Annotated in this window: 55 protein-coding genes and 1 tRNA gene (2 of these 56 cut by a window edge); 28 read left to right on the top strand and 28 right to left on the bottom strand. The window is 71.0% G+C overall.

Annotated features, from left to right (window positions below; genetic code table 11):
- Positions 1–908: the 3' portion of an O-antigen ligase family protein gene (locus tag V6R91_RS05895; protein WP_336394650.1), read on the top strand. 259 nt of this gene lie to the left of the window's left edge; 908 of the gene's 1,167 nt are visible here — the last part of the coding sequence; the start codon falls outside the window, past its left edge; its stop codon occupies positions 906–908.
- Here the strand turns inward: V6R91_RS05895 and V6R91_RS05900 are convergent.
- From V6R91_RS05900 to V6R91_RS05915, 4 genes are all read right to left on the bottom strand, one after another.
- A complete protein-coding gene (locus V6R91_RS05900) occupies positions 851–2,545 on the bottom strand; it encodes a glycoside hydrolase family 13 protein (protein ID WP_336394651.1) in 1,695 nt (564 codons plus the stop codon). The two genes, V6R91_RS05895 and V6R91_RS05900, sit on opposite strands and share 58 nt — an antisense overlap.
- Positions 2,546–2,599: 54 nt before the next feature.
- Complete coding sequence (locus V6R91_RS05905; RefSeq protein WP_336395051.1) at positions 2,600–3,421, bottom strand: carbohydrate ABC transporter permease; 822 nt, start codon at positions 3,419–3,421, stop codon at positions 2,600–2,602.
- Between the two features lie 95 nt (positions 3,422–3,516).
- The gene (locus V6R91_RS05910; protein ID WP_336394652.1) at positions 3,517–4,449 is read right to left on the bottom strand and encodes a carbohydrate ABC transporter permease; all 933 of its coding nucleotides are present in this window, start codon (positions 4,447–4,449) and stop codon (positions 3,517–3,519) included.
- A gap of 23 nt (positions 4,450–4,472) precedes the next feature.
- Complete coding sequence (locus V6R91_RS05915) at positions 4,473–5,741, bottom strand: ABC transporter substrate-binding protein (protein ID WP_442928095.1); 1,269 nt, start codon at positions 5,739–5,741, stop codon at positions 4,473–4,475.
- A 114-nt stretch (positions 5,742–5,855) separates the two neighbouring features.
- Here V6R91_RS05915 and V6R91_RS05920 point away from each other — a divergent pair, with 114 nt between their 5' ends.
- Positions 5,856–7,076, top strand: coding sequence for an ROK family protein (locus tag V6R91_RS05920; RefSeq protein WP_336394653.1), 1,221 nt, complete (start codon positions 5,856–5,858; stop codon positions 7,074–7,076).
- Between the two features lie 25 nt (positions 7,077–7,101).
- Here V6R91_RS05920 and V6R91_RS05925 read toward each other — a convergent pair whose 3' ends face one another.
- Positions 7,102–9,204 carry a penicillin acylase family protein gene (locus V6R91_RS05925; RefSeq protein WP_336394654.1) on the bottom strand — a complete coding sequence of 701 codons (2,103 nt, stop codon included), beginning with the start codon at positions 9,202–9,204 and terminating at the stop codon, positions 7,102–7,104.
- Between the two features lie 127 nt (positions 9,205–9,331).
- On the opposite strand from V6R91_RS05925, the gene V6R91_RS05930 reads away from it, so the two are divergent.
- From V6R91_RS05930 to V6R91_RS05945, 4 genes are all read left to right on the top strand, one after another.
- Positions 9,332–9,676, top strand: coding sequence for a UBP-type zinc finger domain-containing protein (locus tag V6R91_RS05930; protein WP_336394655.1), 345 nt, complete (start codon positions 9,332–9,334; stop codon positions 9,674–9,676).
- Positions 9,677–9,710: 34 nt separating this feature from the next.
- On the top strand, positions 9,711–11,348 hold the full coding sequence (locus tag V6R91_RS05935) for an FAD-dependent oxidoreductase (RefSeq protein ID WP_336394656.1): 1,638 nt from the start codon (positions 9,711–9,713) through the stop codon (positions 11,346–11,348).
- 114 nt (positions 11,349–11,462) lie between these two features.
- Positions 11,463–12,443 (top strand): aldo/keto reductase, encoded by a 981-nt coding sequence (locus V6R91_RS05940; RefSeq protein ID WP_336394657.1) that lies wholly within the window; start codon positions 11,463–11,465, stop codon positions 12,441–12,443.
- 61 nt (positions 12,444–12,504) lie between these two features.
- The gene (locus V6R91_RS05945) at positions 12,505–12,879 is read left to right on the top strand and encodes a DUF2255 family protein (RefSeq protein WP_336394658.1); all 375 of its coding nucleotides are present in this window, start codon (positions 12,505–12,507) and stop codon (positions 12,877–12,879) included.
- Here V6R91_RS05945 and V6R91_RS05950 read toward each other — a convergent pair.
- The 4 genes from V6R91_RS05950 to V6R91_RS05965 form a co-directional block, all read right to left on the bottom strand.
- On the bottom strand, positions 12,866–13,780 hold the full coding sequence (locus V6R91_RS05950; RefSeq protein WP_336394659.1) for a helix-turn-helix transcriptional regulator: 915 nt from the start codon (positions 13,778–13,780) through the stop codon (positions 12,866–12,868). The two genes, V6R91_RS05945 and V6R91_RS05950, sit on opposite strands and share 14 nt — an antisense overlap.
- Before the next feature lie 52 nt (positions 13,781–13,832).
- Positions 13,833–15,509, bottom strand: coding sequence for a CHAT domain-containing protein (locus V6R91_RS05955; RefSeq protein WP_336394660.1), 1,677 nt, complete (start codon positions 15,507–15,509; stop codon positions 13,833–13,835).
- A gap of 91 nt (positions 15,510–15,600) precedes the next feature.
- Positions 15,601–16,686, bottom strand: coding sequence for a DNA polymerase IV (locus V6R91_RS05960; RefSeq protein ID WP_336394661.1), 1,086 nt, complete (start codon positions 16,684–16,686; stop codon positions 15,601–15,603).
- Between the two features lie 74 nt (positions 16,687–16,760).
- Positions 16,761–17,333 (bottom strand): TetR/AcrR family transcriptional regulator, encoded by a 573-nt coding sequence (locus V6R91_RS05965; protein WP_336394662.1) that lies wholly within the window; start codon positions 17,331–17,333, stop codon positions 16,761–16,763.
- Between the two features lie 115 nt (positions 17,334–17,448).
- Between V6R91_RS05965 and V6R91_RS05970 the strand changes: the two genes are divergently transcribed.
- From V6R91_RS05970 to V6R91_RS06015, 10 genes are all read left to right on the top strand, one after another.
- Positions 17,449–19,131 carry a CocE/NonD family hydrolase gene (locus V6R91_RS05970; RefSeq protein ID WP_336394663.1) on the top strand — a complete coding sequence of 561 codons (1,683 nt, stop codon included), beginning with the start codon at positions 17,449–17,451 and terminating at the stop codon, positions 19,129–19,131.
- The gene (locus V6R91_RS05975; RefSeq protein WP_336394664.1) at positions 19,128–19,583 is read left to right on the top strand and encodes a DUF3237 domain-containing protein; all 456 of its coding nucleotides are present in this window, start codon (positions 19,128–19,130) and stop codon (positions 19,581–19,583) included. Before V6R91_RS05970 ends, V6R91_RS05975 begins: the two co-directional genes overlap by 4 nt.
- A 73-nt stretch (positions 19,584–19,656) precedes the next feature.
- Positions 19,657–21,309 carry an ABC transporter substrate-binding protein gene (locus V6R91_RS05980; RefSeq protein WP_336394665.1) on the top strand — a complete coding sequence of 551 codons (1,653 nt, stop codon included), beginning with the start codon at positions 19,657–19,659 and terminating at the stop codon, positions 21,307–21,309.
- A gap of 31 nt (positions 21,310–21,340) precedes the next feature.
- A complete protein-coding gene (locus tag V6R91_RS05985; RefSeq protein ID WP_336394666.1) occupies positions 21,341–22,303 on the top strand; it encodes an ABC transporter permease in 963 nt (320 codons plus the stop codon).
- Positions 22,300–23,163 carry an ABC transporter permease gene (locus tag V6R91_RS05990; RefSeq protein WP_336394667.1) on the top strand — a complete coding sequence of 288 codons (864 nt, stop codon included), beginning with the start codon at positions 22,300–22,302 and terminating at the stop codon, positions 23,161–23,163. The genes V6R91_RS05985 and V6R91_RS05990 overlap by 4 nt, the downstream gene beginning before the upstream one ends.
- Positions 23,160–24,872: an ABC transporter ATP-binding protein gene (nikE, locus tag V6R91_RS05995; protein ID WP_336394668.1), complete on the top strand. Its 1,713-nt coding sequence runs from the start codon at positions 23,160–23,162 to the stop codon at positions 24,870–24,872. The genes V6R91_RS05990 and nikE overlap by 4 nt, the downstream gene beginning before the upstream one ends.
- On the top strand, positions 24,869–26,302 hold the full coding sequence (locus V6R91_RS06000; protein ID WP_336394669.1) for an amidase: 1,434 nt from the start codon (positions 24,869–24,871) through the stop codon (positions 26,300–26,302). The genes nikE and V6R91_RS06000 overlap by 4 nt, the downstream gene beginning before the upstream one ends.
- On the top strand, positions 26,299–26,760 hold the full coding sequence (locus V6R91_RS06005; RefSeq protein WP_336394670.1) for a DUF3237 domain-containing protein: 462 nt from the start codon (positions 26,299–26,301) through the stop codon (positions 26,758–26,760). The genes V6R91_RS06000 and V6R91_RS06005 overlap by 4 nt, the downstream gene beginning before the upstream one ends.
- A gap of 102 nt (positions 26,761–26,862) precedes the next feature.
- The gene (locus V6R91_RS06010) at positions 26,863–27,201 is read left to right on the top strand and encodes a sugar ABC transporter ATPase (protein ID WP_336394671.1); all 339 of its coding nucleotides are present in this window, start codon (positions 26,863–26,865) and stop codon (positions 27,199–27,201) included.
- Positions 27,202–27,332: 131 nt separating this feature from the next.
- Entirely contained in the window at positions 27,333–28,361 is a 1,029-nt protein-coding gene (locus V6R91_RS06015) for a potassium channel family protein (RefSeq protein WP_336394672.1), read from the top strand.
- Positions 28,362–28,365: 4 nt separating this feature from the next.
- Here V6R91_RS06015 and V6R91_RS06020 read toward each other — a convergent pair whose 3' ends face one another.
- Both V6R91_RS06020 and V6R91_RS06025 read right to left on the bottom strand, forming a co-directional pair.
- Positions 28,366–29,613, bottom strand: a complete 1,248-nt coding sequence (locus tag V6R91_RS06020) for an MFS transporter (protein ID WP_336394673.1) — start codon at positions 29,611–29,613, stop codon at positions 28,366–28,368.
- A 246-nt stretch (positions 29,614–29,859) separates the two neighbouring features.
- Positions 29,860–30,849, bottom strand: coding sequence for an ArsR/SmtB family transcription factor (locus V6R91_RS06025; RefSeq protein ID WP_336394674.1), 990 nt, complete (start codon positions 30,847–30,849; stop codon positions 29,860–29,862).
- A 71-nt stretch (positions 30,850–30,920) separates the two neighbouring features.
- Between V6R91_RS06025 and V6R91_RS06030 the strand changes: the two genes are divergently transcribed.
- Both V6R91_RS06030 and V6R91_RS06035 read left to right on the top strand, forming a co-directional pair.
- Positions 30,921–31,304 carry a cupin domain-containing protein gene (locus tag V6R91_RS06030; RefSeq protein WP_336394675.1) on the top strand — a complete coding sequence of 128 codons (384 nt, stop codon included), beginning with the start codon at positions 30,921–30,923 and terminating at the stop codon, positions 31,302–31,304.
- Positions 31,305–31,317: 13 nt separating this feature from the next.
- Positions 31,318–31,608, top strand: coding sequence for a DUF4287 domain-containing protein (locus tag V6R91_RS06035; protein WP_336394676.1), 291 nt, complete (start codon positions 31,318–31,320; stop codon positions 31,606–31,608).
- A gap of 25 nt (positions 31,609–31,633) precedes the next feature.
- On the opposite strand, the gene V6R91_RS06040 is transcribed toward V6R91_RS06035, so the two are convergent.
- The 9 genes from V6R91_RS06040 to V6R91_RS06080 form a co-directional block, all read right to left on the bottom strand.
- Positions 31,634–32,230, bottom strand: coding sequence for a J-domain-containing protein (locus V6R91_RS06040; RefSeq protein WP_336394677.1), 597 nt, complete (start codon positions 32,228–32,230; stop codon positions 31,634–31,636).
- Entirely contained in the window at positions 32,227–33,078 is an 852-nt protein-coding gene (locus V6R91_RS06045) for an NAD-dependent epimerase/dehydratase family protein (RefSeq protein ID WP_336394678.1), read from the bottom strand. The genes V6R91_RS06040 and V6R91_RS06045 overlap by 4 nt, the downstream gene beginning before the upstream one ends.
- A gap of 53 nt (positions 33,079–33,131) precedes the next feature.
- Complete coding sequence (locus V6R91_RS06050) at positions 33,132–34,073, bottom strand: oxygenase MpaB family protein (RefSeq protein WP_336394679.1); 942 nt, start codon at positions 34,071–34,073, stop codon at positions 33,132–33,134.
- A 35-nt stretch (positions 34,074–34,108) separates the two neighbouring features.
- Positions 34,109–35,143 (bottom strand): LacI family DNA-binding transcriptional regulator, encoded by a 1,035-nt coding sequence (locus V6R91_RS06055; protein ID WP_336394680.1) that lies wholly within the window; start codon positions 35,141–35,143, stop codon positions 34,109–34,111.
- On the bottom strand, positions 35,136–36,653 hold the full coding sequence (locus V6R91_RS06060) for a sugar ABC transporter ATP-binding protein (protein WP_336394681.1): 1,518 nt from the start codon (positions 36,651–36,653) through the stop codon (positions 35,136–35,138). The genes V6R91_RS06055 and V6R91_RS06060 overlap by 8 nt, the downstream gene beginning before the upstream one ends.
- Before the next feature lie 59 nt (positions 36,654–36,712).
- On the bottom strand, positions 36,713–37,732 hold the full coding sequence (locus tag V6R91_RS06065; RefSeq protein ID WP_336394682.1) for an ABC transporter permease subunit: 1,020 nt from the start codon (positions 37,730–37,732) through the stop codon (positions 36,713–36,715).
- Positions 37,729–38,778, bottom strand: a complete 1,050-nt coding sequence (locus V6R91_RS06070; RefSeq protein WP_336394683.1) for an ABC transporter permease — start codon at positions 38,776–38,778, stop codon at positions 37,729–37,731. The genes V6R91_RS06065 and V6R91_RS06070 overlap by 4 nt, the downstream gene beginning before the upstream one ends.
- Positions 38,775–40,310 (bottom strand): sugar ABC transporter ATP-binding protein, encoded by a 1,536-nt coding sequence (locus V6R91_RS06075; protein ID WP_336394684.1) that lies wholly within the window; start codon positions 40,308–40,310, stop codon positions 38,775–38,777. Before V6R91_RS06075 ends, V6R91_RS06070 begins: the two co-directional genes overlap by 4 nt.
- 110 nt (positions 40,311–40,420) lie before the next feature.
- Positions 40,421–41,410, bottom strand: coding sequence for an ABC transporter substrate-binding protein (locus tag V6R91_RS06080; protein WP_336394685.1), 990 nt, complete (start codon positions 41,408–41,410; stop codon positions 40,421–40,423).
- A 283-nt stretch (positions 41,411–41,693) separates the two neighbouring features.
- Here V6R91_RS06080 and V6R91_RS06085 point away from each other — a divergent pair, with 283 nt between their 5' ends.
- The 5 genes from V6R91_RS06085 (at position 41,694) to V6R91_RS06105 (ending at position 47,741) form a co-directional block, all read left to right on the top strand.
- Complete coding sequence (locus tag V6R91_RS06085) at positions 41,694–42,695, top strand: LacI family DNA-binding transcriptional regulator (RefSeq protein WP_336394686.1); 1,002 nt, start codon at positions 41,694–41,696, stop codon at positions 42,693–42,695.
- Between the two features lie 94 nt (positions 42,696–42,789).
- On the top strand, positions 42,790–43,572 hold the full coding sequence (locus V6R91_RS06090; protein WP_336394687.1) for an L-ribulose-5-phosphate 4-epimerase: 783 nt from the start codon (positions 42,790–42,792) through the stop codon (positions 43,570–43,572).
- Complete coding sequence (locus tag V6R91_RS06095; protein WP_336394688.1) at positions 43,569–45,182, top strand: xylulokinase; 1,614 nt, start codon at positions 43,569–43,571, stop codon at positions 45,180–45,182. Before V6R91_RS06090 ends, V6R91_RS06095 begins: the two co-directional genes overlap by 4 nt.
- Before the next feature lie 17 nt (positions 45,183–45,199).
- Positions 45,200–46,711, top strand: coding sequence for an L-arabinose isomerase (gene araA, locus V6R91_RS06100; RefSeq protein WP_336394689.1), 1,512 nt, complete (start codon positions 45,200–45,202; stop codon positions 46,709–46,711).
- An 85-nt stretch (positions 46,712–46,796) separates the two neighbouring features.
- The gene (locus tag V6R91_RS06105; RefSeq protein ID WP_336394690.1) at positions 46,797–47,741 is read left to right on the top strand and encodes an aldose 1-epimerase family protein; all 945 of its coding nucleotides are present in this window, start codon (positions 46,797–46,799) and stop codon (positions 47,739–47,741) included.
- Positions 47,742–47,807: 66 nt separating this feature from the next.
- On the opposite strand, the gene V6R91_RS06110 is transcribed toward V6R91_RS06105, so the two are convergent.
- Positions 47,808–48,005: a hypothetical protein gene (locus V6R91_RS06110; protein WP_336394691.1), complete on the bottom strand. Its 198-nt coding sequence runs from the start codon at positions 48,003–48,005 to the stop codon at positions 47,808–47,810.
- Positions 48,006–48,196: 191 nt separating this feature from the next.
- Here V6R91_RS06110 and V6R91_RS06115 point away from each other — a divergent pair, with 191 nt between their 5' ends.
- Entirely contained in the window at positions 48,197–48,823 is a 627-nt protein-coding gene (locus tag V6R91_RS06115; RefSeq protein ID WP_336394692.1) for an asparagine synthase, read from the top strand.
- A 121-nt stretch (positions 48,824–48,944) separates the two neighbouring features.
- Positions 48,945–49,017, top strand: a tRNA-Arg gene (locus tag V6R91_RS06120).
- Between the two features lie 131 nt (positions 49,018–49,148).
- Here the strand turns inward: V6R91_RS06120 and V6R91_RS06125 are convergent.
- The 5 genes from V6R91_RS06125 to V6R91_RS06145 all read right to left on the bottom strand — a co-directional run bounded on the left by V6R91_RS06125 (position 49,149) and on the right by V6R91_RS06145 (position 53,771).
- Entirely contained in the window at positions 49,149–49,988 is an 840-nt protein-coding gene (locus V6R91_RS06125) for a hypothetical protein (RefSeq protein ID WP_336394693.1), read from the bottom strand.
- Positions 49,989–50,220: 232 nt separating this feature from the next.
- Complete coding sequence (locus V6R91_RS06130) at positions 50,221–51,123, bottom strand: SMP-30/gluconolactonase/LRE family protein (protein ID WP_336394694.1); 903 nt, start codon at positions 51,121–51,123, stop codon at positions 50,221–50,223.
- A complete protein-coding gene (locus V6R91_RS06135; protein WP_336394695.1) occupies positions 51,120–52,010 on the bottom strand; it encodes a class I SAM-dependent methyltransferase in 891 nt (296 codons plus the stop codon). Before V6R91_RS06135 ends, V6R91_RS06130 begins: the two co-directional genes overlap by 4 nt.
- Positions 52,011–52,329: 319 nt before the next feature.
- Complete coding sequence (locus V6R91_RS06140) at positions 52,330–53,307, bottom strand: cation diffusion facilitator family transporter (RefSeq protein ID WP_336394696.1); 978 nt, start codon at positions 53,305–53,307, stop codon at positions 52,330–52,332.
- Complete coding sequence (locus V6R91_RS06145) at positions 53,304–53,771, bottom strand: hypothetical protein (RefSeq protein WP_336394697.1); 468 nt, start codon at positions 53,769–53,771, stop codon at positions 53,304–53,306. The genes V6R91_RS06140 and V6R91_RS06145 overlap by 4 nt, the downstream gene beginning before the upstream one ends.
- 198 nt (positions 53,772–53,969) lie before the next feature.
- Here V6R91_RS06145 and V6R91_RS06150 point away from each other — a divergent pair, with 198 nt between their 5' ends.
- Positions 53,970–54,176, top strand: a complete 207-nt coding sequence (locus tag V6R91_RS06150) for a dodecin family protein (protein ID WP_194396520.1) — start codon at positions 53,970–53,972, stop codon at positions 54,174–54,176.
- Positions 54,177–54,206: 30 nt separating this feature from the next.
- Here V6R91_RS06150 and V6R91_RS06155 read toward each other — a convergent pair whose 3' ends face one another.
- A complete protein-coding gene (locus V6R91_RS06155; RefSeq protein WP_336394698.1) occupies positions 54,207–54,395 on the bottom strand; it encodes a hypothetical protein in 189 nt (62 codons plus the stop codon).
- A gap of 63 nt (positions 54,396–54,458) precedes the next feature.
- Positions 54,459–54,626 carry a hypothetical protein gene (locus V6R91_RS06160; protein WP_336394699.1) on the bottom strand — a complete coding sequence of 56 codons (168 nt, stop codon included), beginning with the start codon at positions 54,624–54,626 and terminating at the stop codon, positions 54,459–54,461.
- Between the two features lie 110 nt (positions 54,627–54,736).
- Between V6R91_RS06160 and V6R91_RS06165 the strand changes: the two genes are divergently transcribed.
- Together V6R91_RS06165 and V6R91_RS06170 are read left to right on the top strand one after the other, a co-directional pair.
- Complete coding sequence (locus V6R91_RS06165; RefSeq protein ID WP_336394700.1) at positions 54,737–55,105, top strand: VOC family protein; 369 nt, start codon at positions 54,737–54,739, stop codon at positions 55,103–55,105.
- Between the two features lie 103 nt (positions 55,106–55,208).
- Positions 55,209–55,960, top strand: the start of a protein-coding gene (locus tag V6R91_RS06170; protein WP_336394701.1) for an L-serine ammonia-lyase, iron-sulfur-dependent, subunit alpha. 850 nt of this gene lie beyond the right edge of the window; 752 of the gene's 1,602 nt are visible here — the first part of the coding sequence; the start codon lies at positions 55,209–55,211; its stop codon lies beyond the right edge, outside the window.

The raw sequence follows: 55,960 nt of genomic DNA on the forward strand, positions 1-55,960 counted from the left end.
CGGTCATCGTCGTCGGCAGGATGCGCAGCTCGGAGCGCGAGATGCTCCTGGCCGGCCTGGTCGTCGTCGGATCGCTGCAGGCAGCGATCGCGCTCGTCTCGTGGGCGGTGCTCGCCGCCGGGTCCGCATCCGGCCCCGCCAGAGCCGAGGGGCTTCTCGGCTTCCCCAACGGATTGGGCATCCTGCTCGTGGCGACGTCGATCGTCACCCTCCGCGAGATCGAGCGGCGGCGTGGCGGACGCCTCCTGCCGGCGGCCCTCCTGCTGCAGGTCGCGGCCATCCTCGCCACCGGCAGCCGGACCGCCATCCTGATCGGGGCCATCGTCGTTTGCGCGTGGCTGGCTCTCCGCACCGCGCGGTGGCGGGCGGGCGCGGGTCGGTCGGCCGTAGGCAGTGCCCGCGCCCGCCACGTCCTCGTCGTGTCCACCCTCGGGGTCGGGACGGCCGTCGTGCTCTGGCGCACGGCGGTGGAGCCGAATGAGGACCGCCCCCACCTCTGGCTCGAGGCGCTGCAGCGCATCGCCGCGGCTCCGATCACCGGCGAGGGTGCACCCGCCGCAGCGTTCCGGATCGCGTCGCCCGCTTCGCGAGTCACGACGTCCGCCCACAACGAGATCCTGCAGTGGACGCTGGAGTACGGTCTCGTCGGTCTCGGACTCGCCGTCGCCGTGATCGTCCTCGCGTTGCGCAGCAGCCGGCCGTGGCGACTCGGCGACCGCTGGCTGCAGGTGGCTGCGCTCGCCCTTCTCGCGTCCGGGCTGACCGGGTTCTCACCCCGCATCTCGGCGGTGGCTCTCGCCGCGGCGGTGCTCATCGGCCTGAGCGCGCCCCGCGCGGAGCAGGCCCCTGATCAGGCGCCCGTGAGCCAGACGGTGGTCTCGGGCGGAAGCTCGTCACCCTCGAAGTGACGGCTCGACAGCGACCGCGCGCCGTCGGCGGGAAGCGCATACGGCGTCTGCCCGAAGTTGGTCACCACGGTCCAGCCGTTGGGGCGGCGGAAGGCCAGGACGTCGTCACGGCCGGTCTCGATCCACTGCAGCGACTCCTCGGTCTGCAGCAGGCGGCGCAACGCGAGCGCCTGGCGGTACAGCGCGAGCGTCGAGGTGGGGTCGCCGTCCTGCGTCGAGACGGCGTACTCGGCGAACCACGCGGGCTGCGGCAGGTGCGCACCGCCCGAGCCGAAGCCGAACGACGAGCCCTCGACGGACCACGGCAGCGGGACGCGGCATCCGTCACGCCCGATGTCCTCGCCGGGGCTGCGGAAGAACGTGGGATCCTGGCGCTCGGACTCGGGGATCGACGCGACCTCGTGCAGGCCCAGCTCCTCGCCCTGATAGACGTACGCCGAACCCGGCAGCCCCAGCACGAACAGCGACGCGGCGCGGGCGCGGCGCAGACCCCGCTCGCGGTCGAGCACCGGCGTCGTCCCACCCGACAGCAGCCACTCGTTGCCGTGCTTGCGCGTCGGACGACCCTTCTCGTCGCGCTCGGCGTCCGGAAGGCCGTACCGCGTGGCGTGACGAACCACGTCGTGGTTCGACAGCACCCACGTCGTCGACGACCCCGACTTCGCGGCGAGAGCGAGGTTGTCGCCGACGATCCGACGGAACTGGGCGGCGTCGAAGTCGGCCTCGAGCAGGTCGAAGTTGAACGCCTGGCCCAGGCTCTCGGCGCGTGCGTACAGCGGGATGCGCGACGGCTCGACCCAGGCCTCGGCCACGGCGGTGCGCGGCGGGTCATACGAGTCGAACACCTCGCGCCACTCGGCGTACACCTCGTGCACGTCGTCGCGATCGATCATCGGGTGGTTTCCGTCGCGGGGCATCGCGTCCAGCTCGGCCTGCGAGGGGAGCGGGTCGACGAAGTCCTTCGTGAGCATGTGCGCCACGTCGATGCGGAACCCGTCGACACCGCGGTCCGACCAGAAGCGCAGCGTCTTCACGAAGTCGGCGCGCACCTCGGGGTTCGACCAGTCGAGGTCGGGCTGCTCCTTGGCGAAGTTGTGGAAGTACCACTGCCCGTCGGGCACGCGCTCCCACGCCGATCCGCCGAACACCGACACCCAGTCCGCGGGCGGCTCCGCGCCGCCGGGGCCCGTGCCGTCGCGGAAGATGTACCGGGCGCGGGCGGCCGAGCCGGGGCCGGCGGCGAGGGCCTCCTGGAACCACGCGTGCTGGTCTGACGTGTGGTTCGGCACGATGTCGACGACCACCTTGATGCCCGCGCCGTGCAGGGCTTCGAGCATCTCGTCGAAGTCGTCGAGCGTGCCCAGCCGGGGGTCGACGTCACGGTAGTCGGCGACGTCGTACCCGCCGTCGGCGAGGGCCGACGGGTAGAACGGGCTCAGCCAGACTGCGTCGACGCCGAGCTCCTTCAGGTACGGCACGCGGGAGGTCACGCCGCGGATGTCGCCGATGCCGTCGCCGTTCGCATCGGCGAAGCTCCGCGGGTACACCTGGTAGACGACGGCCTGTCGCCACCAGGCGGGGAGCTGGGCGTCGTTCTGGTTCGAGGTCCAAGGTGCGGTGCGCGCTGCTGTCGTCACGGGGACGGGTTTCCTTTCGAAGTGCTGGTGTGCTCGGTTGGGGGTGCCGCGGGCTCAGCCCTTCACGGCTCCCTGGGTGACGCCCTCGACGACCCATCGCTGGGTGAAGAGGTAGACGATGATGGCCGGCGCCATCGCCATGAGGTACGAGGCGAACGACACGTTGTAGTTGTTGCTGAACTGCGTCTGGAAGATGTTCTGCACCACCGGCAGCGTCTGCAGCGCCGGGTCGGAGATGATGAGCGACGGCATCATGAAGTCGTTCCACGAGGCCAGGAAGGCGAAGATGCCGACCGTGGCGCTCATCGGGGCCAGCAGCGGGAAGATGAGCCGCCAGAACGTCTGATTGGTGCTGGCGCCGTCGATGCGGGCGCTCTCCTCCAGCTCGGCGGGGATCGAGCGCAGGAACGCCGTGAACAGCAGGATGCTGAAGCTCAGCTGGAACATGATCTTCAGGATGATCACGCCGGCGGGATTGTCGAGCCCGGTGAGGCCCGTCAGCTGGATCTGCGGAAGCGCCACGACCGGGAACGGCAGGAACATCGCCGCGAGCAGGTAGTAGAACGAGTAGCGGAAGAGCTTCCGGTCCCAGTTGCGCGAGATGGCGAACGAGGCGAGCGCCGCGAGGATGATCGTGCCGCCCACCGTGAAGACCGTGATCAGCAGCGAGATGAGGAACGCGCGCGGGAAGTTCGTCAGCTCCCATGCCGTCACGAATCCCTCGATGCTCCACGGTGACGGCCACGTGAAGGCGTTGCCGTCGACGGCTTGCGACTGCGTCTTGAACGCCATCATCACCGTCACGTACAGCGGAACGAGCACCGTGATGGCGCAGAGGGCGAGCACGATCGTGCCCGGCCAGTTGACGCGCTCCATCGCGAAGCGGGAGCGGGCGGGCTTTCGAGCCTCGTCGCCGGCGAGCACGCGCTCGGCGGTCATGTCCTCGACGGCGAGGGCGGGCTGCGTGGTCATCAGAAGACGTTCCTTCCGCGAGTGAGACGGAGTTGGAGAAGGGCCAGGCTGAGCGCGATGAGGAAGAAGATCGTCGCGTTGGCCATCTGATAGGCGTAGTCGCCGCCGGAGAAGCCGGTGAAGATCGTCATCGCGATGCTGCGCGTCGCGGTGCCGGGACCGCCGTTGGTGAGGCCCACGATGATGTCGTAGGCGTTGAGGAAGTCCTTGAAGCCGATGATGAGGTTGATCACGACATAGCCGGCGACGAGCGGCAGCGTGATGCGCGTCAGCTGCTGGAACTTGCCGGCACCGTCGATGTCGGCCGCCTCGTAGACGTCGCCGGGGATCGACAGGAGCCCCGCGATGTAGATGAGGAGCGTGCCGGGGATCGCCTGCCACGCGGTGACGATGACGATCGCGATCCAGGCGAGGTCGGGGTTGGCGAGGATGCTCTCGCTCAGCCACCCGATGCCCCACAGCTGGCCGAGCGTGGGCACGGAGTTGGAGAACAGGAAGTTGAAGACGTAGGCGATGATGATGCCCGAGATCACCATCGGGATCACGAAGATCGTCCGCAGCCCCGTCTTCAGACGCACCCGCGAGACCAGCCCGACCGCGAGGAGGAAGGCGAGGACGTTGACGACCACGACGGTCACGGCGGCGAAGCCGAACGTGAAGACGTAGCTCTGCAGGATCGCCGGGTCGGTGAAGACGGCGACGTAGTTGATGATGCCGACGAACTCCCAGTCGCCGAAGCCGATGGAGTTGGTGAAGCTGAAGAAGATGCCGATGACCGCGGGGATCGTGATCGCCAGCGTGAACAGGATCAGCGCGGGCAGGAGGAAGAGGTAGTAGACCCCGTCCACCTTTCGGCGCGTGCGCGGCGTCGTCGCCGCGCCGGAGCGCCGGCCCGTGTTCGGCGCCGTGACGGCGGCCGTGGTGGTTGCCATGAGTGCGTTCCTCTCGTATCGCGCTATTGGCGCAGCGCCAGTCGGGCCCAGTCGGCGTCGAGCCTCGCGAGCGTGCGCTCGGGGTCGGCGCCGGTCACGATGCCCTGCATGTAGTTGTCGGTGGGGATGGTCAGCGGGATCGCCTTCGAGGCGCCCTGGTAGAACTGCGCGGCGTCGTAGTACTCCTTCATCCCGAGGATGCGCTCGTCGGTGACGGGGGCGGAGTCGGTCGTGGTGCCGTAGCCGAGGAAGGCCGCGTTGTACTCGTCCATGACCTCCTTCTGGAAGAGGTAGCTCAGGAAGTCCCGCGCCCCCTCCTTCTGGTCGGACGCCTCGGGGATCCACGCGGCGAGGTCGATGTTGACGCGGACCTTGTTGTCGGCGGGGTCGTCGGTCATCGGCAGCGGGAAGGTGCCGAGATCCAGATCGGGGTTGGTCTTGTCGATCTCACCGAACGCCCACGGCCCCTGCAGGTACATCGCGGCCTCCTCCTTGGCGAAGGCGAGGTTGCCGTCGCCGTACCCGCGGCTGGCGGCATCCTCGTTCGTGTAGTTCTCGGTGAGCTGCACCATCCGGTCGACCGGGTCCAGCATCGTCTTCTGGAACGACACCGGGGAGTCGGGGCCGACCTCGGTGCCGAGCTCGTTCATCTGCTCGTAGAACTCGGCCACGTCGATCTCGCCGCCCACCGTGTAGTCGAACCACCCCTGACCGACGGTCCACGGATCCTTGAAGGTGGCGTAGAACGGTGTGATGCCGGCCGCCTGGAGGGCGTCGCAGACGGCGATGAGCTCGTCCCACGTGGTGGGCACTTCGAGCCCCTGCTCCTCGAAGATGCGCTTGTTGTAGATGACCGATGCCGCCATCACCGAGTACGGCAGGACGCTGGTGCGACCAGGGTAGGTGGCGTACTGGTCGACCAGGTCCTGCACCTCGGGGAGGATCCGATCCGCCTCCGGCATGTCGCCGAGGTCGCTGAGCGCGCCCCGCTCCATGAAGCGGGCCATCTCCATGTTGTAGTTCAGCAGGCCGAGGTCGGGCGGGTTCCCGCGGAGGAATCCCGCCTGCAGGTTGGAGGAGGTGTCGAAGACGACTTCGACCTCGTCCTGGCCGGCGTTGTACTCCTTGATCAGATCGCGGAAGTAGGGGATGGCCTCAGGTTTGCTGAGGTGGAAGCGCACCTCGGCGGGGCCGGACGACGCGCCGGCGCACGCGGCCAGCGACGTGCCGAGGAGCGCGAGGGCGGCGACGGCCGCGCAGGCGCGGCGGACGGTGACGGATGCTGCAGGCACGACGTTGTCCTTTTCCGTGAGGTCGGAGCCACTTTGCTTCGATGAGTAGATTTAGGCATCGAATCAAGTTGTTGTGGACCATAATGCAGAAAGAACCCGCGAAAGGTCAACCCCTTGACGTCACAACCGCTGCTGACTGCCACGACGCTCCGCCGCGCGAGCCTCGACGCGGTGCTCGGGTTCGCCTGGGATGCCGAGGCGTTCACCGCATCCGACGTGATCGAGAGCGTCGGCCTGACCCGGTCGACCGCCATCGACGTCATCGGCGAACTCGTGGAGCGCGGGCTGCTGGCCGAGCTCCCCAATGCGCGCGCGGCGGGGGACTACCGGAAGGGGCGGCCAGCCAGGCGGTTCGCGTTCCGCAGCGACGCTGGGTGCGTCATCGGCGTGGACGCGGGACGCGCCCACCTCACGGCGACCGTGGCCGACCTGCGCGGGGAAGCGCATACGGTGCGCCGTCTCGAGGTGGGTCCGGACGAGGACTCGCCCGACGGCCGGCGGCGCGACGCCGCGCGCGTCGTGGACGAGGCGCTGGCGGCGGCGGGGATGGGGCGATCCGCCGTCGCAGCCCTGTGCGTGGGCGTGCCGGCGCCGGTGGATCGCGACGGCGCCTCACCGCCGCATCGGGACGACTTCTGGCGGCGCATGAACCCCGACTTCGCCGGCCTCTTCGGTGCGTGGGCTCCGCTCGTGCGCGTGGAGAACGACGCATCCCTCGCCGCGGTGGCCGAGCGCGCGGTGGGTGCGGCGGTCGGGTACGACGACTTCGTCACGCTCCTTGCCGGCGAGCGTCTCGGCGCCGGTGTCTGGGTGGACGGCCGGCCGCTCCGCGGTGCGCACGGCGGGGCGGCCGAGATGGTGGCGTTCGATCATGTCGCCGGCGTCGAGGGCGCGTGGGGTCTCGGCTATCGCGCGGCCGACCTGGCCCGGCGTGCGCTGGCCGACGGCTCGGTGACCGCCACGAGCGGGCTGCGGAAGCTGCCGGACGACAGGATCGACGGCAAGACGGTGCTCGCGCTCGCCGCGGAGGGTGACGACGCGGCGCTCGCCGTCGCCCGTCAGGTGGGCGAGACGCTCGCCGTCGTGGCCGGCGTGCTCGGCAGCTTCTTCGACTCGCGTCGCATCATCGTCTCCGGGGCCGTCGCGGCGGGGGCGGCGCCGGTGATCGAGGCCGCCCGCGCCGCGCTGCCCCGAGAGCTCGACCTGCCGGTCCCCGAGATCGTCGCGTCGACGCTGGGCGCGGACATCGTGTCGCTGGGAGCGGTCCGCGCCGCCGTCGAATCGGCGCGCGAGCGAGCCCTCGACCTTCCCGCGTTCGCGGTGGCGGCGGCCTGACCGGTCAGCCGCCCGCCGCGGCGCTTCACGCTCCGGTCGCCGCGTCGGGCGTCAGGCGCGACCAGTCGGTGACGACGCGCGCAGGCTGCACGGCGGCCCAGCCCGGCAGCTGGTCGGCGTAGTGCGGGGACTGCGGGTCTCCCGACGCGCCGAACGGCACGCTCCACAGGCTCCGCTCCCGGTCCGCCAGGTCCCAGGCCCATCGCGCGACCGAGCCGCGCCAGCCGCGATGGGTCACGCCCGGTGTCGACCCCGTGCACCGCACCGTCTCCGCGTCCCCCGAAAGCTCCACTGCGAGCCCGGCATCCGGGGCGTCGACGCCGGGAACGGCGGAGAGCACGTGCGCCGGGAGAAGTCGGTGCGGCTCGCCCCATGCCGGGGCGACGGATGCCTCCTCCCACGCCTCGGTCACGATCCCCGGCATCTCACCGGCGAGGGCGGGGTGGTCGAGCAGTCGCGGCAGCGCGGCGGCGACCTGGACGTCCCGACCGATCCACGCGTCGAACACGCGGCCGAACGGGTGCGGCGCGCGGAGCGCCGCCAGCGCGGAATGCGCCGCGACGCGGCGTGCGACGCCGGCGCGCCAGGCCGCGTACCGGCCGGCGGGGACGGAGGAGGCATCCATCCGCCCGTCCCATGCCCGCAACATCTCGAGCGCCGCCGACGCGCGGGGCGAGAGGTCGGGCGGACGGAACGCGGCCAGGAGCGCGGCCGCCAGCGAGCCGCCCGCGGTGTCGCCCCAGACCGCTGCGAACTCGTCCGCCGTGCGCGGCCGCCGCTCCTCCAGGAGTCGCCGGATGCGCGACGCCCGATGCGGCGGCGGGTACGCCCACCCCAGGTCGACGTCGGAGCGGGCGGGGCGTTCGTTGGCGTCGACCGCGCTGTCGGTCACGCGCACCACCGGGGCCGGCGGCCGGTTCGGCGCCGGACGGGCGGTGGCGCCGTCGAGCGCGCGGCGCCGCTCGCCGCGCGCCCGGTCGGGGGTCACGCCGACCGTGGCGGACAGCACCGTCCCCGTCCGGTCGGCAGCGAGGACCCGGTTCACCGGGTCGACCCACGACGAGAAGGCGGCCATCACGTCGTCCGCGCTGCGGGAGCGCAGGAGGCCGAGCAGCGCCGAGGCGCCGACGTCTGCACCCGCCCGCGCGGGCATGTGCACACTCCATCCGACGAGCTCGCCGTCGCGCTCGCACACGTCCGACACGATCGTGCCGCGCTCCGTCTCGATCGCCTCGACCTCGACGTCGGCGCCGCCGCGCACCCGCACGAGCGAACGCCGCACGTCCGCCGTGCGCCAGCCGTCCGGGCCGAGCGACTCCCAGCCGTCCGCCGTCCGGCGCAGATGTTCGCGGAACACGTCCACGCTGTGGGCCATCGCGTTGGTCACGCCCCAGGCGGCGTCGCCGGTGTGGCCGAAGTGCTGCACGCCCGGCACTCCGGGGAAGGTCAGGCCGACGACGTCGAACTCGTGGCAGGCGAGCCGGACCTGGTGGTACACGCCGGGCAGCTCGAACGTGCGGTGCGGGTCGCCGGCGAGGAGCGGCATCCCGCTGCCGGTCCTCGCGCCGTGGAGCGCCCACGCATTGCTTCCCGAGGTGGACACCGCCTCCTCGCCGAGGTCTCCGTAGCCGGCGAAGACATCGACCCACTCCTCTCCGAGGGTCGCCGCGACGTGCTCGCGCGACAGCAGCACCGGCAGCGGCGAGAACAGCGCATGAGCGGCGTGCAGCACGCCGAGCGGATCGTGGTCCTCCCACGGCTCGAGGGGGCGGGCGTCGGTGAACGCCTCGTCGAGGCTGCGGAACTCGGCCGCCGCACCGCCCGTCGTCGCCATCCCGCGCCGGACGCCGGAGGCGTACCGGCGGACGAACTCGGCGCTGTCGGGATCGAGCCGCGCGTACGCGCGGCGGGCGGTGTCGTCCAGGCGCGCACGCCGCGCGAACACGTCCCACGCGATCCCCGCCTCCCCGATCAGCTCGGACATCCTGCCGGACGCGCGCAGACGCGCCACCTCGATCTGCCAACCGCGGTCGCGCGCGGTCACCTCGCCCTGGGCCTCGGCCAGGTCGCCGACGTCGCGCGCGCGGATGTGGGGGATGCCGAGGGCGTCGCGGAAGACCTCTGCCATCACGTCAGACTCGCACAGCCGCGGAGGTCCTCGGCCCTCGCGGGCCGATCTCTCTCGCAGGGGCGCGGCGCCGCTGGGGCGCGTTAGCATCGGCACCGACGGAACGTGCGTGAGGAGAGCAAGGCGTATGAGCCTGGACGAGATCGACCCCACCCGTGCGCCCTCGGGCGAGGGCTGCGCCGACTGCGACGCCGTCGGCGGCTGGTGGGTGCACCTGCGGAGATGCGCGGTGTGCGGCGGGATCCGATGCTGCGACACCTCGCCGGCGCAGCACGCGACGGCGCACTTCCGTTCCACCGGGCACCGCTATGTCCGCAGCTTCGAGCCGGGGGAGAGCTGGTTCTGGGACTATGTCGCCGGGGACTACGTCGACGGGCCCCCGCTCGCCCCGCCCGAGGCTCGCCCGCTGACCCAGCCGACGCCCGGACCGGCGGGCAGGGTGCCGGCCGACTGGCGCACGCTGATCCACTGACGATCGAGGGGTTCATTCCATGGGTGGTTCGAGCATGACGCAGGCCGATCTCGAGCGGATGATGAAGCCGCCCCTCACCGATGCGCAGTGGAGCCGTCTGCTCGCGTTCGGCGAGCCGCAGGAGGTCGCCGAGGGCGAGTACCTGTTCGAGGCGGGCGACCTCGACTACGACCTGATCCTCGTCGACTCCGGCGAGATCGAGCTCGTGCGCGTCTCCTTCGGGTGGGTCGGCGAGACGCCGATCGGCCGGATGGGGCCGCGCAGCTTCGTCGGCGAGCTGGGCCTGCTCAACGGCCAGGGCGCGTTCCTGTCGGCGCGGGCGTCGGTCGCGGGACGGATGCTGCGGGTCAGCCGCGCCCGGCTGCGCCTGCTGATGGCCGAGGACGACGAGCTGTGCGACATCGTGCTGCACGCGCTGTGGGCGCGGCGCGAGATGCTGCGTCGCGGGCCGGCGGCCCTCACGCTGAAGCTCGTCGGCCCCCGCTCGTCGCGAGAGTTCATGACGCTTCGCCGCTTCGCCGAGCGCGTGGACCTCGCCCATACCGCGATCGAGCTGCCGCCCGGCGACCTCGGACCGCTCGGCGAGCACGGCATCACGCTCGACGACCTCCCGGTGGCCTTCATCCAGGGCGAGCCGATGGCGCGGGCCACTCCGGGCGCCGTCGCCGAGCGCCTCGGGCTCAGCTATCAGGCCCGCGCCGACGAGGTCGTCGACCTGGTGGTGATCGGCGGCGGACCGGCGGGCCTGGCCGCGGCCATCTACGGGGCATCCGAGGGCCTCAGCACCGTGCTGCTGGACGCCGTCGCCCCCGGCGGCCAGGCGGCGGCGACCTCGCGTATCGAGAACTTCCTCGGGTTCCCGTTCGGCGTGAGCGGCGGCGACCTCATCGGTCAGGCGTCCCTCCAGGCGCTGAAGTTCGGCGTCCGCGTGTACGCGCCGTGCGAGGCCGTCGACCTCCGCCCCGCGGGCGACGACCTCGACATCACCCTCACCGACGGCCGGGTCATCCGCGCCCGTACTGCGATCGTCACGTCGGGCGCGGCGTATCGCACGCTCGACCTCGACCGCTGGAGCGAGTTCGAGGGCGCGGGCATCTACTACGCCGCGACTCCGCTCGAGCTGCGCCAGGTGTTCGAGTCGCCCGTCGTGGTGGTCGGCGGCGCGAACTCCGCCGGCCAGGCGTCGCTCTACCTCGCCGCCAACGGCTGCCCGGTGCACCTCGTGGTGCGGGGGTCGGACCTCGGCACGCGCATGTCGTCGTACCTGGTGGACCGGCTCCTCGAGGAGCCACGGGTCGACGTGCACACCCGGTCGCGGGTCGTCGGGCTCGACGGCTCGTCGTCTCTCGAGCGCGTGCGCATCGACTCCATCGGCGACGTCGAGGCGAGGGGACTGTTCTGCTTCATCGGCGCCGAGCCGGCGACGTCGTGGCTCGCGGACCTCGACCGCGACGCCGACGGATTCCTCCGCACCGGCACCGACGTGTCGGTGCAGTCCCTCGAACGCTGGCAGGGCCTCGGCCGCGAACCGCTGCCGTTCGAGACGTCCGTTCCGCGCGTGTTCGCCGCCGGCGACGTCCGCCGCGGATCGATGAAGCGCGTGGCCGCCGCGGTCGGCGAGGGATCCAGCGCCGTCGCGTCCGTGCACCGGGCGCTCGCGGACCTGCCCTGAGCCCGCGCGAGGGGTTCTCGCGGTACCTGTCACGCGAGGGACTCCCCGGGGCAGGCTGAACGGAGTGGGATGGAGGATGCCGCCAACGAGCGCTCCGCGGCACGAGGAGGATTCATGCACACCAGGAAGCTCGGCCAGGGCCTGGAGGTCTCGGCGGTCGGCATCGGCGCCATGGGCATGTCGATGAGCTACGGCCCGAACCCCGGCGACCGCGACGACATGATCGGGGTCCTCCGCCACGCAGTGGATCACGGCGTCACCTTCATCGACACCGCCGAGGTCTACGGACCCTACGACAACGAGGTGCTGGTCGGTGAGGCGATCGCGCCCATCCGCGAGCAGGTCGTCGTCGCGACGAAGTTCGGGTGGGACATCGTCGACGGCAGGATGGTCGGCACCGACTCGCGGCCCGAGCAGATCCGCCGCGTCGCCGACGCATCGCTGCAGCGGCTCGGCGTCGAGGCGATCGATCTCTTCTACCAGCACCGCGTCGACCCTGACGTGCCCATCGAGGACGTCGCCGGCGCGGTCGGCGAGCTGGTCGCAGCGGGCAAGGTGAAGCACTTCGGCCTCTCCGAAGCCGGCGCTGCGACCATCCGGCGCGCGCACGCGGCGTTCCCGGTCACCGCCGTCCAGAGCGAGTACTCGCTGTGGACCCGCGACCCCGAGGCCGAGGTGCTGCCGGCGTGCGTCGAGCTCGGCATCGGCTTCGTGCCCTTCAGCCCGCTCGGCAAGGGCTTCCTCACCGGCGACGTCGGGACGGACGCGAGGTTCGGCGCCGACGAGATCCGCGGCCGGGTGCCGCGCTTCCAGCCCGACAACCTCCGCGCCAACCAGGCCGTCGTCGACGGGGTGCGCGGGGTCGCCGCGGCGCGCGGGGCGACGCCCGGCCAGGTGGCTCTCGCCTGGCTGCTGTCGCGGCATCCGTCCATCGTCCCGATCCCCGGCACACGCCGGCGCGAGCGCGTCGACGAGAACGCCGGGGCGACCGCCGTCGCGCTGTCGGCGGACGACATCTCGACCCTCGACGCGCTCGCCGCAGCCGTCGCGGGCAACCGCTACGACGACGCCGGCATGGCTATGGTCGGACTCTGAGGGGAACGGAAGCGAGACACATGAGCGCGGGCACACAGACACCGACAGCCGAGGACGCATCGTGACGGCGTGGGATGCCGCGGATCTCCGCCGCATCGGCGGCGCCACCGAGCTGCGCATCTCGTCGCGCCGGCCGGACGGGTCGCTGCGGCCGCCGGTGACGATCTGGCACGCAGCCGTCGGCGACGCGCTCTACGTGCGGTCCGCCCACGGCCCCGAGAACGGCTGGTTCCGACGCGCGCTGCGCGCGGGCGTCGGGCGGGTGGCGGCGGGCGGCGTGGAGAAGGACGTGACGTTCTCGCTCGCCGACCCCGCGGTGAGCGCCGCGCTCGATGCCGCGCTCCACGCGAAGTACGACCGCTACGGCGTCGCGTACGTCCGGCCGATCACCGGACCGGATGCCGCGGCCACGACGCTGGTGGTCATGCCCGTCTGACGCTCCCGGGGGCATCCGCTTCGGCGGCGGTCGCATCGGCTGCGGCGAATTCGGCGGCCTGCGTGGCGGCCCAGGACGCGAGGAGCTTCAGGGCGTCCGCGGAGGGCGAGTCGGCCGGGGCGGTGTACACGTTCAGCACCAGCCCGGGCTCGCTGGGGAGCTCCATGGATTCGTAGTTCAGATCGAGATCCCCGACCACCGGATGGTGCAGCCGCTTGAGGCCGCTGCGGTGGAACTTCACGTCGCGGGACGCCCAGCGCTCGCGGAAGAGCTCGCTCTGCGTCGAGAGCTCTCCGACCAGCCGGATGAGTTCGGGGTCGTGCGGGCTGCGACCGGCCTCCATGCGGAGCATCGCCGCGGAGTCGTGCGTGATCTGGTCGTAGTCGCGCCAGAAGTCACGGGCCGCCGGATTGAGGTACGCGAAGCGCGTGGTGTTCACCGGCCGGCGTGGATCGTCGAAGACGGGTGAGTACAGCGCGCGGGCCAGGAGATTGGCGGCGAGGATGTCGTGCCGGCCGTTGCGCACCCACGCCGGTGCCTCGGTGAACGCGTCGAGCACCTGTCGCACGGCGGGCCGTACGACCGACGGCGCGCGGCGGGCCGACCTGCGGGCGGGCCCGGCGGCGCGCGCGAGATCGAACAGGTGCTGCCGCTCCGCCTCGTCGAGCTGGAGGGTGCGCGCCACGGCGTCCAGCACGCCTTCCGAGGCACCCGCGAGGTTGCCGCGCTCGAGGCGCACGTAGTAGTCGACCGAGACGCCGGCGAGCATCGCCACCTCTTCGCGGCGAAGGCCCGCGACCCGCCGGTTGCCGCCGTAGGCCGGCAGGCCCGCCTGCTCGGGCGTCAGCCGCGCGCGGCGCGAGCTCAGGAACTCCTTCACCTCCGCACGGATGTCAGCCATGCCTCCACGCTACGGGGCGGCGCACGGCGGTGACAGGCTCTGGCAGTGCCCGTCAGCCGAAGCCGTTCGAGATCTGCACCGTGATCAGCTGGTCGAAGCCGAGGGTCGTGCCGGCCGGCGGGTCGGTCGCGACCACGGTGTTGCCGGTCTGGGCCGAGTCGACGTATTCGACGGCCACGTTGTCGAACCCGGCGTCACGCAGCGCGGACATGGCGAAGTCGACCGCCGCCCCGGCGACGTCGGGGACCGTGCCCTCCGTGGGAGCCTGATCGGGCGGCGCGTTGTCCGACGGCGTGACCTGCGAACTGCCGGTGCCCGGGATCCACGGGACGTCCACCCCGAAGACGTTCTGCGCGACGAGCGAGGCGAAGAACGCGAACACGGCCACCGCCAGCACGGCGATGAGAGCCCAGAGCGCACGGACCGCGCCCGGTACGGGTTGGCTCGTGCCGCCGCCGTCAGGGGACGGGCGGACGACCGGCGGCGACGGCGCCGGGGGAGTGACCTCGTGCGGAGGCGAGCCGCCGCCGGAGCCGCCGGAGCCGGCGCCGCCGCCGTCCGGGCGTGGGGCCGGCGGGGAGGGTGCAGGCGGGACGTCGTGTCCGGTCTCCTTCCCGACAGGGGCGGCGCCGTCGAACAGGCGCGTCTCCTTGCTTCGGAGGAACAGCACGGGTGTGCCGATCTCGGAGCTGCTGGCGGCGGCGTCGATCGCCCGGCGCGCCGGCCCGATCGCGGCGTCGATCGATGCGCCGTTGGCGATTCCCGTGTAAAGGCTCCGGCTGAACGCGATGGCAGCCGCGTCCGTGATCTCGAACTGCATTCCGACGACAGCGGGGATGTCGAACTCCAGCAGGCGAGTCGCGACTCCCGAGAACGGGTCGACGATCGAGGTGCGGGCGCCCTCGCAGGAATTGAGGACGACGAGTCGAAGGCTCCGCTCATCCTGGAGCATCGTTCCGAGTCGCTGGCCGCTGACGTCGTCCGCACGTCCCTGCGGCGTCTCGAGCACGAGGATGCCGGCGTCGGTCTTCTCGTCGTACGCCCCGTGCCCGATGTAGTGCAGCACGTGGACCTCGTCGGGCTGGGCGATCCGCTGCTCCAGCTCGGCGATCGTCGCCCGTTCCAGCCAGGTCAGCTCTGCGCGGCCGCTCCGCAGCAGCGGCCCGAGCGCCTCCTCGAGGTTGCGGCGCTCGCGTTCGGAGTCGAGCTGCGCGTAGCCGGAGGGGTGGCTGATGATCCCGAGGATCCGCAGGGGTCCGGTGAGCGGGGGAGGCTTGTGCGCCGACGGCAGATCGAGGGTGCGCACGAGAGGGGTCCGCTCCGACTGCGCGATGAAACGCGGATGCCGGTACATCAGCTCCCACGGAAGCCGCATGAGCTCGGGGGCGCCCGAGAGGCGCAGGGTCAGCCGCATCCCTCGGTCATCCTTCGCATCCGCCCGCGACTGGGCCGCCTCGTAGAGCGCGCCGACGCGGTCGGTCATCACGGCGTCGAAGAGCCGTGCCCCGAACGCCCGCATCTCTTCGTCCCGGTCGGGGTTCGCGCTTCGGCTGCGGACGAGGCCGACGCGCTGCACGAAGGCGTGAAGCTCCTCGTCGGTGAAGGGACGCGAGAAGGTGCCGGTGGTGGCGGGGCCGTCGCTCGAGGTCACGACGACGCGGTAGGTCCCCTCCTGCTCGCGGTCGAAGCGCAGCTCGAGGTCGTCGAACGTCAGGCGCGACGCGGTCATCGTCTCTCCCCGTCCGTGGGGCGGATACCCGAATGATGCACCCTCGGCGGGGTCGGCACCAGAGGGCTTCACGCCGCGGCCGCGGGCGTCGTCACCACCCGCTGCGCGTCGGGGTGCGGCCTTCGCGGGCGTCGTCGGGCATCGCCATCTCGGCCCGCAGACCCAGCAGGCGGATAGGGCGCCCGGGCTCGATCTTCGCCACGAGCTCGAGCGCCCGCTCCACGACGACCGCCCGGTCGGACGTGGTGGGGATCTTCTTCGTGAACGTCTTCGTCAGGAAGGGCGCATAGCGCACCTTGAGCCCGAGGCCGACGACGGGTCGGTCGTCGCCGGCCACCTCGTCGAGCACCTGATCCAGCAGCCGGCGTGCGGCATCCTCGATCTCCTGCGGGTCGACGATATCGACCTGGAAGGTCGTCTCCTTGCTGTGTCCGCGCGCCACCCAGGGGGTGTCGTCCACCACCGCTGAGCCGGCACCGCGACCCAGCTGCCGGTACCACGGGCCCATCTTCGGCCCGAACTCGCCCGCCAGCGCGCCGGGGTCCGCGCCGGCGAGCTGGCGGACCGTCGTCACGCCCAGGAGCGCGAGCCGCTTCGACACCTTCGAGCCGACGCCCCACAGCGCGGCCGTCGGCTTGTCGCCCATGACCTCGAGCCAGTTCTCCGCCGTGAGCCGGAAGACGCCCCGCGGCTTGCCGAAGTCGGTCGCGTTCTTGGCCCGCACCAGGGTGTCGCCGATGCCGACGCTGCAGTGCAGTCGGGTGCGATCGAGCACCGCCGCCTGCACCCGTCGTGCATAGGCCTCGGGGTCGGTCGTCGTGACCCCCATGAACGCCTCATCCCAGCCGAGCACCTGCACCACCGCGCCGGGCTGTTCGCGGAGCGTCGCCATCACCTCGTCGGACGCTGCCAGGTAGGCCGGGGCATCGACGGGCAGGATGACCGCGTCCGGCACCTTGCGGGCGGCGATGCGCAGCGGCATCCCGGATCCGACCCCGTACTGCCGCGCCTCGTACGACGCCGTCGACACCACCGCCCGCTCGGCGGGGTCTCCGCGACCGCCGACGATCACGGGCTTGCCCGCCAGGGTGGGGTTGCGCAGCACTTCGACGGCGGCGATGAACTGATCGAGGTCGACGTGCAGCACCCAACGACCGCCCCTCGCGCCGTCGCTCATGATCCCGCCTCCGCAGACCCGCGCATGAGACGAGACTAGGCGGCGCGGCCGACAGCGTCTGCGGTCTCGCAGAGTCAGCCCAGTGTCGCGATGAGCCGTTCGGCGGCGGCGCGGGCGGTCGCGGTGCCCGTGGCCGCCGAGGCGATGTCGCTCAGGAAGACGTTGTGCAGGGCGATGCCGACGACGCCGTAAGCGACAGATGCGCAGGCGCCCGCCTCGGCGCCGGGATACTCCGCCGTCAGCAGCACTTCCAGGGCCTGATGCGTGCCCTGGTAGGCAGATACGAGGAGTCCCGCGAGCACGGGGTCCGAGCGTGCGGCTTCCACGAATCCGAGCACGACGGCGTTCTCGTTGCCCGGCGCGGCGAACTCGGCGCTGAACAGGAAGTCGAGGGCGCCGGCGACGTCGCGCGTCCCGACAGGGAGGATCGACTCGCCCTCGGTGTCGTCGTAGTAGAACCGGCGGGCGCTCTCGCGCAGGAGCTCCTCGCGGTTGCCGACGAAGTGGCGGACGTGACCGCGAGACATCCCCGCCTCCTCGGCGATGCGCTCGAGGCTCGCGCCGGTGATGCCGTGCGCGGCGATGGTGCGGATCGTCGCGTCGACGATCTGCCGCGTGCGCTCCTCTGCGACGGACGGTCGGGCCATCGGAACCTCCATTTCGCCTCGGACACGATCCTAGTCGATTTATTGTCTAGTCAGACTTGACTAAGAACACCTGAATCCCTACCGTTGCTTCCATCAGCTCGAAGAGGAGTCACCCGTGCCGGAGATCGTGCATGTCGGACCAGCGCCCGTCAGCCCCGCCGCCCGCGAGAGCTGCGTGCGCATGCGCGACGGCGTGCGGCTCGCGACCGACGTGTACCTCCCGGGCGCACCCGCCGTCCCCGACCACAATCCCGGTGACACCGTTCTGATCCGGCTGCCCTATGACAAGAGCGGCGAGTACACGTTCATCCCGCTGATCGCCGAGTACTTCACGGCGCGCGGCTACCGCGTCGTCGCGCAGGACGTGCGCGGCAAGTTCCGCTCCGAGGGCGACGCGCTCCTGTTCGTGAACGAGGTCGACGACGGCTACGACACCATCGACTGGATCGTGCAGCAGCCCTGGTCGAACGGCCGCGTCGCGATGTGGGGCGACAGCTACTACGGCTATACGCAGTGGGCGGCGGTCGTGTCGCAGCATCCCGCGCTCAAGGCCATCGCGCCGCGCGTGACCGGCACGATGCTCGGTGAGCCCGTGCGCGTCGTGCCGGGGGAGCGCACCCGCCGCGTCGAGTGGGCGATCACCTACCTGTACCCCCTCACCTACTTCCACTCGCAGGATGCCTACTTCTGGGACCTCGACCCCTCGCGCCGGCCGTTCAGTGCGCAGGCCGAGGAGGTCGTCGCGCAGCTTGGCGCCCGCTCGCTCTCGTACGACCAGTGGTACCCACGTGCGGTGCATCTGCCGCGCTTCCCCCTGCAGAGCCCGTTCGACGCCCGCCCGGTGCCGACCCTCCACACGATCGGTTGGTGGGACAACTGCGCGCCGCTCTCTTGGGCCGACGTCGCCGAGATCGAGCAGCGACCGGCGTGGGCGCTCAACCACTTCCTGCGGATCGAGTCGATGGACCACGAGTCCTACTACCTCGACGACCCCGCCTCCGCGCGCACGGAGGAGCGCAGTGACGAGCAGATCCGTTCGGAGCTGGAACGGATGCTGCAGCCCGCGGTCGACTTCTTCGAGGTGTTCGTGCGGGGCCACGGCCAGGCATCCGACATCCCGCGGGTGAGCTGGAATCTCGCGGGTACGCCGGGGATGCGTCGAAGCGACACCTGGCCGCCCTCGGGCGCATCGGCACGCACGCTGTACGCCACGCCGGAAGGCGGTCTGTCGCCCGACATGCCGGATGGCTCCGCCGACCTCGAGTGGCTCCACGACCCCGACGACCTCGTGCCGTCGAGTGTGCCGAACGCCTTCGCCTTCCTGCTGTATGCGCCCGACGAGTCCGCGCTCGGCGCGCGGGCCGACGTGCTGTCGTTCACCACAGAGGTCTTCCAACGCGACGTCGACCTCGCGGGGCCGGTGCGGGTCGCGGCATCCGTGTCGTCCGACGGCCCCGTCATGGACGTCTTCGCCCGGCTGCTTGACGTGGCACCGTCCGGCAGTGCCCTGCGCATCGCCCGTGGTCAGGTGCATGTGACGGATGCCGGTGACCCGGCGCCCGTCGACATCGATCTCGGCCAGCTCGGGTATCGCGTGCGGGCGGGGCACCGACTGCGCCTGCTCGTGCACTCGAGCGACTTCCCCGAGTTCATCCCGCAGCCGGGGACGGGAGAGGAGCCGTGGGGCGCGGTCGGCACCGCGGTCAACCGGCAGCGCATCACGCTCGGCGGCGCGGAGCCGTTGCGCATCATCCTGTCCGTTCTGCCCGACGCGCATGCCGAGGAGGCCCGCTCATGAATGACCCCGTCCTGGAATTCGCCTTCGAGATCCGCGTCGACATCGAGCCGCACCTGCGGATCGGGCGCAGCGCCGACGAAGAGCTGACGTTCACTCCGATCTCGGGCGGCACGGTGGCAGGTCCGCTGCTGCGCGGTGAGGTTCTGCCGGGCGGGGGCGACTGGGCAGTCGAGCGCTCCGGCACGGCGCAGCTGGAAGCCCGCTATCTGCTGCGAGCGGACGACGGCGCCGTGATCGACATCCTCAACCGCGGCTACTACCGTGCGTCGGCCGACGTGATGGCCCGGGTGGAGTCCGGCGAGAACGTGCCGGAGGAGGAGTACTACTTCCGCACTGCGCCGGTGTTCCAGACGGATGCCGCACCCCACCGCTGGCTGGCCGAGCACCAGTTCATCGGGCTCGCGCGCGACGAGGACGGCCAGGTGTGCGTCCGGGTCTTCGTGGTGCGCTGATGCCCCACCGCCTTGATCGCGCCGACGACGTCGCGATCTGTGGTCCTGCGGGACCGACCCGAAAGGAAACGAGATGAGAATCCGAGGCAAGGCCGCCGCGGTCGCCGCAGCAGGCGCAGCGCTCGTGCTGCTGGCGGGATGCACCCCCCGCGACACCGAGGCGTCGCCGACCGGCGACGCGACCTCCGGCCCGATCGAGCTGGTCGACGCGCTTCCCGCGGCCACGACGGCGGTCGACGAGGTCACCTGGGCGCTCGTCGAGGGCGAGCCGCGCTCGCTCGTACCGGGCGCCGACTACAACTTCGTGCAGCCCAACCTCTGCGACAGCCTGTTGCGCGTGCAGCCCGACTTCACGGTCGAGGCCGGAATCGCCGAGAGTGCGGACTGGGTCGACCCCGTCACGTTCGTCATCGACATCCGGCCTGGGGTGACCTTCTGGGACGGCACCCCCGTGACGCCCGAAGACGTCGTCTACAGCCTCGAACGGCATCACTCCGACGTCACGTCGGCGTTCTACGGGGCCTTCGTCCTCGTCGCGCCCGACGGCATCGAGATCACGGGCGAGAACCAGGTGACGGTCCGCTTCGTCGCTCCCGACTCCACGTTCCGGGACGCCCTCTCGGGCGGCGCGGGGGCCGTGCTCAGCAAGGCCGTGAGCGAGGCCCAGGGCTCGGCGCTGGGCACCTCGGGAGGCGAGCTGATGTGCGCCGGCCCGTTCGAGCTGGAGAGCTGGACACCGGGACGTGAGATCGTGCTCACCGCCAACGAGGAGTACTGGGACGGCGCCCCGCTCGTGAAGCAGCTGACCTTCCGGTTCATCCCCGACGGCACCACCCTCACCAACGCGCTCCTGGAAGGCGAGGTCGACGGCGCGTTCAACGTCGCCCCGGGCAGCCGTGAGGCGTTCGCGTCCTCCGACACCGGGCGCCTGGTCATCGGTCCGTCCACCGCGTCGTTCTCGTTCGGCCCGACCCGCGAGTCCGGTGCCGGAGCGAACCCGATGATCCGTCAGGCACTCAGCCTCGCGATCGACCGCGAGCAGTACATCGCCACCGTGCTGCACGGGCTCGGCCAGCCCCAGAGCACGTTCGTCGCACCGTTCTCGTGGTCGGGCTCGCCCGCGGCGGCGGACTATCAGGACGGGTACGACGATCTCGAGGCGCCGCGCGTGGACCTCGATAGCGCGAAGAAGCTCGTCGAGGAATCCGGCGAAGACACCTCCGTGCCGCTGCGGATCGCGATCCCCGCAGGCAACAAGGAGCTGTCCCAGACTGCCGCCATCGTCCAGAGCGCCGCCGAGCAGATCGGCCTGACCGTCGAGATCGACGAGCGGCAGGCGGCCGACTTCGGCGCGATCTTCCTGCCCGATCCGGGGCCGCGCGAGAACATCGACTTCGTGGCGACGAGCGGCTACACCGAGACTCCGGGAGTGCTCACCTACCCGCAGCTGTTCGTGCTGCCGCCCGACCAGGGGGGCATCTTCAACTGGAGCGGCTACGCCGTGCCCGAGGTGGTCGCGGGGGTCCAGGCCGCCCGCACCACACCCGACCCCGTCGCGGCTGCGGAAGCCTACATCGCGGCGCAGGAGGTTTTCGCTCCTGATCAGCTGCAGGTGACCCTGGCAGGCTCGTACCACACGGCGTTCCTGAGCAACGAGCTCACCGGGATCGTGACGTCGGTGGCCGCCTACGCGAGCCCCTGGGCGCTGCGCCTCGGCGGCGAGTGACCGCCGTCAACGGGAACGGGAGGGGATGACGATGAACGCCAGCACGGTCAGACAGCTCGCCGGCAGGCTCGGCGGGCTCCTGCTGACGCTGTTCCTGTCGAGCATCGTCATCTTCTCGGCGGTGCTGCTCACGCCCGGCGACCCGGTCGTCGCGCTCGCCGGCGGCCTGCGGCCCACACCCGAGATGATCGCCGCCATCAAGGCCGAGCACCATCTCGACCAGCCGATCTGGATCCAGTACCTGTACTGGGTCGGCGGCGTGCTCACCGGAGACCTCGGCACCTCCTTCGTCTACAAGACGCCCGTGGTCGAGCTGATCGCTCCGCGCTTCGGCATCACGCTGATGCTCGTGCTGTACACGCTCGTGCTCATCGCGGTGTTCGGCGTCGGCTCCGGCATCCTGGCCGGCACGCGCGGAAAGGGAACCGATCGCGCCGTGCTCGTCGCAACGTCGTTCGGGGTCGCGCTGCCGACGTTCGTCGTCGCGATCCTGCTGATCTGGGTGTTCGGCCGCGTGCTCGGCTGGTTCCCGGTGTACGGCGCCGGTGACGGCGGCGTGATCGACACGCTGCACCACCTCACGCTCCCGGCGATCTCGCTCGCTGTGCTCTACATCGCGTACCTCAGCCGCATCACCCGCGGCGCCGTCGTGGGTCAGCTGCACTCCGAGCACGTCGACACGGCAAGGGTGCGCGGCATCCCGCGTGCGCAGATCTTCCGGCGCCACGTGTTCCTCAACGCCTCGCCACAGATCCTCGCGATCTCGGGCGCGACGGTCGCGGGCCTGTTCGCCGCATCGGCGATCGCCGAGCAGGCGTTCGGGCTGGGCGGTCTGGGGTCCCTGTTCACCGAGGCCGCGGCACGCAAGGACCTGCCGGTCGTGCAGGTCGTCTCGCTGCTGCTGGTCATCCTGTTCGTCGTGCTCAACGCCGTGGCCGATGTCGCGATCGCGCTGATCGACCCCGACTCCGTCAAGCCTAGGAGGACCGCATGAGCGTCGCCCAGCTTGCCGGAGGCCGCGTCCCGACGTTCGCGCGTCGCCTCGCCGTGCGTGATCCCCTGGCCATCGCGGCCGGGGTCGTGATGATCGGCATCCTCGTCATGGCGCTGTTCGGCGCGTGGCTCGCGCCGTACGACCCGAATCAGCTCTACGTAGGCCCCGTATCCGGTCCGCCGTCGTCGGCGCACTGGATGGGAACCGACGACCTCGGGCGCGACATCCTGTCGCGCGTACTCGTGGGCGCCGGGCCCAGCGTGTTCGCACCGATCGCCGTGGTGGTCGCCGCCACGGCCCTCGGCACCGCGATCGCCATCGCGTCGGCGTGGTTCGGAGGGTGGGTAGACGGCGTCAGCTCGCGGCTCATCGAGGTGATCTTCGCGATCCCCGGCCTGGTTCTCGCCGTCCTGGCCGTGTCGATGTTCGGCAAGGGGCTCATCGCGCCGATCGTGGCGCTGTCGATCGCCTATATCCCGATCGTGGCGCGGCTCGTACGCGCCTCCGCGCGGCAGGAGCTCGCCAAGCCCTACATGGCGGCGCTGCGCATCCAGGGCGTCGGCTCCCTCGCGATCTGCTTCCGGCACCTCGTGCCGGCGCTCCTGCCCGCGGTGCTCGCCCAGTCGACCGTCGGCTTCGGCTACGCGATGCTCGACCTCGCCGCGATCTCGTTCCTGGGGCTCGGCGCGCAGCCGCCGTCGTCGGACTGGGGAGTGATGATCGCCGCCGGGCAGCCGTCGCTGCTCGTCGGCGCCCCGGAACAGTCGATGTTCCCCGCCGCGCTCGTCGTCGTGACGGTGCTCGCGGTCAACATCGTCGGTGGCCGAGTGACGGCCTGGGCCGAAGGGAGCGGCCGATGACCGCGTACGTCCTGGAGTTCGACCACGTCTCGGTGACGGCACCGGCCGCCGGCGCAGGCCGAGACGGCGATCAGCCGCGCACCCTCGTGCACGACTGCACGCTGGGCGTTCGCGCGGGCGAGGCGCTGGGCCTCGTCGGCGAGTCCGGCTCGGGCAAGACACTGTCGGTCCGGGCCGCCGCGGGTCTCCTCCCGGAGGGCTTCACCGTCGGCGGCGCCATCCGCATCGACGGGGAGGACATCTCGACCCTGCCGGCCAGGCGGCTTCGCGACATCCGCGCCCGCCGCCTCGGCATGGTCTTCCAGACGCCTCGCGCCCACCTCAACCCGCTGCGCACCATCGGCGACTTCATGACGGAGGCGCTCGTCGCGGTGGCGGGGGAGAAGGCGGATGCCGCGGACCGCCGGGCGCAGGACCTGCTCGCCGAGGTCGGCATCCCCGACCCCGCCCGCCGCATGAGGCAGCGCCCGGGAGATCTCTCGGGCGGGCTGCTGCAGCGTGTCATGATCGCCGCCACCCTCGCTATGGACCCGCCGATCCTCCTCGCCGACGAGATCACGACGGCGCTCGACGTGACCACGCAGGAGGAGGTGATGGCCGTGATCGCCGACCTCCGCAGGCACCGCGACCTCGCGCTGCTGTTCATCACCCACGATCTGGCACTCGCGGGTGCGGTGTGCGACCGGGTCGCGGTGATGCAGCACGGCCGCACCATCGAGACGCTGCGCGCGGCGACGATGCGGACGGATGCTGCCGACCCGTACACGAAGCGGCTGCTGTCGGCGACGCTGCCGGGCGCCCTGGTCGCCGCCGGCGGGTCGGCCGAGGATCAGGTGCTGACGGTCGCCGGACTGCGCAAGACGTTCCAGGTCCGCTCGCCCCGTGGCGGTCGGGAGGAGTTCGTCGCCGTCGACGGGGTCGGCTTCACCCTCGCGCGTGGCGGATCCCTCGGCATCGTCGGGGAATCGGGGTCCGGCAAGTCCACCACGGCTCGCATCATCTGCGGCCTCGAGACGGCCGATGCCGGCGAGGTCGTCGTCAAGGGCGAGGACTGGACGCGACCGGCGCGGCGGGCCGGCGACCGCCGAGCGCGGGCGCGTGTCGCGCAGATGGTGTTCCAGGACCCTTACCAGTCGCTCGATCCCCGCCAGACGGTGGGGCAGTGCCTGGCCGAGGCGATCGCCGTCCATCGACGCCGCGACCGGCGTTCGGACATCGACGCCGAGGTGGACCGCCTGCTGGCCTCGGTGAAGCTCGCACCCGACCTCGCCGGGCAGCGGCCCCGTTCCCTGTCGGGCGGACAGCGGCAGCGGGTGGCCATAGCCCGTGCGCTCGCGGCTGAGCCCGAGATCCTCGTGCTCGACGAGGCCGTGTCGGCGCTGGATGTCACCACCCGGGTCGAGATCCTGACGCTGCTCGACGGGATCCGCCGCCAGACCGGCGTCGCGCTGCTGATGATCTCGCACGACCTCACCACCGTGCGGCGCGTATGCGATCACGTCGTCGTCATGAAGTCGGGTGCGGTCATCGAGCAGGGCCCGATCGCCGACGTGCTCGACCGCCCGAGCGCCGAGTACACGCGTACGCTGTTGGACTCGATCCCGCGGAGCGGATGGGTGCCGCGCCGACGGCTGCCCGCGCGCACGTCCGCCCTGCCGACGGTGGCGACCAGGACCACCCGCATCATCACCCCCGGAGGAGAGAAATGACAGATCGACCGCTGTGGCAGCTCGGCCTTGGCGAACTCGCCGAGGCGGTCCGTTCGCGCGCCACGACCGCGAGGGCGGTGATCGACGCGCACCTCGAGCGCATCGAGGGGGTCAACCCGACCGTGAACGCGCTGACCGTCGTGTTCCACGATCGGGCTCGCGCACTCGCCGACCAGGTCGACGCCGCCTTGGACGCGGGTGACCCGGTGGGCCCGCTCGCGGGCGTGCCGTTCACGGTGAAGGAGAACATCGACCTCACATGGTCGGCGTCGACGAGCGGCTGGTCCTTCATGGCCGATGCCGTTCCCGGAGAGGACGCCACCATGGTCCGGCGTCTGCTCGAGGCGGGCGCCATCCCGATCGGGCGCGGCAACATGCCTGACTGGGGACTGCGCTGGGACACCGACAACGACCTCTTCGGCCGCACCCTGAACCCCTGGGACCCCTTCCGCGTGCCCGGTGGATCCAGTGGCGGCGATGCAGTGGCCGTGGCGACCGGCATGACGCCGCTCGGCCTCGGCAACGACTACGGTGGCTCCCTCCGGCTCCCCGCCTATGCCGCAGGAGTGTGCGCGCTGCGGCCGTCGGCCGGACGGATTCCGGCGCCGATGGCTGAGATCACCGAGCCGGTGTCGCTCTCGCTGCAGCTGTTCGCCGTGAACGGTCCGATCGCGCGCCGCGTGGACGACCTCGACATCGCGTTCTCACTCATGCACGGCGCCGATGGCCGCGATCCGATGGCGCTGACCGTCGAGCACCCCACCTCCTACGACGGCCCGCGACGCGTCGCCGTCGCGCGGGATCCGCTGGGCTGGGGCGTCGATCCGCGGGTCGCCGCCGCCGTCGGCCGGGCGGCCGACGCGCTCGCTGCGGCCGGCTGGGAGGTCGAGGAGATCGAGCCGCCGCTCATCGAGGAGGCGGCCGGACTCTGGCGCCGCATCTCGGTGAACGAGATGGTCGGCGCCTTCCTGCCGGGCGCGCTCCCGATGCCGCTGTCGGACGGCTCGACCCGGTACTTCCTCGACAACGCGCAAGAGACCGAGGTTCTGGGCTCCGCCGAGGAGTATGGCGGTGCCTGGGCCCGGCGGGCCGTGATCGCGGCGGCCTGGGAGAAGTTCCAGTCGCAGCACCCGATCGTGCTCGGTCCGGTCTCGGCACGGCGCATGCCCGAGGTCGGCTTCGACCTCTCCGGCCCCGCCGCGACCACCGAGCTGTGGCGCGACCACCGGCTGCTGGTGGCCGTGAACTTCCTCGGACTGCCGTCGGTGGCGGTGCCGACGGGGCTCGATGACGATGGCCTGCCGACGGGCGTGCAGCTCATCGGGCCGCGCAACGGCGATCATGTCGCGCTCGCCGCGGCTCGCGCGGTCGAGGCTGCACTCGGTACCGTCACACCCGTGGACGCGCGCGCCCGGACGGCCGTCGCGTGACCGCGTTCGAGCCGGGACTCGAGTTCGTCTTCGAGCTCCGCGTCGCGGTCGCCGACCCGATCAGGGTCGGGCGCACGGCCTCCGAGGATCTCAACGTCACGCCGATCGTCGGCGGCGAGATCACCGGACCGCGCCTGACCGGGCGCGTGCTCCCCGTGGGCGCCGACTGGTGGGTCACACGGGGAGCGACCACGCAGCTCGACGCACGCTATGTCATCGAGGCCGAGGACGGCGCCGCGATCGATGTCGTCAACCGCGGCTACTGGCACGCCGGCGAAGTCGTCGAGCGCCGGCTGCGAGCGGGAGAGCCTGTCGGCGAGGACGATCTCTACTACCGGACCGCCTTCGTCTTCCAGACGGGCGCCGAAGCGCACCGGTGGCTGACGGAGGGGCAGTTCGTCGGATACGCCCGCCCCGACCCCGGCCACGTCTGCATCCGCGTCTACCGGCTCCGCTGAGGCATCCGTCTGCGTACCTCCCCTCCGGCGCGGGAGTCAACCCCGTGCCGGATGCGGGCGGAGCTTCGTACGGTGGCTCTTCGCCAGACGAGAGGAGCCGTCATGTCCGACAACCTTCCCGACGACATCCCCCGCGCCGCCGACGGGGGCGCCGGAGCGCAGCCGTTGCGCGACCAGGACACGTCGATCGCGCCGGATCCGACCTTGGACCCGGCTCAGGCGGAGTGGGAGCGCACGAGCGGGCAGGCGCCCGACGACGTCTCCGAGGATCCGGTGACCGCCACGGGGGACGACCCCGCCCACCTGCCGTCGGCCGAGGACCAGGTGCCGCGCTTCGACATGCCCGTGGAGGACCTCCAGCCCGAGACGCAGGACCTGTCGCCCGAGATCGCCGAGCTCGGCGAGAGCGGACAGGGCGACCTGGCTCCCGAGGACTACTAGGCCGCCGAGGTGCGGATCCTGCCAAGCTGTCCGCGCGGGCCCGGGCGTGATCGTCGCTCCCCGCGGGCGGGAGAGAGGACAATGAGGCTCAGCCGGAACGCGTCCGGCATGACCCGATTCGAGGAGTCGTCATGGCCCGGCCTCTCTCACAGATCCGCGAGCGGTCCCGTGCCCGCGCGCAGGCACGCGCGGCGGCACGCGCCGAGCTGAAGAACACCGCGTACGAGATCTTCATCGGCGCGCTGTCGATCCTGTCGATCGTGAACCTGCTGCTGGTGTATCTCGTGGCCGGCGACTCGGCGCTCGAGCTGGTGCTGTCGGTGATGAACGCGGTGTTCAGCGCGATCTTCCTCGGCGACTTCATCTACCGGATCGCCACGGCGCCGTCCGCCGGCCGCTACTTCTTCCGCGGATTCGGCTGGGCCGACCTGCTCGCGAGCCTTCCGTTCCCGCAGTTCAAGATCCTGCGGCTGTTCCGGCTGCTGCGCGTCTTCCGCCTCCTGCGCGAACTCGGGCCGCGGACGGTGTGGAGCACCCTCATCAAGGATCGCGCGAACAGCGCGCTGATGACCCTGCTCCTCATGGGTGTCCTGGTGCTCCAGTTCGGGAGCATCTCGGTGCTCGCCGTGGAGGAGAACGCAGAGGGCGCCAACATCACATCCGCCTCGGACGCGCTCTGGTACACCCTCGTGACCATCTCCACGGTCGGCTACGGCGACCAGTTCCCGGTGACCAACGCCGGCCGCCTGATCGGGACCCTGGTCATCGTCGTCGGGGTGGGGATCTTCGGCACGTTCACGGGCTATCTCGCGAACCTCTTCCTCGGGCCCCGCAAGGCGGCGGACGGGAACGCAGACGCGGATGCGGAGGCCGAGGCGCTCGTCGAGGCGTACGCAGGGCCGGACACGGCGGAGCCTGCGCTGGCGACGCACGCGGCGAAGGGGGTCGCCGCCGGTGCGGTGGCCGGTGCGGTCGACGCCGGTGCGGAGGCGAGCGCGGGGATGCCTGCGACGACGACCCACCCGGCGCTCGCGGAGTCGGCCACGGCCGGCGGTGGTGCGGTGGCCGGCGATGCGGCCGAACGAGTCCGCGCGCTGCTGGCGCAGTCCGAGCAGGCGATGGCCGAGATCCGGCGCATCCTCGCCGAGTCGCCGCGCTAAGACGTCACCGGCGCGCGGCGGCCGCGTTCACGACGCCGGCGCCGAGCACGACGGCGGCGGCGACGGCCGGCGCGAGGAGGGCGACGGAGGCTCCGAGGGCGTCGGCGACGATTCCGGTGACGGCGGATGCCGCGGACTGGCCGACCACGACACCCGAGCCGAGCATCGTCATGACGGTCGCCGACCGGCCGAGCGGGCTGAACGCGGCGGCGAGGCTGTACTGCGTGACGAGGGTGGGCCCGATCCCCACGCCGATGACGAGGAGGCACAGCGCCATCCCCGTGACCGAGTCGACGAGGGGCAGCGCGAGCGCGCCGGCGACGAGGACCGCCGCGAACGTCAGCCAGCGGGCGGAGAGCGAGAACCGCGCGGGGAAGAGCGCGACGCCCAGAGCGAGCGCCGCGGATCCGATCCCCATCGCGCCGTACACGAGCCCGGCCTGCTCGGGCACGCCGCGCTCGGCCATGAAGGCGGTGAGGGACGTCAGCATCGCCCCGAAGAAGAGGCCCATCCCCAGGGCGCCCGCCACGGGCGCGAGCACCCGGACGCGGACGAGATCCCGGACCGGAGCCTGCGCCGGGCGATCGGCGGCACCGCGCGCCGGGCCCGCCGCCGCGGTCGGGTGCAGCGCGAACGCGGTCACGAACACCAGCGCGAGCACCGCGGCGCCGATGACCGGGGCGGCCGGCGTCATGGTCGTCGCGAGCAGGCCCACGATCACCGGGCCGAACACGAACACGATCTCGTCGGCCGCGGATTCGTACGCCATGGCGCCGTTGACGACGGTCGTGCGCCGGTCGCGCGGGTAGACCCTCCCGATGATCGCCACGAGGCGGCTCCGCGACAGCGGTGCGACCTGGGGCATCGACGCGCCGATGAAGAACGCGACCGCGAGGAGCGCGGCATCCGGAACCGGCGTGAAGGCGAGCCCCGCCATCGTGACGAGCAGGACGCTGTTCACCGTCCCGGCGATCAGCAGCACCCGGCGCTGGCCGAACCGGTCGGCGGCGGCCCCGAGGAGCGGCCCGACGAGTGCGGTGCCGAGACCGGTCATGGCGCTGGTCACGCCGCCGAGGGCCAGCGACCCGCGCGCGGACACGACGAGGGTGAGGATGCCGACCACCATCATGGCGAAGGGGAGGCGCGCGACCAGGGCCACCGGGAAATAGGCGTAGCCGGCCTCGCGGATGAGGCTTGGACGGCGCACGGCCGCGCGGGCGGACGTATCGGTCTCGACGAGGGTCGTGTGCATCTTTCTCCAGGCTCGGAAGCCGCCTGCGGCGGCGCATCGTGCCGCCTTGCCCGGCGCGGAGGTCGCGCGGGCAGGTAGATGCACATCGAAATGGGCACGGCCATCCTACCGTCGGCTACCTGGGCGGCCCCTGACCGGGCTCGCTGCCTCACTTCTCCGGGTTCGGGGCGCGCTGCGGACGTTCGGGGCGCACGCCGTGCGCCCCGCACGCCCGGCACGCGCCCCAAACCACCGAGACCGACCGGGTCAGAGCGCCGCGCCGACCATCGCCTCGCCGAGCGGCGTGCGTCGGTGCAGCACCCGTGCGCCGTCCCGCGAGCTGGCGACGAGACCCGCGTCGCGCAGCACGGTGAGGTGGTGGGAAGCGGTGGAGAGGGCCACGGCGGTGTCCCGCGCGATCTGCGAGGTCGTCCGGGGTTCGTGCGCCTCGAGCAGGATCCGCGCGCGGGCAGGTCCCAGCAGCGCGCCGAGGGCCGCCGTCGCGTCGGACGCGTCCCGCGCCCAGGTCGCGGTGACCCCGTGCGCGGGGTAGAAGAGCGTCGGCTGCGCGGGCGGCTCGGTGAGCACGTTGCAGCCCGTGGATCCCATCACCGACGGCACGAGCACGAGTCCGCTGCCGCGGCAGTCGACCACCTCGCTCCAGATGCGCATCGTGACGCGGACCATGCCGTCGCTCCACTGGACTCGATCGTGGAGCGTCTGGATCATCGCGCCGATGCCGCTCTCCGCGATCCGGCGCGACCGCACGGCGATATCGGCGCGCAGCAGGCGCTCCAGCTGAGGCCACACCGGCGCGACGGCGGAATTCCACACCTCCAGCCAGGCCTGCGCGATCATCTCCCGTGCGCGATCCGGCTGATCGAGCATGTGCTGCACCGCGACCCTGCGCGCGCCGTCCGTGCGCACCAGCACCTTCGTCATGTCCACGCGGAACCGCTCGTCGTCGATAGCGCGGAGCCGCTCGGCCTCGGCATCGGGCGTCAGCTCCCAGGACGGCGTCGTCGTGAGGAAGTCGGGGAAGTACCCGTCCTCCCTGATCAGGAGCGCGAGCACCTCGAAGTGCTCGCGCGGCACCGCGCCGCGGGTCGTGCGCAGCCAGCCCCACTGCAAAGGGTGCTCGTCGGGACGCAGCAGCGCTCGCACGGCATGGCACAGCTCGTGGCCCGGCGAGACGCCGAACCGGATGGCGGTGAGATCGTCCGGCGCGAGCACGAAGTCGACGAACTTTCGATCCACATCGAAACTCTAGGGGGCGCGGCTGCGGATGACGATGCTGAAAGCACCTGCTGACCAGAACGGAGCACCCCATGAGCACCACGATTCCCGCCGTGGTCGGCGCCGCCGACCTGCGCGTCGGAGCCGGCCGCAACCGCATGTTCGTCGGCGCCGAGCACGGCGCGGCGGTGTCGTACTTCTTCGTCGACAACGAGCCCGGCCAGGGTCCCGACATCCACCGCCATCCCTATGCCGAGACGTGGGTCGTGCTCGAGGGCGAGGCGCGTCTCATGATCGCCGGCAAGGTCAGCCACGCCGTGGCCGGCGACACCGCGACCGCACCCGCGGGGGAGTGGCACGGGTTCAAGAACTGCGGTGAGACACGGCTGCGGATCCTCTGCATTCACGCCTCCGACCGCATCATCCAGGAGTGGCAGGATGCTCCCGGAGTGCTCGACATCCCGACCGGACGCTGAAAGGACAGCACGCATGTCGTTCCAGGCATACCTCGACAACATCGAGAAGAAGACGGGCCTCACCCCGCGGCAGCTCATCGAGAAGGCCCGCGAGAAGGGCTTCGTCGAGACGACAAAGGCCACGCCCATCGTCGAGTGGCTCGCGGCCGACTACGGTCTGGGTCGCGGTCACGCCATGGCCCTGGTGCACGTGATCACCAAGGGACCGCAGATCAGCGACAGGCACGTCGGCACCGACACGACGCACTCGGACCCGTCGAACACCCTCTGGCTCGACGGCATGGCCACGAACCCGAACGGCTGACCGCGCCGCGCCCGGCGGGGGAGCGCTACTCGCGACCCCGCCGACGCCACCACGGATGACGGCGCACGGGCGCGGCATCCGCTACGCCCTCAGAGCGCGCCAGGCGGGCGTCGCGACGCTCGCGCCACGCGGCCACCTCGGCCTCGACGTCGCGCGTGGGGGTGACGACAGGCGGACCGCCGAGCAGCTGACGGCGCGCTTCGATCACGCGGCGGTTGAAGTCCTCGACCGCCTCGCGCACGTCCTGCTCGCGTGCCAGCTCGTCGAGCCGGTCGTCCAGCTCGACGTTCTCCACGCGCAGGGTGAGCGCCGGGGGCCCGAGACCCGTGAGCTTCTCGGTCTCGATCTTGCGGCGGATCCACCAGTCCGGGTCATGGCTCTCGCCGAGCCCGGGGATCGGCTTGCCGGCGCCCGGCAGGTCATCGAACTCGCCCCGGCGGATCGCCTGCTGGATCGCGGTCTCGACGACCGCCGCCCGGTCGGCGGCCGAATACGCCCGCGTCGCCGCGGACCGCTGATCTGCGGCATCCGTCGCCTCGGCCTCGTCGGGCAGGAGGCCGTGCTCGCGCTGCCACTTCTCGAAGCGGTAGCGCTCACCGGCTTCGCGGGGCCCCTCGGTCATGATCCCGGGATGTGGTCCCGCCAGGAGTGCCGGGGCTCGTAGCCGAGCAGCCGGCGGGCCTTGTCGATGGAGAGCAGCGTGTCGTGCTCCGCGAACTCGCGCGTCTGCACGCCGGGGAACACTTCGGCGACGAGCTCGGCGTTCGGGCGGGACATCACGGTGTCGGCGGCCGCGATGATGTAGGTCTCGAACCCGGGCGGGGCCACCTCGAGCGCGCGCTGCACGGCCTGCGCCCCGTCGCGCGCGTCGATGTAGCCCCAGAGGTTCCACTTGCGCTTGCGGGCGTCGTCGTCGTACGACGGGAACTCCGCGTAGTCCTCGGGGACCATCACGTTCGAGAACCGCAGGCCGGTGATCGACAGGTCCGGGTGCCAGCGCACGAGCTCGACGGCCATGCGCTCTTCGAGGGTCTTCACGAGCGAGTACACCGACTCCGGGCGCGGCGGATACTCCTCGTCGACCGGGATGTAGGGCGGCGGCACGTCGAAGGGCAGACCCAGCACCGTCTCGCTCGACGCGTACACGATGCGACGGATGCCGAGCCGCACGGCTGCCCAGAACACGTTGAACGTTGCATTCATGTTGTTGTGGAACGTCGCCACATCCGAGCGGATGCCGGGGGCGGGGATCGCACCCAGGTGCACGACGGCGTCGAATCCGTCGTGGCGGTCGTTCACCCCGGCGAGGGCGTCGACGACCTGGCCGTAGTCGGTCAGATCGACCTGCACGAAGTCGGGCCCGCGCGAGCCGACGACGTCGATCCCGATGACGTCGTAGCCCGCCGCGCGGAGTTCGCGGGCGACGACCGAGCCGAGCTTTCCGGATGATCCGGTGAGGGCGATACGCATGCACCCAGAGTGCCATGCGCCGCGTGCCACCGGGGCGGATGCGAGCGAGTCGGTCAGGGAGCGGGGGTCCGGGCGGCGGCAGTCGTCGACACCTCGCCGGCGAGACGCCGCAGGCGCTCGCGGGCGAAGTCCTGTGCGCGGGGACCGCGGGCGAGCGCCCGCGCCGAGACCGCCAGCACGAGGCGCGTCACCGTCACGACCGGCAGCGGTGTGCGTCGCAGGCCGAGCAGGCGCCGGTACCGGACGGGAAGGCTCGCCACCGCTGCGGCGAACAGCACCCGGTACGCGATGCGCATCATGCCGGTGAAGGGCGCGCGTCTGAGGAACCGCACGACGTCGTCCACGCGTTCGTCCCGGCGCAGCTCGCCGCGCGCGAGGTAGCCGTCCATGCGGGCGTGCAGGTCGGCCTCGGTGAGCGGCGGGTCGTCGAGCCCCATGAGCCGACCGGCCTGCGCCCACTCGCGGACGTACGCGTCCGGCCCGCCCGGGATCGGGCCGCCCCAGCGCTCGTGCGCGCCGAGGAACGCCTCGGTGAAGGCGAGGTGCACCCAGTCGACGAGATCGGCGTCCGCCGCCGAGTACGATCGCGTGCCCGACGCCGACTCGTACGAGCCCTGCACGCGCTCGTGCAGCCGCGCGACGCGGCCCGTCTCGCGGGCCGCCTGCGCGGTCGATCCGTAGGTGACGCAGATGATCCACCGCACTGTGCCCGTCAGGCGCCCGATGGGGTCGTCCCGGTAGCGCGAGAAGTCGTGGACGCCCGCCATCGCTCCCGGATGCAGCGCCTGGAGGAGCAGGGCACGGATGCCGGCGACGAACGTCCCCGTTCCCGCGTGCACGGTCCACACCGCGCCGCCGTCCGCGAACCAGCCCGCATCGTCGCCGTCGGCGAGGGCGCGCACCCACGCCGGCGTGCCGTCGGGATCGCCCGAGAGCGCCGTCAGCAGCCGGGCGCGGAGCGTCTGCCGGCCGGCGGTCCGAGATCGTGCGCGCATGGCTCCAGCGTGCCACGGCCCGCGGCGGTGAGGGCTCACGCGGACGGCGCCCGGGTGGACTCCCGGATGATGAGGTGCGTCGGAATCGGGGTGTCCTCGGTGACGCTGTCGGGCTCCTCCACCGCGATCAGCACCTTCTGCATGATCAGCTCGCCGAGCGTGCCGAAGTCCTGCCGGACGGTGGTCAGCGGCGGGTAGAGATAGCCCGCTTCGGGCACGTCGTCGAAGCCCACGACGCTCACGTCCTCGGGCACGCGCAGCCCTCGCTCCCGCAGCGCCGACATGAGCCCGATCGCCATGTGGTCGTTCCCCGCGAAAACGGCCGATCCCGCCGTGATGTCGAGGTCCAGGCCCACCCGATGCCCGCTGGCTGCCGACCAGTCGCCGTGCCGGGGCTCGACGATCTGAAGCCGACGCTCGGCCAGCTCGTCGCGCCACCCGCGGATGCGCTCCAGCGCATCGGGTGCGCGGGTGGGGCCGGCGAGGTGAAGGATGCGGGTGTGGCCCAGCTCCGCGAGATGGCGCACGCCCGACCTCGCCCCGCGGTACTGGTCGATCGAGACGATGTGGGGGCTGCGCCGGGCTGTGGCCGTCGCCGCGACGAGCGGAATGCTCAGATCCAGGCCGCGCACCACCTCGAGCACCCCGATGTCGACGACGATGAGCACGATCGCGTCGACCCGCTGCCGCAGCAGCCCCTCCACCACGCCCTTGATCGCGGCGGGGTCCGGATCCACGGCGCTGACCGTGTCGACGCTGTACCGCGCGGCGCGGGCGGCGAAGTTGAAGTGGGTCGCGATCGACGTGGGGCCGTAGTCCGGCACGCCCGGCGTGACCAGGCCGATGGTGCGCGTCCGGCGGGTGACCAGGGCGCGGGCGGCAGGGGAGGGGCTGTAGCGCAGCTGCGCGATGGCCTGCTCCACGCGCGCTCGGGTCGCCGGGCGCACGTTGGGCAGGTCGTTGATCACGCGCGACACCGTCTGGTGCGACACGCCGGCGAGGCGGGCGACGTCGAAGATGTTCGCGGCCCGCGTGGATCCGTCGTCGGCCGTCACCCGCGGGTCAGTCATCGAGCTCTTCCGGTCGGGCCACGAGCGCGAGCAGGGAGTCGACGGTCAGCGAGTCGGACGGCAGCGTGTCGACGATGCGCCCGTCGCGCAGGATGGCGACCCGGTGCCCGACGCGCAGCACCTCTTCGAGCTCCGCCGAGATGAACATCACCGAGAGCCCGTTGGCCGCCATCTCCCCGACCAGGTTCTGGATCTCGACCTTCGCTCCGACGTCGATCCCGCGTGTCGGCTCGTCGAGCACGAGCACGCGCGGCGAGAGGGCGAGCAGGCGGGCGAGCAGCACCTTCTGCTGGTTGCCCCCGGACAGCGTGCCGGCGGGGCGATCGAGATCCGGCGGCCGGATGTCGAGCGCCTCGACCCAGCTCGCCGCCAGCTCGCGCTGCCGCGCCGGCGGGATGCGACGCATCATCCCGCGGTCGGCCTGCAGGGCCAGCGTGATGTTCTCGAGCACGCTCAGTTCGCTGATGATGCCCTCCGTCCGGCGGTTCTCGGAGGAGTAGACCACGCCGAGCGACATCGCCGAGCGGGGCCCGGTCGGAGCCTTGCCGGACCCCTCGATGCGGATGACGCCGCTGTCGATCCGGTCGATGCCGGTGATCGCGCGCGCCAGCTCGGTCCGCCCCGAGCCGAGGAGTCCGGCCACGCCGAGGACGTCGCCCTCGTGCAGCTCGACGTCCGCGTCGCGGATGCCCGCGCCGGCCGAGACGCCTCGCGCGGTGAGGGACGGATGCCGCTCCTCGAGCGCGCCCTCCGCGCGGGGCGCGGCGGTGAGGGCGGCGGCGCTCCGGCCCAGCATGGCCTGCACGAGGTCGATGCGCAGCAGCTCCCGGGTGAGGTACTCGCCGATGAACCGGCCGTCACGCAGCACCGTGACGCGATCGCAGAGCTCGTAGACCTGATCGAGGAAGTGCGACACGAACAGGATCGCGACACCGCGCTGCTTCAGATCGCGCACGACGCGGAACAGCTCGGCGACCTCGTCCAGGTCGAGGCTCGACGTCGGCTCGTCCAGCACGAGCACGCGCACGTCGGCGGAGATCGCCCGCGCGATCGCGACCAGCTGCTGCACCGCGAGCGAGTGCGTGCCGAGCCGCGACGCCGGGTCGATGTCGAGGCCGAGGTCGGCCAGCGCATCGTGGGCCTCGCGGCGCATGCGGCGCCAGTCGATCGCCCCGGCTCTGCGCGGCTCCCGGCCGAGCGCGATGTTCTCGGCCACCGACACGTTGGGGAGAAGGTCGATCTCCTGGTAGACCGTGCTGATCCCGGCGCGCTGGGCGTCGTGCGGCGAGGAGAAGCGCATCACCTCGCCGCCCAGCGTCAGCACGCCGGCGTCGAGCGGAAGGGCGCCCGTGATCGCCTTGATGAGGGTCGACTTCCCGGCGCCGTTCTCGCCCATCAGCGAATGGACCTCGCCGGGGAACAGCCGGAAGTCGACGCCGTCGATCGCGGCATCCGCTCCGAAGCGCACCGTCGCCCCGGAGAGCTGCAGCAGCGGCCGCGCCATCTCCATCAGGCCATTATCCCGGCGGAGAGGGGCGCGACCGCTGTGCGCGGACGTGGTGTCACCGCCTATCTTCGGCGCTGCGAGCGTGCGACGATCACCCGCTGCACCACGATGAACACCAGCAGCAGCGCCCCGATGATGATCTGCGTCCACGCCTGCTCGGCGCCCATGAACGAGATCAGCTTCTTGATCGTGCCGTAGACCAAGACGCCGATCAGCGAGCCGAGCACATAGCCGGTGCCGCCGGTGAGCAGCGTGCCTCCGATGACCACGGCCGCGATCGCGTCGAGCTCGGTGCCGATGCCGTTGCGGGGGTATCCGGCGCCGGAGTAGGCCGTGAGCAGCAGGCCGGCCAGTCCGCCGCAGACGCCGCTGACCACGTAGACCACGATCTTCGTGCGGGCGACGCTCAGGCCCATGAGTCGCGCGGACTGCTCGTTCCCGCCGATCGCGTAGACGGTGCGGCCGAAGCGCGTCCAGAGCAGCACCACGAATGCGACCGCGACCGTGGCCAGCGCGATGATCCCGGTCGGCGTGATGTACCACCCGCCGAGGCTGAAGCGCGTGCGCTGCAGCCACAGGACCGCCGGATCCTCCACGCGGATGGACGAGAGGCTCACCACGAAGGCCAGGCCGCGGGCGAGGAACAGGCCCGCGAGCGACGCGATGAAGGGCTGGACGTCGAAGTACTGCACGAGGACGCCGATCAGCAGGCCGATGGCGGCTCCCGCGACGAGCATGATCGGCACCGCGATCGCCGCCGGCACCCCCTGCGAGAGCAGGCTGGCTCCCAGGATGCCGGTGAAGGCCATGACCGATCCCACCGACAGGTCGATGCCGCCGGTGAGGATCACGAAGGTCAGGCCGACGGCCAGCACCACGAGATAGGCGTTGTCCAGGAGCAGCGCGGAGATGTTCCCGGGGCTGAGGAAGCGCGGGAAGCGGGACTGCGCGCCGACGAGCAGCACGAGGAGGATCGCGACGGCGGCGAAGGTCGGCATCAGCGAGGCGTGCCGGCTCATGAAGGTGGCGTAGCGCGACGGGGTCGCCGTGCGACGCGCCGTCATCTCGAGGCTCCGGGTCATGACGTGACCCCCGTCCGGTCGTCGGCCGCGGATCTGTTGCGGGCGCGCGCCGCGCGCAGCGCCCCCCGTGCCCAGCGATGAAGGCGCGGGGACTGCACGAGGACGACGACGATGACGACGATGGCGAAGAACACGGGGCTCTGCGCGGAGGGCACGCCGAGGAACAGGATGGTCGCCTCCAGGGTCTGGATCGTGAGCACGCCGATGACCGTCCCGGCGATCGTGAACTTGCCTCCCATGAGAGAGGTGCCGCCGAGCACCACCGCGAGGATCGCGTAGAGCTCGATGAAGAGGCCTGCCGCGTTCGCATCCGCTGCGCGGATGTTGGAGCTGTAGATGACACCGGCGATGCCGGCGAGCAGGCCGCTGACCACGTACGCGCCGAACACGATGCCGCGCGCGCGGACGCCGGCCAGCCGGCTCGCCTCGGGATTGATGCCCACGGCCTCCGTCAAGACGCCGAGCGCGGTGCGCCGCTCCATGAGGCCTGTCACGGCGACGGCCGCGACCCAGATCAGGAACGCGAAGGGCAGGGCGAGCAGGTAGCCGGTGGCGATGAACTCATACGGCTCGCTGTTCACCGTCGTGATGAATCCCTCCGTGATCAGCAGGGCAACCCCGCGTCCGGCGAGCATCAGCACGAGGGTGGCGATGATCGGCTGGATGCCGACGACCGCGACGAGGAACCCGTTCCACACGCCGAGCACCAGCGCGACCGCGAGGGACACCAGCAGGGCGACGAGCACCGTGCCGAGATCGCCCGGGTCCGGCGAGGCGTCGATGATGGTCAGCGCGACCGCGCCGGAGACCGCCATGATGGCGCCGACGGAGAGGTCGATGCCGCGCGTGGCGATCACGATCGTCATGCCCAGGGCCACGAGCATCAGCGGCGCACTGTTGCGCAGGATGTCGATGAGCGCCCCGTACAGCTCGCCGTCCCGGACGGTCACCAGGATGAACTGCGGCCGCGCGATCGCGTTGATCGCGATCAGGATCACCAGCGCGGCCGCCGGCCAGAACAGCCGGTGCTTCATGATCGCTCTCATGCGGCGCTCTCCTCGGTCTGGTGGGCGATGTAGTCGATGAGTCCGTCGAGATCCACCTCGCGGCTGTCGAGCTCCCCGATCTTGCGCCGGTCGCGCATCACGACGATGCGCTGCGCGATCCGCAGCACCTCTTCGAGCTCCGACGAGATGAAGATGACGGAGAGTCCTCGGGCGCTCAGCTCGGCGACCTTGCGCTGGATGTCGGCCTTGGCGCCGACGTCGATGCCCCGCGTGGGCTCGTCCAGGACGATCAGCTCCGGCGCCGTGGCGAGCCACCGGGCGAGCAGGACCTTCTGCTGGTTGCCGCCGGAGAGGTTCCCCGCGGGCATGTCGGGATCGGCCGGGCGCACGCCGAGGGCCGCGATGTACTCCGCGACGATGGCATCCGCCTCGCTCTGGGGGATCCGTCGCATCGCGCCGCGGCGGGCCTGGATGCCGAGCACGATGTTCTCCGCCACCGTCAGGTCGGAGATGATGCCTTCGGCGCGGCGGTTCTCCGACGAGAACGCGATCCGATTCTCGATGGCGTGCCGCGGGGTGGCGTGCTTCGCCGGGCGGCCGTTCACCTCGATCCGGCCGCTCTCGGCGCGGTCGGCTCCGTAGAGGAGTCGGACCAGCTCCGTCCGCCCGGATCCGAGCAGGCCCGCGACGCCGACGACCTCTCCCTCGTACACCTCGATGTCGACCGGTTCGAGCGACCCGCGTCTGCCGACACCGGTCGCGCGCAGCACCGGGGTCGCCGAGCGATCGATGGAGCGATCGGCCACCGAGGCGAGCGCGGCGAGCTCGTCGAGCTCGCGGCCGATCATCCTGCTGACGAGTTCGCCCCGTGGAAGCTCGTCGACCGCGTACTCGCCGACGAGCCGCCCGTTGCGCAGGACGGTGATGCGATCGGAGATCTCGTAGATCTGGTCGAGGAAGTGGCTGACGAAGAGGATCGCGACACCCTTGCCGCGCAGCTCCCGCACCACGTCGAACAGCTGCTCCACCTCGCCGCGGTCCAGGCTCGACGTCGGCTCATCCAGGATGAGGACCTTCGCGTCGAGCACCATGGCGCGCGCGATCGCGATCAGCTGCTGGATGGCGATGGAATGGCTCGACAGCGCGGAGCGGGTGTCGAGGTTCAGCCCCAGGCTCTCCAGCTGGTCGGCTGCCCGCCGATGTGCGGCCTTCCAGTCGATGCCGGTGGCCGTGCGCGGCTCGTGGCCGAGCATCACGTTCTCTCCCACGGAGAGGTTCGCGCAGAGGTTGACCTCCTGATACACCGTGGAGATCCCGGCGTCCTGCGCGTCGGCCGTGCTGGTGAATCGGCGCGGCCGCCCGCCGACGACGATCTCGCCGGCATCCACCGGGTACACCCCCGTGAGGGCCTTGATGAGAGTCGACTTCCCTGCGCCGTTCTCGCCCATGAGCGAGTGGACCTCGCCGGGGCGCAGCGAGAAATCGACGCCGTCCAGTGCGAGCACACCGGGGAATCGGATGGTGATCCCGGTCATCTCGACGACCGGCGGGACTGCGGTGTCCGCGGACATGTGACTCAGCTGCCTTTCCGGGCTTCATCGTCGGCACGCCGCCGGGGGCCCGTGGGCCGCCCGGCGGGGTGCTCTCGACCTACCTTGGTACAGGATCGATGCGCCGGCGATCAGTAGGGACGGCTGTCGATGACCTCGGCGGCCTGCTCCTGGGTGAAGGTCTGGTCTTCGACGTAGACCTCCTTCTCGACCTCCTCGCCGGCGAGCACGTCCTTGACGAGTCCCGCCGCAAGCTCTCCGAGCAGCGGGTTGCACTCGACGATGTAGTTGATCTTCCCGTCGACGAGCGCCTGCATGCCGTCCTTGACGGCATCGATCGACACGATCTGGATGTCGACGCCGGGTTCTGCCCCCGCCGCCTCGATGGCCTCGATCGCGCCGAGCGCCATGTCGTCGTTGTGCGCGTAGACCAGGTCGATGCCGTCGGCGCCGTACTTCTGGAGGAAGCCCTCCATGACGGTCTTCCCGCCGTCGCGCGTGAAGTCGCCCGTCTGCGAGTCGATCTTCTCGATCGCCGTTCCTTCGACGGCCTCGTCGAAGCCCGCGGCGCGGTCGTTGGCGGGGGCCGATCCCGTCGTGCCCTCGAGCACGACCATCTTCGTCGGGGTGTCGCCGAACGTCTCGGCCGCCCACTCCCCGGCCATGACGCCTTCCTTCTTGAAGTCCAGGCCGACCCAGCTCGCGTAGAGGTCGTCGGGCGCCGAGACGGTGCGGTCCTCGAGGACAACCGGGATGCCGGCATCCGCCGCCTCCTGCAGCACGTCGTCCCAGCCGTCCTCCACGATCGGCGCGATGACGATGGCGTCGACGCCCTGGTTGATGAAATCGCGCACGGCGGCGATCTGGGCGGCGGTGTCGTTGTCGGCCGCGTTGAAGACCAGCTCGAAGCCGTTGTCGGCCGAGAAGGCCTCCTTCATCGACTCGGTGTTCGCCGAGCGCCAGCCCGACTCCGAACCGGTCTGGGCGAAGCCGACGGTGATGACCTCGTCGCCCCCGCTCCCGGCGTCACCGCCGTCGCCGTCTCCGCTCGCGCAGCCGGTCGCGGTGAGGGCCAGGGCCCCCAGAAGCGCGAACCCGGCGAGAAGCTTGTTCCTGCTCATTCCAAAACCTCCTCGTTCTGGTCCGGCATCGCTGCCGGCTCGTTGTTGTGCGAGTCGCTGCTGTGCGACTCCGACGCTGGAGATGTTAGCCCTCACATTCCGGTCATTGGCAAGATGTTAGCGGTAACAGTTCCATAACGCGAGAGCCGCGCACGAGATGCGTCTCCGGCCGGACAGCCTCGCGCAACGGTTGAAGTGAGGGATAACATCCGTCGCAAAGGGTGCTGGGCGCGCGACCGGCGGCAGCGGCTGCCCGCGCGGCGAGGCGGATAGGGTGAGCGCGATGAGCGAGCCGCGAGCGAGTGCCCCGTCGTCCAGCCGTGTGGGCGTGCGCGACGTCGCCCGCGCGGCGGGGGTCTCGACGCAGACGGTGTCGCGCGTCATTAACGAGCAGCCGAACATCCGGCCCGAGACCCGGGACCGCGTCCTGCGCGCCATCGCCGATCTCGGGTACCGCGTCAACAACGCCGCCCGGGCGCTCGGCACGCGCACCACGCGCACCCTCGGGGTGATCGCGTCCGACGCGACGCTGTACGGGCCGGCCGTCGGCATCGCCGCGCTGGAGGCGGCCGCACGCGAGTCCGGGCGGTGGATCGCGACGGCATACGCGGATGCCTCGGACGAGGCATCCGTCCGCGACGCGGCCGATCGCCTGCTCGGGCAGGGGGTCGACGGGCTCATCGTCCTGGCCCCGCACGCCGCGACGCTGCCCGCGCTGGTGGACGCGCACGCCGGGATCGCCGTCGCGGCACTGCACTCCGGGCAGGGCGCCTCCCCGCAGGAGGCGGGGGCGGCGCTCGCCGTGACGCACCTGCTCGCCCTCGGCCACCGGCGCATCGCACGCGTCGCCGGTCCCGACGACTGGCTCGAGGCCCGTTCACGCGAGGCCGGCGCGCTGCGGGCGCTGGCCGAGGCGGGGATCGAGCCCGGCCGGCGATGGAGCGGTGACTGGACCGCCGCGGCCGGCGCGGCGATCGCGGGCGAGGTGGCCGCAGCGGTCAGCGCATCCGAGGGGCCGACGGCCATCGCGGTGGCCAACGACCAGATGGCCCTGGGGCTCATCGCGGGCCTGCGCCACGCACAGCTGGACGTCCCGGGCGACGTGAGCGTCGCCGGATTCGACGACAACCCGGATGCCGCGTTCTATCGCCCCGGGCTCACCACGGTCGGGCTCGACCTCGCCGGCGAGGCCCGCCGTGCCGTCGCCGAGGTGCTCGGCGCACCGGCGCCGGCGGTCGCGCCCCCGCGGCTGGTCGTCCGGGCGTCCACGGCGCCGCCCCGCTGAACGCGGGCGTCGAACCACCGGTGCGAATCGTCGGTGTTACCGGTAACATGGCGTCCCGGGCGATGCTCTGCCCCACTTCTCGACACGAGACCCGATGGAGGACCCCGTGACCAGCCCCGACCCGGCGACGCCGCCGCCCTCGTTCTCCGCCGAGGTGGAGGCATCCATCGCCGCCGTCCGTGCCGAGGTGGCGGCGCTCCACGCCGAGCTCGTGCGATACGGCCTGATCGTGTGGACGGGCGGGAACGTGTCGGGACGCGTGCCCGGAGCCGACCTGTTCGTCATCAAGCCGTCCGGCGTCTCGTACGACGACCTCGCGCCGGAGAACATGATCCTCTGCGACCTCGACGGTGACGTCATCCCCGGAACGCCGGGGAGCGACCGCAGCCCGTCGAGCGACACCGCCGCGCACGCGTACGTCTACCGGCACATGCCCGAGGTCGGGGGAGTCGTGCACACCCACTCGACGTTCGCGGTGGCGTGGGCCGCGCGCGGCGAGGAGATCCCCTGCGTCATCACCGCGATGGCCGACGAGTTCGGTGGGCCCGTCCCGGTCGGGCCGTTCGCCATCATCGGCGACGACTCCATCGGCCGCGGCATCGTCGAGACCCTCACCGGACACCGCTCGCGCGCCGTGCTGATGCAGAACCACGGACCGTTCACGATCGGGGTGTCGGCGAAGGACGCCGTCAAGGCCGCCGTCATGGTCGAGGACGTCGCCCGCACGGTGCACTACGCCCGCGAGGCCGGCCCGCTCATCCCCATCCCGCAGGAGGCCATCGACCGCCTCTACGACCGGTACCAGAACGTCTACGGCCAGAGCTCGGACGAGCGTCGCAGCGGTGCCGACGACGGTGCGGAAGAGGCCGGCCGGTGAGCGCCGACGCGATCCGGGCCGGGCGCACGGCGCTCGGCATCGAACTGGGCTCGACCCGCATCAAGGCGTGCCTCGTGGATGCCGACGACCCGGCGAACGTGCTCGCCGTGGGCTCGCACGCGTGGGAGAACCGCTACGAGTCGGGCCTGTGGACCTATTCGCTCGACGAGGTCTGGTCGGGGCTGCAGGACGCGTACGCCGAGCTCGTCTCCGACGCCCGGCAGCGCCACGGCGTGGCGCCCGGGACGTTCGGGGCTATCGGCGTCTCGGCGATGATGCACGGCTACCTCGCCTTCGACGAGGCGGGGGCGCTTCTCGTGCCGTTCCGCACGTGGCGCAACACGAACACCGGCGCCGCGGCGGCGGAGCTCACCGAGGCGTTCGGCGTGAACATCCCGCTGAGGTGGTCGATCGCACACCTGCACCAGGCGGTCATCGACGGCGAGGCGCATGTCCCCGCCCTCCGGTTCGCCACCACACTCGCCGGCTACGTCCACTGGAAGCTGACGGGCGAGAAGGTGCTCGGCGTCGGAGACGCCTCGGGGATGTTCCCGATCGGCGCCGGGACCGCCGGCTACGACACCGCGCTGCTCGCACGCTACGACGACCTCGCCGCCGGTCGTCTGCCGGTGGCCGGCGTCGCGGAGCTCCTGCCCGAGATCCGCGTCGCCGGAGAAGCCGCCGGCGCGCTGACGGCCGAAGGGGCGGCGCTGCTCGACCCGTCCGGAGCGCTGCGCCCCGGCATCCCGTTCTGCGCCCCCGAAGGCGACGCCGGGACCGGCATGGTCGCGACCAACGCCGTCGCCCCGCGGACCGGCAACGTCAGTGCGGGCACGAGCATCTTCGCGATGGTCGTGCTCGAGCGGCCGCTCGAGCGCGTGCACCACGAGCTCGACCTCGTGACGACCCCCTCCGGGGATCCGGTGGCCATGGTCCACTGCAACAACGGCGCCAGCGAGCTCGCCGCCTGGGCGGGGATGTTCGCGCGCTTCGCCGAGGCGTCCGGTCGCCCGCTCGCCGACGACGCCGTGTACGAGACGCTCTTCCGCGAAGCGCTCGAAGGCGAGGCGGATGCCGGCGGGCTGCTGGCCTACAACCACCTCGCCGGCGAGCCGATCGCCGGGCTCGCCGAGGGGCGTCCGCTGTTCGTGCGCACGCCCGACAGTCGGCTCACGCTGGCGAATGCGATGCGCGCGCACCTCTACGGCGTCTTCGGCACGCTGGCGCTGGGCATGCGCGTGCTCGAGGACGAAGGGGTCGGCCTCGACCGCATGTTCGCGCACGGCGGCATGTTCCGCACCGCGGGCGTCGCGCAGCGCTTCCTCGCGGGCGCGCTCGGCGCTCCCGTCTCGGTCGGCGACACCGCCTCCGAAGGCGGCGCGTGGGGGATCGCCGTGCTGGCCGCGTACGCGCGGGCGGTGGCGAGCGCGGATGCCTCGGCCGAGGCATCCGTCATCTCGCTGTCGTCCTATCTCGACGAGCGGGTCTTCGCCGACGCCGCCGTCGGGACCGCCGACCCGGAACCCGCTGACGTCGCCGGGTTCGCCGCCTACCTCGACCGCTACCGAGCCGGCCTCGCCGTCGAAGCCGCCGCGGTCACCGCTCTCTGAAACCCGAAGGAACAACGATGACCCGCACGCCCCTGTCCACCTCGCTCGACACCTACGAGGTCTGGTTCGTCACCGGCAGCCAGAACCTCTACGGCGAAGAGACCCTGCGCCAGGTCGCGGAGCAGTCCCAGGCCGTGGCCGAGGGTCTGGCCGGCCTCCCGGTCAAGGTCGTGTGGAAGCCGGTTCTGAAGGACTCGGACTCGATCCGCCGCCTCGCCCTCGATGTCAACGCCCGCGACGACGTCATCGGCGTCGTGGCGTGGATGCACACGTTCAGCCCGGCGAAGATGTGGATCGCGGGCCTCGACGCACTCCGCAAGCCGCTGCTGCACCTGCACACGCAGGCGAACGTGGAGCTGCCGTGGGCCGACATCGACTTCGACTTCATGAATCTGAACCAGGCCGCGCACGGCGACCGCGAGTTCGGGTACATCCAGACCCGTCTGGGTGTGGCGCGCAAGACGGTCGTGGGTCACGTCTCCAACCCGGCGGTGCGGCAGGAGGTGGAGGACTGGCAGCGCGCCGCCGCGGGCTGGGCGGCGTCGCGGTCGCTCAAGCTCGCCCGCTTCGGCGACAACATGCGCTACGTCGCCGTGACCGAGGGCGACAAGACCGAGGCGGAGCTGCGGTTCGGTGTGCAGGTGAACACGTGGGGCGTGAACGAGCTCGTCGCCGCGGTGGAGGCCCAGGCCGACGCGGATGTCGACGCGCTGGTGCAGGTCTACCTCGATGAGTACGACGTCGCGGCCGAGCTGCGGCCCGACGGCGACCGCCACCAGTCACTGCGCGACGGCGCCGCTATCGAGCTCGGCCTGCGGTCGTTCCTCGAGGCGGGCGGCTTCGGCGCGTTCACCACGTCGTTCGAGGACCTCGGCGCGCTGAAGCAGCTGCCGGGCCTGGCGGTGCAGCGGCTCATGGCCGAGGGGTACGGGTTCGGCGCCGAGGGCGACTGGAAGACCGCGATCCTGGTCCGGATCGCCAACGTCATGGGCGCGGGGCTCCCCGGCGGGGCGAGTCTGATGGAGGACTACACCTACGACCTCGTCGCCGGAGACGAGAAGATCCTCGGCGCGCACATGCTCGAGGTCTCGCCGTCGCTGACCACCGCGAAGCCGCGTCTCGAGGTGCACGCGCTCGGCATCGGCGGCAAGGACGACCCGGTGCGCCTGGTCTTCACCGCCGACCCCGGCCCCGCGCTCGTCGTCGCGATGAGCGACATGCGCGACCGGTTCCGCCTCGTCGCCAACGTCGTCGAGAACGTCGACGCCCCTGACCTGCCCAAGCTCCCCGTGGGCCGGGCGGTGTGGAAGCCGGCACCGGACTTCGCGACCAGCGCCGCCTGCTGGCTCGCCGCCGGCGCCGCACACCACACCGTGATGACCACCGCGGTCGGCATCGAGGTGTTCCGCGACTTCGCGGACATCGCCGCCACCGAGCTCGTCGTCATCGACGAGGACACCACCGTGCGCGGCTTCCAGCGCGAGCTGCGCTGGAACCAGGCGTACTACCGCCTCGCCCAGGGGCTCTGACCTTCGTAATCCCCGGGTTCGAGCGCCCCGAACCTCGCCGCTACTCTGGTTGGCGGCATCCGCCCCCCTTCCGCAAGGAGCCCACATGGCACGTCCCCCCGCTTCCGGAACCCAGCACGCGCTGCGTGCGGGTGACTACGAGGCCGTCGTCGCGAGCGTCGGTGCGACGCTGCGCTCGCTCACCTACCGGGGCCGCGACCTCGTCGTGCCGTTCGAGGCCGACGAGGTGCGTCCGGCGCATCGAGGTGCGACCCTCGCACCGTGGCCCAACCGCGTGGTCGACGGCACCTACTCGTTCGGCGGCCGCGACTTCCAGCTGCCCCTCACTGAGCCGGCGCGCTCGCACGCGCTGCACGGCCTGGCGACGTGGCTCGACTTCGAGGCCGTCGACAAGGGGCCCGACCACGTGACGCTCGCCGCCGTCATCCAGCCGCAGACGTTCTACCCGTGGCGCCTGGTCATCACGACGACGTTCTCGCTGGGTCCTGACGGCCTCACGCAGTCGGTCACCGCCCACAACGAGAGCGAGCAGCCGGCGCCCTGGGGGACCGGGCCGCACCCGTACCTCGTTGCCGGGGACGGTCGCGTCGACGGCTGGACTCTCGAGCTGCCCGCCGCTCAGGTGCTCGCAGTCACCCCCGACCGCCTCATCCCCACCGGCCTGGTCGCGGTGGACGCCGACGACCCCGAGCGGTTCGACTTCCGCTCGCCGCGGGTCATCGGCTCCGCCGAGATCGACCACGCGTACTCCGGACTGATCCGCGATGCCGACGGCTACGCCACGGTTCGCGTGACGGATGCCGCCGGCTCCGGCGTGCAGATGACGTGGGATGCCACGTGCCCCTGGGTGCAAGTGCACACCGCCGACAAGCCCGACCCGGCGCAGAGCCGTCTCGGGCTCGCCGTCGAGCCGATGACCTGCGCACCGGATGCCTTCAACGCCTCGTCGTACGACTACGACGCCGGTCTCATCGAGATCGAGCCGGCGGCATCCGTCACCGCGTCCTGGCGCATCGCCGCGATCGACTGATCTCTGCCGTGACATGACGAAGGCGGAGCCGGCCCCCCGGGCGGCTCCGCCTTCTTCAGGTGCGGGTCAGTTGTCCCGCAGGTCTTCCTTGATGTCGTTGCGCGTCTTCACCGAGTCTCGCTCGCGCTCGGCTTTGCGAACCTCGGCATCCGCCTTCATCTCGTCGACCTTGTCGCCGATGCGATCTGTCGTGTCTTCGAATCCACGCTTGACCTTTTCGCCGACGGCCTCGGCCGTCTCTTTGGCGTCATCCATGAATCCCATCGGTCACTCCTCTCGAGAGGGATGTGACTCCGACGCTACGTGGGACCCCCGCTTTCAGAGGGGGGCCTTGATTCCCCGGCCCGGGTCCGCTAAAGCGGCAGCGCAGGGGAGTCGACGTCGTCGCCCGCGGCCTCTCGTTCTTCCGGACTCGCGAACGCCCGGCGGACGCTAGCCTTTTCGAGGGAGGTGCGATGGGCAAGACCGCAGAGGCGATCGCCGAAGGGGTGTCCATCGCGTCCGCCGCCGCTCGGCTGGCCATCCGCAACCGGATCCTCGTCGAGACGATCGCACACGACGCGCCGTTCGACGTGGCGACGTTCACGCCGTTCGCCCACGAGACGCTGATCGCGCTGGCCGACGAGCAGGACCAGGCGGCCGCGCTCGTGAGGAGCCAGCGCAAGAAGGCCTGGGGCAAGTTCACCGACCCCGACGGCACGCACGACTACCGCGACCGCGACACCCGCAACCTGCGCCGGAGGGGCCGTCAGTACGCCGGCGTCGCACACGCGCTGCGTCGCATGGCCGACGACCCGCACGTGGTGCGCACGCTCATCGAGCAGTCCCGCGACGCCGCCTGGGGCGACGTCGAGGCCAACCTCCAGCGAAGGCTGCGCGTCGAGGGCATGCGACCAGAGCTCGACCCCGACTACGACCGCATGCGGGCCGCGCGCATGCAGTCGATCCGCCTGGTCGACCTCCCGCGTCTGGCCTCCCACAAGCGCCATCAGGATGCGAAGACGGATGCCGCGCCCTCCGGCCCGACCCCGACTCCCTCTCCGCGCATCTCCGGCATCGACGCCAGCGAGCTCGACTCCTGACGTCAGCGCGACGGCCGGCGAGGGGCGGACACGCCCGGGAATCCGGCATCCTCCCGCCGATTCGCGCCGTGGGTGGCCGTGAGGTATTCTTGACGACGTTGTGCGCTGCTGCGAACGACATGCGCCCGTAGCTCAATGGATAGAGCATCTGACTACGGATCAGAAGGTTAGGGGTTCGAGTCCCTTCGGGCGCGCACTGTGTTGAGACAGTGACCTCGAGAAGAGCGCCGGTTCGCCGGCGCTCTTCTTGTTTCTGCGGTCCATCGCTGGGTTGGCGGCGACGGAGTCAGGATCCGACGATCGAGCGTCGGCGCCGCGCGGTTGATTACTCCGTCGGCGCGAGTGACGGCCACAACGTGGCGACGATGTCTTCCGTGTAACCGTCCGGCGCGAAGTTGGTCCAGTGCGTGGCGACCCAGCCGGTATCCCGGAAGTAGTGCGTCTCTCCCACGGTGGCGTAGAGTTCCCCGTCGACGAAGACGTCCTCCCGGGTCCGGCAGATCGTGCCCTCGGCGTGCTGCTTGCACGTCATCCCGGACTCGACGGCGGCCTGCGCGACTGATGTCGATTGCCCCGAATCCACCATGGTGACGTTGGTCGAGAGTCCGTACTCGGATGCCCCGCCCCAGGTGCACCGGAGAGTCGGGGCCTCTTCGAGTACCTCCCGGCCGGCCGCCAGCTCCGTGGACGGCGTGGTATGCAGGGGATCGTTGAGCGGCGGCGCCGTGGCTGTCAGGTGGGCGAACATCGCGTCGGAGTAGATGTCTGCGCACGCTCCCGGAAGCACCAGGGCGGTCGCCCCATCGTCAGAAGGGGCGGCCGACGAAGAAGGAGTCCCCCTCGGCGGAGGTGGGCTGGATGCGGTCGGCGGGGTGCTGACGGAAGCCTCGGGTGGCGTCGCGCAGGCGGCGAGCGCCACGACGAGGAGCGCCACGCCTGCGAGGGCGGACACGGTGCGCACCGCGTGCCGGTCGATGGTTGCCACGGCGTCTCCCGAAGCTCGAGGGAAGTCCGCGTAGGCCTCGAAGGCATTCGATTGCGCCGCGTCCGCGCCGACCCGCCAGGCGGGGAACGCCCCGACGACCTTCCCGTTTCCCTCGAATGGTTCGGCAGCGGCGGAAGGGATGTCGGTCGACCGCTTGATGATCTCGTTGTCTGCGCTCATACCAAGTAGTGTCCGGATCGGGCCGAGACGGTTCACGATGCATCGTGCCACCGACTGCGGTCGCTCACGAGGGTCCATCGCCGACCCCGGCGATCGTAGGCTGCGGTCCCCTTCGTCCTTGGACATGGCCGGCGACCGCCGTCTGTGACCAGCCCAGGGATCAGATATCCCCGACGTGCCAGGTCGCCCCCAACCACGACGATCCGCATAGTGGACCTCGCGGTCCTCGGCGTTACAGGTGGATGTGGATGCGGTAGAGGCTGGTGGATGCGGTGATGTAAAGCGTCGTACCGTCCTCGCCGCCGAAGCAGACGTTGGACACGATCTCGGGAACGGGGATCGCGCCGACACGGGCACCCTCCGCATCGAAGACGACGACGCCGGTGGCGCTGGATGCCCAGACGCGCCCGCGGGCGTCGACGCGCAGGCCGTCGCACACTCCGTCCTCGATCAGCGCGAAGGTGTCTCCCTGATCGCATGCGCCGTCGTGCACGCGGTAGCGGCGGATGTGGTGGGGGACGCCCGGCTGCGTGGCCCCTGCCGTGTCCGACACGTAGAGGACCGTCTCGTCCGGTGAGAACGCGAGTCCGTTCGGATGCACCATATCGGTGATCACCGGCCGCAGCTCTCCCATCCGCTCGTCGAAGCGGAACACGAAGCATCCTTCGTACTCGGGCGCCGCGGCGTGTCCTTCGTGATCGGAAAGGATGCCGTAGGGCGGATCGGTGAACCAGATCGCGCCGTCCGAAGCGACCACCACGTCGTTCGGCGAATTGAAGCGCACACCGTCCCACCGATCGACGATCGGCGTCACGACCCCGTCGACGTCGCGCTCGATCCGGCGCAGTCCGTGCGAGCACTGCACGACCCGACCCTCGAGATCGAGGGTCCGACCGTTCGTGAACTCGACTCCGGCTCGATACACGTCTACGCCCCCGGTCGCGGCGTCGAACTGCAGGATCCTGTCGTTCGGGATATCGCTCCAGCGCACGGCTCCAGCATCCGGGAGCCAGACCGGTCCCTCGGCCCACGCCATACCGGTGTACAGGCGCTCCAGCTGTGCACCCGGCTGAATCAGAGGCGTGGTCTCGGTCATTCCAGGGTCAACTCTCCCGGGGGCAGGGCGCAGGCTCAAGACGCAGGCTGAGCGAAGTGCAGAAGGAGCAGCTGCGGACGGCCGGAGACCGCGCGCGCCGCGTCAGGTACGTATGCCAACAGGGACCATGGCCACGCCGGCCAGTCGCCGATCTCGGCGCTCGGCCTCGGCAGCGGCGAGTCGTCCCAGTGGAGGGCGGGCTCCTCGACGGCGCGCAGCTCGAGTCCCGCGGCGAGCGCGGCCCGAAGATAGTCGCCGAGGGGATGCCGGAATGCCGGGGCTAGGCGGCGCTCGCCGTCGGGTCCCAGACCCTTGATGCCCGAGCCGATCGTGGTGAGCTCGCGATGCACGTCTGAGATGAGGAGCGCGCCACCCGGGCGCAGCACGCGGGCGAACTCGGCGAACACCGGGCCGAGATCGCTGATGTGGACGAGCGCGAGCGCGCACACGACCACATCGACCGATCGGTCGGCGAGAGGCAGTCGATCGACTGATCCCAGGTGGAAGTCGCCCTCCGGGACACGCTCTCGAGCCAGTTCGAGCATGTCCTGTGACCCGTCGACGCCGATCACGATGTGGCCGAGGTCGGCGAGGATCCGCGCGAATCGGCCTGTGCCGCACGCGGCATCCAGGGCGACGCCACCCTCGCGGTGCGCCAGCCATTCGGTGATGACCGGCTCGTCGATCGCGAAGAGGCCACCGCCCGCATTCGCGTCGTAATCAGATGCTTGCTGCTGATAGGCGACGTCAGCGGCCACGCGCTCCGCGAGCACCCCACGATTCTGGAGTTTCCCGTCGGCGAGCAATCGGCGGATCTCGGCGACCCGGTCTTCGACGAAGGCTTGATCGTGGTCACCGGCCCATGCGTCGAGCAGAGCGGACCCTTCGATGCCGAGCAGATATGCAAGAGGGTCCTGATAGATCACGATCAAGGAGCGTAGCCAGCGCCACGCGCGCAGACCAAGGCACGGCTACTTCCTTCGGGCACCCGTTGAGGGAGATCAACGGCCGCAGCGCACGCATGTCCGTCGGGTAGCACGCATACGTGGCGATCGCCGGTCGAGGGCCGAGCCGGCGAATCCAGGCAGCCTCCCCAGTGCGGAGCGCCCAGGTGCGAGGCCGTTGAGCATTGCGACTGCCACGATCGGCGCCAGGGCCCCTCTTCTTGTTTCTGCTGCAGGTCGCCTCCCTTCTTGTTCCTCATGCCGTCCGGCTGCAGCCATGCGGTCGAGTGGCGGGACCGGGTCAGACGGCCGGTTCCGGCTGCACGACATCCGGGAGTTCGGGGACGAGCACGAGCACGATGTCCTGGACTTTCCAGTCGATCTCGATGCACGCGAGCCGGGCGCTCTCGAGGTGATCCATCGAAGGCGGCTGACCCTCGCGCGGGACGACGAACGCCTCGATGTGGAACACGTGCCCCTCGTCGCGCGTACGGCACCCCGCTTCGGCGACCCACGGCAGTCCGCGAAGGTACTTCTCCACCTCTCGGCCGACCGGGTGCGGCTTCTTGTCGTCGAAGGTGGTCGCGCGCTCATCCATCAGGTCGAGGGTCGCGGCGCGCAGATTGCGGAAGCCGTCGTGGAGGATGCTCCCGGAGATGAAGAGTGCGGCGACGTAGTCGAGCCACCAGAGCCCGATGCCGACGCCGGCGACGCCCACGATGGAACCGGCCGCTGTCATCCAGTCGGCCTTGTTCATGTCGGCGTCGGCGTAGAGCACCTTGTTGTGCAGCTCGCGTGCGAGCTTCAGCTTTGCCCGCCCGATGATGACGGGGGGCACGGCGATGACGGCCATGACGCCGATCATCAGCCACCCGAGCCAGATCACCTGGCCGAACAGCACGACGGTTCCGATCGTCGGGTGCTCGCCGCGGAGGAGCCCCGTACCCGAATCGATGATGAGGAAGGTTCCCATCCCTGTGAGCGCCACCGCGGCCACGAGGTGCCCGACCCCCACCGACCGGTGAAAGCCGTAGGGATGGTCGGGAGTGGGTGGCCTCCGGTTGATCCGTACCGCGATGAGGAAAGCGATCGGAGGGATGAATGACAGCAGGTCTTCGAGCCAGGCGGCCTTCATCGCCTGCGAGTTGCCGAGCACGAGGAACACGAGGATGACACTGACGGCGAGAAAGCCGATCGTGATCCACTCGAGCCGGATGGCCCGATGCAGGACCTGGACCTGCTTCTCAGGCAGCTTGGTCCTGCCGAAGCTGATGCTCATCGCAACCTCGCAGCCTCGTGCGTGAGGAAGGTCTCGAGGCTGGTGAGGAACGCGTTCTCGCCCATCGGGACCAGCATCACGAGCTTGTGCCTCTTCCCGTCCTCGTCGGTGAATTCGCCGTACGGCCTCGTCACGCCCGCTTTGTCCGCCCACGGCGTGGCATCAGTCAGCCCGCCGATCACGAGATCGACATCCTCCCGCTCCAGCGCCCGCACCAGTGCCTCTTCGGAGCCGACCGTCCACTCGATCTCCGCGTCGACCGTCTCGGCGAACGACTCGACAAGCGCAGCCTCTGAGCCGGCCACCGCGTCTCCGGTGACGGAGGTGAAGTCGCCGTTGGGGGACACGCCGACGTTCAGGGTGCCGCCCGACACGCGATCCAGTGTGCCTTGGGGATCCGCGGGAACGGCGGCGCATCCGGTCAGCAGGAGCAGCGATGTCGTCAGCGCCAGGACTCTCCGCATGACATCACGATAGGCGCGCTCCTACGAAGGCCCGGCGAGGCGCAACGAAGGCAGCCCGAACATCTCCCCGTCGACCTCATGATGCGGACGATCCCGGACCGCAGCCGGAAACGACGTCGCGCTGATCCTGAGGCCCCTTCCCTCTGGGCGTGTGCGCCATCATCATGGACCTGTCCGCATCGAGCGATGGAGGTCGAGATGAGCGTGTATCGAGTGATCGATGTCGTCGGCACGAGTGCGTCCTCGTGGGAGGAGGCGGCCCGAGAAGCGATCACTACAGCGTCCGGGTCGCTCCACGACCTGCGCGTGGCGGAGGTCACGAAACAGGACGTCGTGGTCGGCGACGACGGCGCGCTGCTGTTCCGCACCCGGATCCAGCTGTCGTTCAAGTACGTGCCGGAGTAAGCCGGGCGTCACCATCAAGACCCCACGCGCTCACGACCGTGTTCGGTCATCGTGCGCGCTGTCGCGGTGATCCGCCACGTCCGGCTCCGCCCGCAGGAGGTCGGCGGCCTCCTCCTCGGGCCGAGGAGCGATGGTCTCGTCGAGTTCGATCTCCGGGATGTCCGGCTCGCCGGGCCCGGGCACCCGGTGTGCGGGTACGTGCTCATCGTGGACGGACATCGCAGCCCCCTTCGCGGAAGAAACCCAGCGTACGTCGACGCGCCCTGGCGGAGACGGCGCGCGCTACCTCCGCTGCTCGAAGATCCCTGCCGTGATCGGCACCGCGACCGCGCCGCAGACGATCAGCACGCCGAGCACGAACGCCGGTGCCGAGAGGATCGGCAGCGAGAACGAGATCCCCAACAGCACCATCCCGCCGATGAGCAGGATCAGATAGATGACGAACAGCATCGTCCACCTCCAGAGGTCGATTCCCTCCTGAATACTCCCCGATTCGCTCCGGCGCGAGGGGGGTTGCGTGCGGCCTGGCACGTCGCGTACGGGCGGGCCACAATGACGCCATGAGACTCGTGCAGGTCGCGCAGCACGCCGAGGATCTCGAGCGTGCTGCGGCCTTCTACTCCGCACTGCTCGAAGCGCCTGCAACCGCTGTCTTCGATCCGCCCGGGCTCCTCTTCTTCGACCTCGACGGGGTGCGACTCCTGCTCGATCGCGCGGCCCCACCGTCTCTCCTCTACCTCCGCGTCGACGACGTCGACAGGGCACTCGAGCGGCTCGGGGGTCGCGCGGACGTGGTCTCGCCCCCGCACGTCATCTTCACGCACACCGACGACACGCTCGGGCCCGCCGGGCACGACGAGTGGCAGGCCTTCGTGAAGGACTCCGAGGGCAACACGGTGGGGCTCGTCTCGTTCCGGCCTTCGGCGTGAGTCGACAGACTGCCTCGCGGAATCGCCGTGATGCGCGCATCGTGCTCCTATCGACTCGGTAACGCCCTGCAGATCGCACGGGGCGTGCTTTAGCCTGGTGGCGATGAGCGCCTACGTCTCGGCGTTCGAGCTGTTCTCCATCGGCGTAGGACCCTCGAGCTCCCACACGGTCGGCCCCATGCGGGCGGCCCACGACTTCGCCGTGCGGCTGCGCGCCTCCGGTGCGCTGCCCCGCGTGCGGCGGGTCACCTGCACGCTCTACGGCTCGCTCGGCGCGACCGGCATCGGCCACGGCACGCCGGACGCGGTGGTCGCAGGCCTGCAGGGACACGAACCCGAGACGGTGGATCCGGATGCCGTCCGTGCGGCGTGGAGCGGATGGCCCGACGGCGAGACGCTCGCCGTCGCGGGCGTCCACGCCGTGCCGTTCCGGCGCGACGACGTCGTCTTCGCGCCGCGGACCAGGCTGCCCGCGCACCCGAACGCGATGACGCTGGAGGCGTGGGCATCCGCTGACGACGGCCCGGCACGCGCGCTGAGCGGTCCCGGCATCCGCGAGACCGGCGCGTCCGCCGCGACGGTCGAGATCGAGCCGGTGTCCGGTGCCGGCCTCATCGCCCGCGAGACGTACTACTCGGTCGGAGGCGGATTCATCCGCCGCGAGGGTGACCCGTCGACCGGCGCGGGCGCCACTGCGTCAGCGTCTGTGTACCCGATGGATTTCGACAGCGCCGAGCAGCTGCTGGCGCTGTGCGATGAGCGGGGTCTCACGATCGCCGAGGCCGCCCGCCTCAACGAGACGGCGCTTCGCAGCGAGGAGCAGGTCGCCGAGGGGCTGGACGCCATCTGGGATGC

It is taken from the genome of Microbacterium sp. CCNWLW41 (genome assembly GCF_037083505.1).

Coding starts and splice junctions, on each gene's coding strand:
- V6R91_RS05905 (WP_336395051.1), bottom strand. CDS start 3,421: ATGGAGCGCGTCAACTGGCCGGGCACGATCGTGCTCGCCCTCTGCGCC.
- V6R91_RS06125 (WP_336394693.1), bottom strand. CDS start 49,988: ATGAGCGCAGACAACGAGATCATCAAGCGGTCGACCGACATCCCTTCC.
- V6R91_RS05985 (WP_336394666.1), top strand. CDS start 21,341: ATGAACGCCAGCACGGTCAGACAGCTCGCCGGCAGGCTCGGCGGGCTC.
- V6R91_RS05990 (WP_336394667.1), top strand. CDS start 22,300: ATGAGCGTCGCCCAGCTTGCCGGAGGCCGCGTCCCGACGTTCGCGCGT.
- V6R91_RS06110 (WP_336394691.1), bottom strand. CDS start 48,005: ATGGGATTCATGGATGACGCCAAAGAGACGGCCGAGGCCGTCGGCGAA.
- V6R91_RS06030 (WP_336394675.1), top strand. CDS start 30,921: ATGAGCACCACGATTCCCGCCGTGGTCGGCGCCGCCGACCTGCGCGTC.
- V6R91_RS06070 (WP_336394683.1), bottom strand. CDS start 38,778: ATGAGAGCGATCATGAAGCACCGGCTGTTCTGGCCGGCGGCCGCGCTG.
- V6R91_RS05925 (WP_336394654.1), bottom strand. CDS start 9,204: ATGGCAGAGGTCTTCCGCGACGCCCTCGGCATCCCCCACATCCGCGCG.
- V6R91_RS06055 (WP_336394680.1), bottom strand. CDS start 35,143: ATGACTGACCCGCGGGTGACGGCCGACGACGGATCCACGCGGGCCGCG.
- V6R91_RS06115 (WP_336394692.1), top strand. CDS start 48,197: ATGGGCAAGACCGCAGAGGCGATCGCCGAAGGGGTGTCCATCGCGTCC.
- V6R91_RS06150 (WP_194396520.1), top strand. CDS start 53,970: ATGAGCGTGTATCGAGTGATCGATGTCGTCGGCACGAGTGCGTCCTCG.
- V6R91_RS06000 (WP_336394669.1), top strand. CDS start 24,869: ATGACAGATCGACCGCTGTGGCAGCTCGGCCTTGGCGAACTCGCCGAG.
- V6R91_RS05955 (WP_336394660.1), bottom strand. CDS start 15,509: ATGACCGCGTCGCGCCTGACGTTCGACGACCTCGAGCTGCGCTTCGAC.
- V6R91_RS06060 (WP_336394681.1), bottom strand. CDS start 36,653: ATGGAGATGGCGCGGCCGCTGCTGCAGCTCTCCGGGGCGACGGTGCGC.
- V6R91_RS06080 (WP_336394685.1), bottom strand. CDS start 41,410: ATGAGCAGGAACAAGCTTCTCGCCGGGTTCGCGCTTCTGGGGGCCCTG.
- V6R91_RS06035 (WP_336394676.1), top strand. CDS start 31,318: ATGTCGTTCCAGGCATACCTCGACAACATCGAGAAGAAGACGGGCCTC.
- V6R91_RS06105 (WP_336394690.1), top strand. CDS start 46,797: ATGGCACGTCCCCCCGCTTCCGGAACCCAGCACGCGCTGCGTGCGGGT.
- V6R91_RS06075 (WP_336394684.1), bottom strand. CDS start 40,310: ATGTCCGCGGACACCGCAGTCCCGCCGGTCGTCGAGATGACCGGGATC.
- V6R91_RS06085 (WP_336394686.1), top strand. CDS start 41,694: ATGAGCGAGCCGCGAGCGAGTGCCCCGTCGTCCAGCCGTGTGGGCGTG.
- nikE (WP_336394668.1), top strand. CDS start 23,160: ATGACCGCGTACGTCCTGGAGTTCGACCACGTCTCGGTGACGGCACCG.
- V6R91_RS06045 (WP_336394678.1), bottom strand. CDS start 33,078: ATGCGTATCGCCCTCACCGGATCATCCGGAAAGCTCGGCTCGGTCGTC.
- V6R91_RS05975 (WP_336394664.1), top strand. CDS start 19,128: ATGAATGACCCCGTCCTGGAATTCGCCTTCGAGATCCGCGTCGACATC.
- V6R91_RS05965 (WP_336394662.1), bottom strand. CDS start 17,333: ATGGCCCGACCGTCCGTCGCAGAGGAGCGCACGCGGCAGATCGTCGAC.
- V6R91_RS06160 (WP_336394699.1), bottom strand. CDS start 54,626: ATGCTGTTCGTCATCTATCTGATCCTGCTCATCGGCGGGATGGTGCTG.
- V6R91_RS06015 (WP_336394672.1), top strand. CDS start 27,333: ATGGCCCGGCCTCTCTCACAGATCCGCGAGCGGTCCCGTGCCCGCGCG.
- araA (WP_336394689.1), top strand. CDS start 45,200: ATGACCCGCACGCCCCTGTCCACCTCGCTCGACACCTACGAGGTCTGG.
- V6R91_RS06145 (WP_336394697.1), bottom strand. CDS start 53,771: ATGCGGAGAGTCCTGGCGCTGACGACATCGCTGCTCCTGCTGACCGGA.
- V6R91_RS06165 (WP_336394700.1), top strand. CDS start 54,737: ATGAGACTCGTGCAGGTCGCGCAGCACGCCGAGGATCTCGAGCGTGCT.
- V6R91_RS06010 (WP_336394671.1), top strand. CDS start 26,863: ATGTCCGACAACCTTCCCGACGACATCCCCCGCGCCGCCGACGGGGGC.
- V6R91_RS05940 (WP_336394657.1), top strand. CDS start 11,463: ATGCACACCAGGAAGCTCGGCCAGGGCCTGGAGGTCTCGGCGGTCGGC.
- V6R91_RS06065 (WP_336394682.1), bottom strand. CDS start 37,732: ATGACCCGGAGCCTCGAGATGACGGCGCGTCGCACGGCGACCCCGTCG.
- V6R91_RS06090 (WP_336394687.1), top strand. CDS start 42,790: ATGGAGGACCCCGTGACCAGCCCCGACCCGGCGACGCCGCCGCCCTCG.
- V6R91_RS05950 (WP_336394659.1), bottom strand. CDS start 13,780: ATGGCTGACATCCGTGCGGAGGTGAAGGAGTTCCTGAGCTCGCGCCGC.
- V6R91_RS05910 (WP_336394652.1), bottom strand. CDS start 4,449: ATGGCAACCACCACGGCCGCCGTCACGGCGCCGAACACGGGCCGGCGC.
- V6R91_RS05980 (WP_336394665.1), top strand. CDS start 19,657: ATGAGAATCCGAGGCAAGGCCGCCGCGGTCGCCGCAGCAGGCGCAGCG.
- V6R91_RS06040 (WP_336394677.1), bottom strand. CDS start 32,230: ATGACCGAGGGGCCCCGCGAAGCCGGTGAGCGCTACCGCTTCGAGAAG.
- V6R91_RS06020 (WP_336394673.1), bottom strand. CDS start 29,613: ATGCACACGACCCTCGTCGAGACCGATACGTCCGCCCGCGCGGCCGTG.
- V6R91_RS06050 (WP_336394679.1), bottom strand. CDS start 34,073: ATGCGCGCACGATCTCGGACCGCCGGCCGGCAGACGCTCCGCGCCCGG.
- V6R91_RS06155 (WP_336394698.1), bottom strand. CDS start 54,395: ATGTCCGTCCACGATGAGCACGTACCCGCACACCGGGTGCCCGGGCCC.
- V6R91_RS05935 (WP_336394656.1), top strand. CDS start 9,711: ATGACGCAGGCCGATCTCGAGCGGATGATGAAGCCGCCCCTCACCGAT.
- V6R91_RS05930 (WP_336394655.1), top strand. CDS start 9,332: ATGAGCCTGGACGAGATCGACCCCACCCGTGCGCCCTCGGGCGAGGGC.
- V6R91_RS05960 (WP_336394661.1), bottom strand. CDS start 16,686: ATGAGCGACGGCGCGAGGGGCGGTCGTTGGGTGCTGCACGTCGACCTC.
- V6R91_RS06140 (WP_336394696.1), bottom strand. CDS start 53,307: ATGAGCATCAGCTTCGGCAGGACCAAGCTGCCTGAGAAGCAGGTCCAG.